Annotated in this window: 59 protein-coding genes (1 of these 59 cut by a window edge); 42 read left to right on the top strand and 17 right to left on the bottom strand. The window is 64.8% G+C overall.

What is annotated here, in order from left to right; all coding sequences use genetic code 11:
- The 14 genes from AB4Y73_RS17460 to AB4Y73_RS17395 all read left to right on the top strand — a co-directional run.
- A protein-coding gene (locus AB4Y73_RS17460; RefSeq protein WP_441873372.1) for a zinc-dependent metalloprotease crosses the window boundary here: on the top strand, positions 1-986 show its 3' portion. It extends 148 nt beyond the left edge of the window; only the last 986 of its 1,134 coding nucleotides appear in the window; its start codon lies off the left edge, out of view; the stop codon is at positions 984-986.
- 114 nt (positions 987-1,100) lie between these two features.
- On the top strand, positions 1,101-2,162 hold the full coding sequence (gene tilS / locus AB4Y73_RS17455; RefSeq protein WP_441873370.1) for a tRNA lysidine(34) synthetase TilS: 1,062 nt from the start codon (positions 1,101-1,103) through the stop codon (positions 2,160-2,162).
- A 30-nt stretch (positions 2,163-2,192) separates the two neighbouring features.
- Positions 2,193-2,744 carry a hypoxanthine phosphoribosyltransferase gene (hpt, locus tag AB4Y73_RS17450; RefSeq protein WP_255769214.1) on the top strand — a complete coding sequence of 184 codons (552 nt, stop codon included), beginning with the start codon at positions 2,193-2,195 and terminating at the stop codon, positions 2,742-2,744.
- Positions 2,745-2,841: 97 nt separating this feature from the next.
- Positions 2,842-3,477: a LacI family DNA-binding transcriptional regulator gene (locus AB4Y73_RS17445; protein WP_441873368.1), complete on the top strand. Its 636-nt coding sequence runs from the start codon at positions 2,842-2,844 to the stop codon at positions 3,475-3,477.
- Positions 3,478-3,597: 120 nt separating this feature from the next.
- Positions 3,598-5,664 (top strand): ATP-dependent zinc metalloprotease FtsH, encoded by a 2,067-nt coding sequence (gene ftsH / locus AB4Y73_RS17440; protein WP_441873366.1) that lies wholly within the window; start codon positions 3,598-3,600, stop codon positions 5,662-5,664.
- 10 nt (positions 5,665-5,674) lie between these two features.
- On the top strand, positions 5,675-6,319 hold the full coding sequence (folE, locus tag AB4Y73_RS17435) for a GTP cyclohydrolase I FolE (protein WP_441873364.1): 645 nt from the start codon (positions 5,675-5,677) through the stop codon (positions 6,317-6,319).
- A gap of 10 nt (positions 6,320-6,329) precedes the next feature.
- On the top strand, positions 6,330-7,250 hold the full coding sequence (gene folP, locus AB4Y73_RS17430) for a dihydropteroate synthase (protein ID WP_441873362.1): 921 nt from the start codon (positions 6,330-6,332) through the stop codon (positions 7,248-7,250).
- A 13-nt stretch (positions 7,251-7,263) separates the two neighbouring features.
- Positions 7,264-7,623: a dihydroneopterin aldolase gene (gene folB, locus AB4Y73_RS17425; RefSeq protein ID WP_441873360.1), complete on the top strand. Its 360-nt coding sequence runs from the start codon at positions 7,264-7,266 to the stop codon at positions 7,621-7,623.
- Positions 7,620-8,156: a 2-amino-4-hydroxy-6-hydroxymethyldihydropteridine diphosphokinase gene (gene folK, locus AB4Y73_RS17420; protein WP_441873358.1), complete on the top strand. Its 537-nt coding sequence runs from the start codon at positions 7,620-7,622 to the stop codon at positions 8,154-8,156. The genes folB and folK overlap by 4 nt, the downstream gene beginning before the upstream one ends.
- A 2-nt stretch (positions 8,157-8,158) precedes the next feature.
- Positions 8,159-8,689 carry a DUF3180 domain-containing protein gene (locus tag AB4Y73_RS17415; RefSeq protein ID WP_441873355.1) on the top strand — a complete coding sequence of 177 codons (531 nt, stop codon included), beginning with the start codon at positions 8,159-8,161 and terminating at the stop codon, positions 8,687-8,689.
- Complete coding sequence (locus tag AB4Y73_RS17410) at positions 8,670-9,182, top strand: PH domain-containing protein (protein WP_441873353.1); 513 nt, start codon at positions 8,670-8,672, stop codon at positions 9,180-9,182. The genes AB4Y73_RS17415 and AB4Y73_RS17410 overlap by 20 nt, the downstream gene beginning before the upstream one ends.
- Positions 9,179-10,759: a PH domain-containing protein gene (locus AB4Y73_RS17405; RefSeq protein WP_441873351.1), complete on the top strand. Its 1,581-nt coding sequence runs from the start codon at positions 9,179-9,181 to the stop codon at positions 10,757-10,759. Before AB4Y73_RS17410 ends, AB4Y73_RS17405 begins: the two co-directional genes overlap by 4 nt.
- Positions 10,752-11,642 carry a Rossmann-like and DUF2520 domain-containing protein gene (locus AB4Y73_RS17400; RefSeq protein ID WP_441873350.1) on the top strand — a complete coding sequence of 297 codons (891 nt, stop codon included), beginning with the start codon at positions 10,752-10,754 and terminating at the stop codon, positions 11,640-11,642. The genes AB4Y73_RS17405 and AB4Y73_RS17400 overlap by 8 nt, the downstream gene beginning before the upstream one ends.
- 1 nt (position 11,643) lies before the next feature.
- Entirely contained in the window at positions 11,644-12,573 is a 930-nt protein-coding gene (locus AB4Y73_RS17395; RefSeq protein WP_441873348.1) for a 4-phosphopantoate--beta-alanine ligase, read from the top strand.
- Between the two features lie 52 nt (positions 12,574-12,625).
- On the opposite strand, the gene AB4Y73_RS17390 is transcribed toward AB4Y73_RS17395, so the two are convergent.
- On the bottom strand, positions 12,626-12,907 hold the full coding sequence (locus AB4Y73_RS17390; RefSeq protein ID WP_441873346.1) for a hypothetical protein: 282 nt from the start codon (positions 12,905-12,907) through the stop codon (positions 12,626-12,628).
- Positions 12,908-13,032: 125 nt separating this feature from the next.
- On the opposite strand from AB4Y73_RS17390, the gene AB4Y73_RS17385 reads away from it, so the two are divergent.
- From AB4Y73_RS17385 to AB4Y73_RS17375, 3 genes are all read left to right on the top strand, one after another.
- Positions 13,033-13,653 (top strand): TetR/AcrR family transcriptional regulator, encoded by a 621-nt coding sequence (locus AB4Y73_RS17385; protein WP_441873344.1) that lies wholly within the window; start codon positions 13,033-13,035, stop codon positions 13,651-13,653.
- A gap of 167 nt (positions 13,654-13,820) precedes the next feature.
- A complete protein-coding gene (locus AB4Y73_RS17380; protein WP_441873342.1) occupies positions 13,821-14,387 on the top strand; it encodes a type 1 glutamine amidotransferase domain-containing protein in 567 nt (188 codons plus the stop codon).
- An 82-nt stretch (positions 14,388-14,469) separates the two neighbouring features.
- A complete protein-coding gene (locus AB4Y73_RS17375; RefSeq protein WP_441873340.1) occupies positions 14,470-14,925 on the top strand; it encodes a transferase in 456 nt (151 codons plus the stop codon).
- Between the two features lie 65 nt (positions 14,926-14,990).
- Here the strand turns inward: AB4Y73_RS17375 and AB4Y73_RS17370 are convergent, their stop codons facing one another.
- The 4 genes from AB4Y73_RS17370 to AB4Y73_RS17355 all read right to left on the bottom strand — a co-directional run bounded on the left by AB4Y73_RS17370 (position 14,991) and on the right by AB4Y73_RS17355 (position 19,879).
- Positions 14,991-16,139, bottom strand: a complete 1,149-nt coding sequence (locus tag AB4Y73_RS17370; protein ID WP_441873338.1) for a glycerate kinase — start codon at positions 16,137-16,139, stop codon at positions 14,991-14,993.
- Between the two features lies 1 nt (position 16,140).
- On the bottom strand, positions 16,141-17,550 hold the full coding sequence (gene dctA, locus AB4Y73_RS17365; RefSeq protein ID WP_441873336.1) for a C4-dicarboxylate transporter DctA: 1,410 nt from the start codon (positions 17,548-17,550) through the stop codon (positions 16,141-16,143).
- A 166-nt stretch (positions 17,551-17,716) separates the two neighbouring features.
- Complete coding sequence (locus tag AB4Y73_RS17360; protein WP_441873333.1) at positions 17,717-18,814, bottom strand: tartrate dehydrogenase; 1,098 nt, start codon at positions 18,812-18,814, stop codon at positions 17,717-17,719.
- A gap of 168 nt (positions 18,815-18,982) precedes the next feature.
- On the bottom strand, positions 18,983-19,879 hold the full coding sequence (locus AB4Y73_RS17355) for a LysR family transcriptional regulator (protein WP_441873331.1): 897 nt from the start codon (positions 19,877-19,879) through the stop codon (positions 18,983-18,985).
- 126 nt (positions 19,880-20,005) lie between these two features.
- Here AB4Y73_RS17355 and AB4Y73_RS17350 point away from each other — a divergent pair, with 126 nt between their 5' ends.
- Entirely contained in the window at positions 20,006-21,508 is a 1,503-nt protein-coding gene (locus AB4Y73_RS17350) for an MDR family MFS transporter (protein ID WP_441873329.1), read from the top strand.
- Positions 21,509-21,599: 91 nt separating this feature from the next.
- On the opposite strand, the gene AB4Y73_RS17345 is transcribed toward AB4Y73_RS17350, so the two are convergent.
- The 3 genes from AB4Y73_RS17345 to AB4Y73_RS17335 are packed head-to-tail and all read right to left on the bottom strand — an operon-like array spanning position 21,600 to position 24,256.
- The gene (locus AB4Y73_RS17345) at positions 21,600-22,433 is read right to left on the bottom strand and encodes an alpha/beta fold hydrolase (protein ID WP_441873327.1); all 834 of its coding nucleotides are present in this window, start codon (positions 22,431-22,433) and stop codon (positions 21,600-21,602) included.
- Positions 22,434-22,467: 34 nt separating this feature from the next.
- Positions 22,468-23,331 carry an alpha/beta hydrolase gene (locus tag AB4Y73_RS17340; protein ID WP_441873325.1) on the bottom strand — a complete coding sequence of 288 codons (864 nt, stop codon included), beginning with the start codon at positions 23,329-23,331 and terminating at the stop codon, positions 22,468-22,470.
- Positions 23,332-23,371: 40 nt separating this feature from the next.
- On the bottom strand, positions 23,372-24,256 hold the full coding sequence (locus AB4Y73_RS17335; RefSeq protein ID WP_441873324.1) for an alpha/beta fold hydrolase: 885 nt from the start codon (positions 24,254-24,256) through the stop codon (positions 23,372-23,374).
- A gap of 67 nt (positions 24,257-24,323) precedes the next feature.
- Between AB4Y73_RS17335 and lysS the strand changes: the two genes are divergently transcribed.
- From lysS to AB4Y73_RS17320, 3 genes are all read left to right on the top strand, one after another.
- Positions 24,324-25,856, top strand: a complete 1,533-nt coding sequence (gene lysS / locus AB4Y73_RS17330) for a lysine--tRNA ligase (protein ID WP_441873322.1) — start codon at positions 24,324-24,326, stop codon at positions 25,854-25,856.
- 2 nt (positions 25,857-25,858) lie between these two features.
- A complete protein-coding gene (locus AB4Y73_RS17325) occupies positions 25,859-26,038 on the top strand; it encodes a hypothetical protein (protein ID WP_441873320.1) in 180 nt (59 codons plus the stop codon).
- Between the two features lie 132 nt (positions 26,039-26,170).
- Complete coding sequence (locus tag AB4Y73_RS17320; RefSeq protein ID WP_441873318.1) at positions 26,171-26,500, top strand: histone-like nucleoid-structuring protein Lsr2; 330 nt, start codon at positions 26,171-26,173, stop codon at positions 26,498-26,500.
- Positions 26,501-26,520: 20 nt separating this feature from the next.
- On the opposite strand, the gene AB4Y73_RS17315 is transcribed toward AB4Y73_RS17320, so the two are convergent.
- A complete protein-coding gene (locus AB4Y73_RS17315; protein ID WP_441873493.1) occupies positions 26,521-26,835 on the bottom strand; it encodes an anthrone oxygenase family protein in 315 nt (104 codons plus the stop codon).
- A gap of 269 nt (positions 26,836-27,104) precedes the next feature.
- Here AB4Y73_RS17315 and AB4Y73_RS17310 point away from each other — a divergent pair, with 269 nt between their 5' ends.
- From AB4Y73_RS17310 to dhaM, 5 genes are all read left to right on the top strand, one after another.
- Positions 27,105-29,597 carry an ATP-dependent Clp protease ATP-binding subunit gene (locus tag AB4Y73_RS17310; RefSeq protein WP_441873316.1) on the top strand — a complete coding sequence of 831 codons (2,493 nt, stop codon included), beginning with the start codon at positions 27,105-27,107 and terminating at the stop codon, positions 29,595-29,597.
- A 113-nt stretch (positions 29,598-29,710) separates the two neighbouring features.
- Complete coding sequence (locus tag AB4Y73_RS17305; RefSeq protein WP_441873314.1) at positions 29,711-30,220, top strand: amino-acid N-acetyltransferase; 510 nt, start codon at positions 29,711-29,713, stop codon at positions 30,218-30,220.
- Between the two features lie 275 nt (positions 30,221-30,495).
- A complete protein-coding gene (dhaK, locus tag AB4Y73_RS17300; RefSeq protein ID WP_441873312.1) occupies positions 30,496-31,497 on the top strand; it encodes a dihydroxyacetone kinase subunit DhaK in 1,002 nt (333 codons plus the stop codon).
- Positions 31,498-31,499: 2 nt separating this feature from the next.
- Positions 31,500-32,132 (top strand): dihydroxyacetone kinase subunit DhaL, encoded by a 633-nt coding sequence (gene dhaL, locus AB4Y73_RS17295; RefSeq protein ID WP_441873311.1) that lies wholly within the window; start codon positions 31,500-31,502, stop codon positions 32,130-32,132.
- On the top strand, positions 32,129-32,821 hold the full coding sequence (gene dhaM / locus AB4Y73_RS17290; protein WP_441873309.1) for a dihydroxyacetone kinase phosphoryl donor subunit DhaM: 693 nt from the start codon (positions 32,129-32,131) through the stop codon (positions 32,819-32,821). Before dhaL ends, dhaM begins: the two co-directional genes overlap by 4 nt.
- A gap of 25 nt (positions 32,822-32,846) precedes the next feature.
- Here the strand turns inward: dhaM and AB4Y73_RS17285 are convergent, their stop codons facing one another.
- The 5 genes from AB4Y73_RS17285 to AB4Y73_RS17265 all read right to left on the bottom strand — a co-directional run bounded on the left by AB4Y73_RS17285 (position 32,847) and on the right by AB4Y73_RS17265 (position 35,748).
- Positions 32,847-33,116: a DUF3040 domain-containing protein gene (locus tag AB4Y73_RS17285; protein ID WP_441873307.1), complete on the bottom strand. Its 270-nt coding sequence runs from the start codon at positions 33,114-33,116 to the stop codon at positions 32,847-32,849.
- Between the two features lie 181 nt (positions 33,117-33,297).
- A complete protein-coding gene (locus tag AB4Y73_RS17280; RefSeq protein WP_441873305.1) occupies positions 33,298-33,792 on the bottom strand; it encodes a hypothetical protein in 495 nt (164 codons plus the stop codon).
- A 37-nt stretch (positions 33,793-33,829) separates the two neighbouring features.
- The gene (locus AB4Y73_RS17275; RefSeq protein ID WP_441873303.1) at positions 33,830-34,261 is read right to left on the bottom strand and encodes a DUF3592 domain-containing protein; all 432 of its coding nucleotides are present in this window, start codon (positions 34,259-34,261) and stop codon (positions 33,830-33,832) included.
- A gap of 3 nt (positions 34,262-34,264) precedes the next feature.
- Positions 34,265-34,696, bottom strand: coding sequence for a DUF3592 domain-containing protein (locus AB4Y73_RS17270; RefSeq protein WP_441873301.1), 432 nt, complete (start codon positions 34,694-34,696; stop codon positions 34,265-34,267).
- Between the two features lie 65 nt (positions 34,697-34,761).
- A complete protein-coding gene (locus AB4Y73_RS17265; RefSeq protein WP_441873299.1) occupies positions 34,762-35,748 on the bottom strand; it encodes an A/G-specific adenine glycosylase in 987 nt (328 codons plus the stop codon).
- A gap of 163 nt (positions 35,749-35,911) precedes the next feature.
- Between AB4Y73_RS17265 and AB4Y73_RS17260 the strand changes: the two genes are divergently transcribed.
- Positions 35,912-36,616 carry a hypothetical protein gene (locus AB4Y73_RS17260; RefSeq protein WP_441873297.1) on the top strand — a complete coding sequence of 235 codons (705 nt, stop codon included), beginning with the start codon at positions 35,912-35,914 and terminating at the stop codon, positions 36,614-36,616.
- 17 nt (positions 36,617-36,633) lie between these two features.
- Here the strand turns inward: AB4Y73_RS17260 and disA are convergent, their stop codons facing one another.
- On the bottom strand, positions 36,634-37,710 hold the full coding sequence (gene disA, locus AB4Y73_RS17255; protein WP_441873295.1) for a DNA integrity scanning diadenylate cyclase DisA: 1,077 nt from the start codon (positions 37,708-37,710) through the stop codon (positions 36,634-36,636).
- Between the two features lie 357 nt (positions 37,711-38,067).
- On the opposite strand from disA, the gene AB4Y73_RS17250 reads away from it, so the two are divergent.
- Complete coding sequence (locus AB4Y73_RS17250; protein ID WP_441873293.1) at positions 38,068-39,681, top strand: peptide chain release factor 3; 1,614 nt, start codon at positions 38,068-38,070, stop codon at positions 39,679-39,681.
- Positions 39,682-39,688: 7 nt separating this feature from the next.
- Entirely contained in the window at positions 39,689-40,933 is a 1,245-nt protein-coding gene (locus tag AB4Y73_RS17245) for a beta-ketoacyl-[acyl-carrier-protein] synthase family protein (protein ID WP_441873291.1), read from the top strand.
- On the opposite strand, the gene AB4Y73_RS17240 is transcribed toward AB4Y73_RS17245, so the two are convergent.
- Positions 40,920-41,471: a hypothetical protein gene (locus tag AB4Y73_RS17240; RefSeq protein ID WP_441873289.1), complete on the bottom strand. Its 552-nt coding sequence runs from the start codon at positions 41,469-41,471 to the stop codon at positions 40,920-40,922. The genes AB4Y73_RS17245 and AB4Y73_RS17240 overlap by 14 nt on opposite strands.
- A 217-nt stretch (positions 41,472-41,688) precedes the next feature.
- Between AB4Y73_RS17240 and AB4Y73_RS17235 the strand changes: the two genes are divergently transcribed.
- Entirely contained in the window at positions 41,689-42,897 is a 1,209-nt protein-coding gene (locus AB4Y73_RS17235; RefSeq protein ID WP_441873287.1) for an aspartate transaminase, read from the top strand.
- Positions 42,898-42,923: 26 nt separating this feature from the next.
- Complete coding sequence (locus tag AB4Y73_RS17230; protein WP_441873285.1) at positions 42,924-43,607, top strand: 4-carboxy-4-hydroxy-2-oxoadipate aldolase/oxaloacetate decarboxylase; 684 nt, start codon at positions 42,924-42,926, stop codon at positions 43,605-43,607.
- Positions 43,608-44,150: 543 nt separating this feature from the next.
- Here the strand turns inward: AB4Y73_RS17230 and AB4Y73_RS17225 are convergent.
- Complete coding sequence (locus tag AB4Y73_RS17225; protein WP_441873283.1) at positions 44,151-45,077, bottom strand: LysR substrate-binding domain-containing protein; 927 nt, start codon at positions 45,075-45,077, stop codon at positions 44,151-44,153.
- Between the two features lie 330 nt (positions 45,078-45,407).
- On the opposite strand from AB4Y73_RS17225, the gene AB4Y73_RS17220 reads away from it, so the two are divergent.
- The 11 genes from AB4Y73_RS17220 to AB4Y73_RS17170 all read left to right on the top strand — a co-directional run.
- Positions 45,408-46,496, top strand: coding sequence for an ABC transporter substrate-binding protein (locus AB4Y73_RS17220; RefSeq protein WP_441873281.1), 1,089 nt, complete (start codon positions 45,408-45,410; stop codon positions 46,494-46,496).
- 48 nt (positions 46,497-46,544) lie between these two features.
- Entirely contained in the window at positions 46,545-47,675 is a 1,131-nt protein-coding gene (locus AB4Y73_RS17215; RefSeq protein ID WP_441873279.1) for an ABC transporter ATP-binding protein, read from the top strand.
- Positions 47,672-48,592: an ABC transporter permease gene (locus AB4Y73_RS17210; RefSeq protein WP_441873277.1), complete on the top strand. Its 921-nt coding sequence runs from the start codon at positions 47,672-47,674 to the stop codon at positions 48,590-48,592. The genes AB4Y73_RS17215 and AB4Y73_RS17210 overlap by 4 nt, the downstream gene beginning before the upstream one ends.
- Before the next feature lie 2 nt (positions 48,593-48,594).
- Positions 48,595-49,410 (top strand): ABC transporter permease, encoded by an 816-nt coding sequence (locus tag AB4Y73_RS17205; protein ID WP_441873275.1) that lies wholly within the window; start codon positions 48,595-48,597, stop codon positions 49,408-49,410.
- A gap of 182 nt (positions 49,411-49,592) precedes the next feature.
- Entirely contained in the window at positions 49,593-50,381 is a 789-nt protein-coding gene (locus AB4Y73_RS17200; RefSeq protein ID WP_441873273.1) for a LamB/YcsF family protein, read from the top strand.
- 1 nt (position 50,382) lies between these two features.
- Positions 50,383-51,102 (top strand): 5-oxoprolinase subunit B family protein, encoded by a 720-nt coding sequence (locus AB4Y73_RS17195; RefSeq protein ID WP_441873271.1) that lies wholly within the window; start codon positions 50,383-50,385, stop codon positions 51,100-51,102.
- On the top strand, positions 51,099-52,112 hold the full coding sequence (locus AB4Y73_RS17190) for a biotin-dependent carboxyltransferase family protein (RefSeq protein WP_441873269.1): 1,014 nt from the start codon (positions 51,099-51,101) through the stop codon (positions 52,110-52,112). Before AB4Y73_RS17195 ends, AB4Y73_RS17190 begins: the two co-directional genes overlap by 4 nt.
- Before the next feature lie 49 nt (positions 52,113-52,161).
- Positions 52,162-53,502, top strand: a complete 1,341-nt coding sequence (locus AB4Y73_RS17185; protein WP_441873267.1) for an MFS transporter — start codon at positions 52,162-52,164, stop codon at positions 53,500-53,502.
- Between the two features lie 96 nt (positions 53,503-53,598).
- A complete protein-coding gene (locus AB4Y73_RS17180; protein WP_441873265.1) occupies positions 53,599-54,348 on the top strand; it encodes an SDR family oxidoreductase in 750 nt (249 codons plus the stop codon).
- A 62-nt stretch (positions 54,349-54,410) separates the two neighbouring features.
- The gene (locus AB4Y73_RS17175; protein ID WP_441873263.1) at positions 54,411-55,355 is read left to right on the top strand and encodes a 2-hydroxyacid dehydrogenase; all 945 of its coding nucleotides are present in this window, start codon (positions 54,411-54,413) and stop codon (positions 55,353-55,355) included.
- The coding region (locus tag AB4Y73_RS17170) for an SDR family NAD(P)-dependent oxidoreductase (protein WP_441873490.1) at positions 55,352-55,498 on the top strand (147 nt) is incomplete at its 3' end. The genes AB4Y73_RS17175 and AB4Y73_RS17170, both read left to right, overlap by 4 nt.

The following is a 55,498-nucleotide window of genomic DNA, read 5'->3' as shown; positions in this document are numbered from 1 at the left end:
ACAGCCTCCGCAGCCTCGCGGACGCCTCGGTCCCGCACGTCCACGAAATAACGGGCCTCGAAGCCGCACGCGATCTCCGGGACTCCACTGTCCTGGTGGTGGACCGGGCGAACTGGGCCAAGGCCAACACCCAGAGCTTCGCCGTGATGCTCAAGCCCGCCATGGAAAAGATGCTCGAAAGCCGGCGCGGCGCCGTCAGCCCCGCCGCGGCCAGCGTTAGCGGCGCCATCACCGGCAGCCAGCTCGGCGCCGTCCTGGCGTTCCTTTCGAGCAAGGTCCTGGGCCAGTACGATCCGTTCGCGGCGCTCGCCGAGGGCTCCACGGCGCCGGCAGGCGGCAGGCTGCTGCTGGTGGCCCCCAACATCGTTTCCGTGGAGCGGGAACTCAACGTCACACCCGAGGATTTCCGGCTCTGGGTCTGCCTCCACGAGCAGACCCACCGCGTGCAGTTCGCCGCCGCGCCCTGGCTCCGCCACCACATGCTGTCCGAGATCGATAACCTCAGCGGGCACCTGCTGGGCAACGTGGACTCGCTCATGGAGCGTGCCTCAGCTGCGGCCCGGTCGCTCAAAGACCGCAGCAGCACGGGCAACACCCCCGGCCGCGGCGCCATCCTTGACCTGCTGCAGAACCCCGAGGAAAAGGCATCCCTCTCACACCTGACGGCTGTGATGAGCCTGTTGGAGGGCCACGCGAACGTGGTGATGGACGCCGTCGACGCCAGCATCATCCCGTCCGTCAAGACCATCCGCCAGCGCTTCACCGACCGCGGCAAGGACCGCGGCGTCATGGAGAAGTTCATCCGCAGCCTGCTGGGCCTTGACGCCAAGATGCGCCAGTACTCCGACGGCGCCAAGTTTGTGCGTGCGGTGGTGGACGTCGCCGGGATGGAGGGCTTCAACCGGGTCTGGGAATCCGCGGACAACCTCCCCACCGAGCCGGAGATCCACGAGCCCAAGCTGTGGGTTGACCGGATGGGCCTCTAGGTGCCGGGTTCGCCCCACACATCGGGCTCTCCGGCCCATGCCGAAAGATTGCCGCATGCAAGCGGACGACGGCGGCCTGGCAGGCTCGCGCCTGTCGTCGGCAAAGCGCGCAAGATGCTCCGGAACGCCCTGGCGGAGGCCGGCTATCCGGCGCATGTGCTGGTGGCCTGCAGCGGCGGACCCGACTCGCTGGCGCTCGCCGCTGTGGCAGCCTACTTCGGCCGCCGCGGCCACGTTGACGGGCACCCCCTGACGGTGGGCGCCGTGGTGGTGGACCACCAGTTGCAGGAGGGTTCAGCCGAGGTGGCTTCCGCTGCGGCCCACACCCTGAAGGAACTCGGGCTTTCGCCGGTTGAGGTCCGGACCGTGGACGTTGCACCCACGGGCATGGGCCCGGAGGCGGCCGCCCGCGATGCCCGCCATGCCGCCCTCGAAGCGGCAGCCAACGGCCAGGGCGCCGCTGCGATCCTCCTCGGACACACACTGGATGACCAGGCTGAACAGGTCCTCCTGGGCCTGGCCCGCGGTTCCGGTACCCGCTCGCTGGCCGGTATGCGGCCTGCCCGCGGCCTGTTGCTCCGGCCGTTCCTGGGCCTGCGCCGCGAGGACACCCTCGAGATCTGCCGCGTTGAGGAGCTGGACCCCTGGCACGATCCCAGCAATTCCGATCCTGCCTTTGCCCGTTCCCGCACCCGGGTGGAGGTGCTGCCGTTGCTGGAGGAAAAACTCGGGCCCGGCGTGGCCGAATCGCTCGCCCGGACGGCGTCCATCCTGCAGCTGGACGCCGACTACCTGGAGGACGTGGCGGAACGCACATATGCCGATCTGGCGCAGCGGTCCGGCCAGGAAATCAGCCTTCCCGAGGGCGCCCTCGGCGAACTCTCCCCGGCCATCAGGTTCCGCGTCATCGCCAAGGCAGCTGCCGACGTCGGGGGCCAGCAACCCAGCTACCGGCGCCTTCTGGCGGCGGAAGCGCTGCTGCGGCGGCAGGGTTCGGCCGGTCCCGTGGAACTCCCGGGCGGGGTGAGCGTGTACCGGTTGTCGCTGGCGCAGCTGGACGCCGCCGGCGCACCGCGCCGCACCGTGGAGCAGCCCGACGGCGGCACTTCCGTTCCCCGCGAAGCGGCGCGCTGTGGGAAGCTAGTATTCCGGCCTCAAAAACCGCCCCAAAAATAGTCGCACCCCGCATCTACACAGGAGCCATTGGTGGATTCAAACGACGTCCAGGCAGACCTCAAGCACGTTCTCTACACCAAGGAACAGATCCAGCAGCGGATCACCGAGCTCGCTGCCGAAATCGACAAGGACTACGAAGGCCGTGAAATCCTCGTTGTCGGCGTACTCAAGGGTGCCGTGATGGTCATGGCCGACCTCGCCCGGGCGCTCCACAGCCACGTTTCGATGGACTGGATGGCAGTGTCCTCCTACGGCTCCGGCACCCAGTCCTCCGGCGTGGTCCGCATCCTCAAGGACCTCGACACCGACCTGATGGGCAAGGACGTCCTGATCGTTGAAGACATCATCGACTCCGGCCTGACGCTCTCCTGGCTCAAGACCAACCTCGAATCCCGCGGCACCGCATCCGTGGAAATCTGCACGGCTTTCCGCAAGCCGACGGCCGCCAAGGTGGAAATCGACGTCAAGTACGTCGGCTACGACATCCCCAACGAGTTCGTGGTGGGCTACGGCCTGGACTACGCAGAAAAGTACCGCAACCTGGACTTCGTGGGCACCCTCGCCCCGCACGTCTACGAGTAACCTTTCTTCCCGCCGAGATGGCATTTCACGGCAGTCCTGCGACTGAACACTGCCGTGAAGTGCCATCTCGCGGCGTTTAAAGTGAGCGTGGGACCTCTTGGGTAGCAAGAACATCGGCAGCAGGAACATCGGCATCAAGGACGTGGCGGCGGCCGCCGGGGTCTCAGTGACCACCGTTTCGCACGTGCTGAACGAGGTGGCGTCCGCCCGGATTAGTCCGGAAACGCGGGACAGGGTCAGGTCCGTCGCGAGGCAACTGGGCTACGGGCCGAACAGTGTGGCCCGCGCGCTGCGGACGAGCCGGACAGCCCTGCTGGGACTGGTCATCGAAGACGCCGGGGCCAGTCCGCACGCCGGCCAGATCCTGTTCGGGGCCGACCAAGCCGCCCGCGCCCGCGGCTACAACATCCTGGTCATTAACACGTCCAGTTCGGCGACGCCCGAAGCCAGGGAGGCCGACGTCGGGTCCCTCCTGATGCGCCGCGTGGACGGAATCCTCTACGCACCACGGCACTCCCGGCAGCTTCAGCCGCCCGACCTCGGCAGTATTCCGGTGGTGCTGGTGGACGCCGGTGACAGTGAAAGCAGCTTCGCCGCCGTGGTGCCGGACGAAGGCGCCGAGTCCGCCGTCGACGAACCAGCTGAACCCGCCGAACTGGCCGCGTTCGCCGCCGGGATCCTGATGGATGCCATTGAGGGCGCGGCCGCCGCTACGCCCAGAGGGAACTTTTAGGCGGCATCGTGCGTGATTTACTCCGGACGGTGTATAGCTAGTAGCTGATGCAGCACCACACGCGCGTAGACCACTCGCCGTGCAGCACTACCAGGAGGGACGGGGCGAGCCCCCGAACAGATGAAAGCTAAGAGTTTCTTCAAGGGCCCGGGGATCTGGATCGTCGTTGTGATCGCCATGCTCCTCGTGGCCTTTGCAACGCTGGCTCCCGGCGGTGCGGCGCGGATCGACACGGACAAGGGCCTTGCGCTCCTCGCCGCGAACGGCAAGGTTGAGCAGGCAAAGATTTTCGACGGCGAGAACCGTGTTGACCTGGTCCTGAAGGACAGCCTGAACGTAGACGGCCAGGACAAGGGCAAGAGCGTCCAGTTCTTCTACGTGGACGCCCGCGCGGCTGACGTCGTCAAGGCCGTCACCGACGCCAAGCCCACGAACGGCTACACTGACCAGCCGATCGAGAGCAACTGGTTCTCCGGACTGCTCTCGCTCCTGATCCCCGTCATCCTCCTCGGCGCACTGTTCTGGTTCCTGATGACCCGCATGCAGGGCGGCGGTTCGAAGATCATGCAGTTCGGCAAGTCCAAGGCCAAGATGGTCAGCAAGGACATGCCGCAGGTGACCTTCCATGACGTTGCCGGTGCTGACGAGGCAGTGGAGGAACTGCAGGAAATCAAGGAATTCCTGCAGGAGCCCGCCAAATTCCAGGCCGTGGGCGCCAAGATCCCCAAGGGTGTGCTGCTCTACGGCCCTCCCGGAACCGGCAAGACCCTCCTGGCCCGCGCCGTCGCAGGCGAGGCCGGCGTGCCGTTCTTCTCCATCTCCGGCTCCGACTTCGTTGAAATGTTCGTCGGCGTTGGTGCCTCCCGCGTCCGCGACCTTTTCGAGCAGGCCAAGGCCAACTCGCCCGCCATCATCTTCGTGGACGAGATCGACGCCGTCGGCCGCCACCGCGGCGCCGGCATCGGCGGCGGCAACGACGAACGCGAGCAGACCCTCAACCAGCTGCTGGTGGAGATGGACGGCTTCGACGTCAAGACCAACGTCATCCTGATCGCTGCCACCAACCGCCCGGACGTTCTGGACCCGGCCCTGCTGCGCCCGGGACGCTTCGACCGCCAGATTGGTGTGGACGCGCCCGACATGATTGGCCGCGACCAGATCCTGCAGGTTCACGCCAAGGGCAAGCCCATGGCCCCGGGCGTTGACCTCAAGGCCGTGGCCAAGAAGACCCCCGGCTACACGGGTGCTGACCTGGCCAACGTCCTCAACGAAGCCGCGCTGCTGACTGCGCGCTCCAATGCCAACCTCATTGACGACCGCGCCCTGGACGAGGCCATCGACCGCGTGATGGCCGGCCCTCAGAAGCGCAGCCGCGTCATGAAGGAACACGAGCGCAAGATCACCGCGTACCACGAAGGTGGACACGCACTGGTGGCAGCAGCCTTGCGGAACTCCGCCCCGGTCACCAAGATCACCATTCTGCCCCGCGGCCGGGCCCTGGGCTACACCATGGTGGTGCCGGATAACGACAAGTACTCCGTGACCCGCAACGAGCTGCTGGACCAGATGGCCTACGCCATGGGCGGCCGCGTGGCGGAGGAAATCGTCTTCCACGACCCCTCCACCGGTGCCTCCAACGACATCGAAAAGGCCACGGGCACGGCCCGCAAAATGGTCACCGAGTACGGCATGAGTGAACGGGTCGGCGCGGTGCGCCTGGGCCAGGGCGGCGGCGAGCCTTTCCTGGGCCGCGACGCCGGCCACGAACGCAACTACTCGGACCAGATCGCCTACGTTGTGGATGAGGAAGTGCGCCGCCTGATCGACCAGGCGCATGACGAGGCGTACGCGATCCTCACCGAAAACCGCGACGTGCTGGACTCCCTGGCACTGGAACTCCTGGAACGGGAAACCCTGAACCAGGCAGAAATCGCGGAAATCTTCAGGGACATCCGCCTACGTGACTTCCGCGAAGTATGGCTGTCCAAGGAATCCCGGCCCGTCCAGCAGGCTGGCCCGGTGGAATCGCGGCAGGAAAGGGCGGAGCGCGAAGCCCAGGAAGAGGCCAAAAAGGCCCGCCTCGACGAACCGTTGGACGCCCAGCCTCCGCACCCGCAGGGTGTTACGGAGGATGCTCCCTTCCAGGGTGGCATTCCCGACTCGGGGCCTGACGCCCTCCGCGGCTAAGCTTTCTTCTGTGAACCACTTCGACGACGACGACGCGCCCTCCTCCGCCGGACACCCGGCGGAGGACGGATCCCACTACAAAAAGCACGAGAAAGTGGACCGGCCACGCATCGAAGCTGCCGTCCGCGAGATCCTGCTGGCCATCGGTGAGGACCCTGACCGCAGCGGGCTCCAAGACACCCCCCGGCGGGTGGCCAAGGCCTACGCTGAGGTGTTCGCAGGCCTTCACCATGACCCCGCGGACGTCCTCTCCACCACCTTTGACCTGGACCACGAGGAACTGGTCCTGGTCAAGGACATTCCGTTCTACTCCACCTGCGAGCACCACCTGGTGCCGTTCCACGGGGTGGCCCACGTGGGCTACATTCCCTCGCACGAGGGCAAAGTGACCGGCCTGAGCAAGCTGGCACGCCTCGTGGATATTTACGCCCGGCGCCCCCAGGTGCAGGAGCGGCTCACCACCCAGATCGTCGAAGCAATGGTCAGCCACCTCAAGCCGCGTGGCGCAATTGTTGTTGTTGAATGCGAGCACATGTGCATGTCCATGCGCGGTGTCCGCAAGCCCGGAGCGAAGACCGTCACCAGTGCGGTACGCGGGCAGCTCCATGACCCGGCCACCCGTGCCGAAGCCATGAGCCTCATCCTCGGAAGGTAAGTATCAGACCATGGACTCACTAGCTGCAGCCCCGGGAACCGGGCCCGCAACGTCCCCGCTGCCCATCCTGCGCAAACCGCGCCCGGCCGCGAAATTCGCAGACCTGCCCACCGACCGCACCCTGGTCATGGGCATCCTGAACGTCACGCCGGACTCCTTCAGCGACGGCGGGAAGCACGCCACAGCGGACACTGCCATCGCTGCCGGCCTGCGGATGTTCTACGCGGGCGCGGACATCATCGACGTCGGCGGCGAATCGACGCGCCCCGGTGCCTTGGATGTCAGCCCGGAGGAAGAACAGCGCAGGGTGGTCCCTGTCATCGAAGCCCTGGTCAAGGCCGGTGCGCTGGTTTCCATTGACACCACGCACACGTCCACGGCGGCGGCCGCGCTGAAGGCCGGCGCAGCCATCATCAACGATGTCTCCGGCCTCACCATGGAGCCCGAAATGGCTGAACTGGTGGCCGCGTCCAAAGCTCCCTATGTCCTGACGCACCGCCGTGGCGATGCCCGCACCATGAACTCGCTGGCTGAGTACACGGACGTTGCGGGCGAGGTGGTGGCTGAACTGGCCGGTGTGCGCGACAAGCTCCTCGCCGCCGGGGTAAGCCCGGACCAGATCATCGTTGACCCGGGCCTGGGCTTCGCGAAGAACGATGCCCAGAACTGGGAGCTCCTGCAAAAGCTGGACCAGCTGGACAGCCTGGGGCACCGGGTCCTGGTTGCGGCATCCCGCAAGCGCTTCCTGGGCACCCTGCTGACAGTGGCCGGCAAGTCCGCTGCCCCGGAGGAGCGCGACGCGGCCACCGCGGCCATTACAGCCATCAGCGCCTACCGCGGTGCCTGGGCCGTCCGGGTGCACGACGTCGGGCCCAGTCTTGACGCTGTTAAGGTCGCTTCACGCGTTGCGGCTGCCCGCACCACTCACTAGGGCCGGGGGACCCATGGACAGGATTACGCTGAGCGGCGTCACCGCCGTCGGCCATCACGGCGTGTTCGACTTTGAGCGCCGGGAGGGCCAGCCCTTTGTGGTGGACGCGGTCCTGCACCTGGACTTCACCAAAGCCGCGGAATCCGACGACGTCCGGGACACTGCCCATTACGGCGAAGTGGCTCAGCGGATCACGGACTGGATCACGGGGGAGCCCCTGAACCTGATCGAGGCCCTGGCCGTGAAGATTGCCGAAGACCTGCTGGTCAGGTTCAACATCGGGGCCGTGGACATCACTGTTCACAAGCCGCAGGCGCCCATCGAGGTACCCTTCGGTGATGTGGCCGTCAGCGTGCACCGGGAGCGACCATGACCGGTTACACCAAGGCGGTCCTGGCCCTCGGCAGCAACCTGGGCGAACGGAACGACACCCTGTCCGGAGCCGTCGCGGACCTCGTGGACCCGCCGGAGGTGCGCCTGCTGGCCGTTTCACCGGTGGTGCAGACCAAGCCGGTGGGTGGCCCGGCCGGGCAGCCAGACTTCCTGAACATGGTCATGACAGTTGAAACCACCCTGTCCCCGGAGGCCCTCCTGGAGCATTGCCACGCGGTGGAGAACAAGCACCTCCGGGTACGCGGCGTGCGCTGGGGACCCCGGACGCTCGACGTCGACATCATCACTTACGGCAACGTCACCAGCGACAATCCGGACCTGACGTTGCCGCATCCCCGTGCTGCGGAACGCGCCTTCGTCCTGTACCCCTGGTCCCTCATCGACCCGGCGGCAACACTGGGCGGGGAACGGATCGGTGAGTTGGCCGCGCGCGCCACGGATTTTGCCGACATCGTGCCGTTCGACGGCTTCGGGGACTACGACGGCGTTCCGACCGCAGGGGCGGTGGAGTAGAAGTGAAACCCATCAGCCCTGGACGGCTCCTGCTGATCGGCCTGGTCCTGACCGTTGCCGGCTGGTCAGCCACCGTGGTGACCACGCGGTACAGCATGGCAACGCCGGTGCTTCCGGCGACCGCCCTGGCCACCATGGCCGTCATTGTTGTGATCACGCTGATTCTTGGCATTCGCGTCCTTCGCTGGCGCAACAGCACCAAACGCAAGAAGGCCCTTGATCCTATCCTCGCGGCGCGGACGCTGGTGCTGGCCCAGGCCTGCGCGTACGCCGGGACCGTCCTGCTGGGCTGGCATGCCGGGATCTTCCTGGACCAGTTGCGCATCTGGAACCTGCGCAGCGACCAGGGCATCACGTGGGTGGCCGTCGCTGTGGCCGGCGGCGGCCTGGTGATGATCGTGGTGGGCCTGCTGGTGGAGCGGTTCTGCAGGATCCCGCCCGAAGACACGGACGCGCCCGGCGAGGGGAAACCCGGCCACGGGGTCCGCGGCGAAGCCGCAGGGGAAGGCGAATATGCCTACCGAGGCGATTGATCCAACGGGCATCACCTGGCAGCGGGTGTCGCCAAAGTACGTCACTGTGCGGCTGGTGGAATGGGCCGTAGCAAACGCGATTGCCGTGCTTGTCCTGAGCCTGCCCCTGGTTTTCGTACTCCTTGGCTGGTGGCGCTGGCCGCCGCTGTGGCTGGCAGTCCTGGTGCCGGCGCTGACCCTGGTTTTGGCAGTCTGGCGGCTGGTGCTGATTCCGCGCCAGGTGCGCGCCATCGGCTATGCCGAACGGGACGACGACCTGCTGATCCGCGGTGGCATCTTCTTCCAGCGGACCATGGCAGTTCCCTACGGCCGCATGCAGTACGTGGACATCGGGGTGGGCCCCGTTGAGCGCGGGCTGGGGCTGTGCACGCTGAAACTCCACACCGCCTCGCCCGGCACGAACGCTACCATCCCCGGCCTGCCCGCCGAGGAGGGGGCACGCCTGCGCGAGCAGCTCGCCGCCCGGGGCGAAGCCAGGCTGGCAGGGCTGTGACCGCTGATGTTCCGGAGCGGGGCGCTCCGGATGTTCCGGCCGTTTCCACCGCAACGCCGGGGACGCCTGTCCCCGGGCCCGGAATAACGCCCGACGGCGAGTGGCTGCGTGTGCACCCGGCGTCGCCTTTTGTGCGCGGCTGGGTGGCGCTGGCGGCCATCGGGTTCTTCTTCGGACGGGACACCTTCGAACGGCTGCTGCAGGGCCGTCCCCTCATCGAGGATGACTTCGCCGGCCGGGTGCCCTGGCTGGTGGCCGGCGGCGGGATCATGTTGGTGCTTGCCGTCCTGGGCTTCATCCTGACCTGGTACTTCACCAAATACCAGGTGTCCGAAGGCTACGTCCGGGTCAACTCCGGCTTCCTCTTCCGCCAGCAGCGGCAGGCCCGGCTGGACCGCGTCCAGGCCATCGACATCGTCCAGCCCCTGCTGGCCAGGATCTTCGGCCTGGCAGAACTCAAATTCGAGGTGGCCGACGCCGGCGAATCCGCCGTCAAGCTCGCCTACCTGCGGATGGACGATGCCCGGCATCTCCGGGCCACCATCCTGGCACGCGCCGCCGGGGTGCTCCCTGACCCGGCCATGCCCCTCGCTGCCCCGCCGGAGGCGCCCGAATTTCCGGTGCTGTCCGTGCCGCCGTCACGCCTTGTCGGTTCGCTGCTCCTCAGCGAGCAGAGCGTCGGGGTGGTGCTGGGCGGCGTCGCGTCCGTGGTCCTGTCCGCCGTGACGGACAACCGCAGCTTCTACTTCTACCTGATCCCGGCGGCACTGGGCCTCGCCGCCAGCTACTGGGGCTCCTTCAACAAGGGCTACAACTTCACCGCGGCCATTTCGCCTGACGGGATCCGGCTCCGCTACGGGCTCTTGGACACTCAGGCGCAGACGCTCCCGCCCGGCAGGATCCAGGCCCTGAAAGTGGTCCAGTCCCCGTTATGGCGCAACTTCGGCTGGTACCGGATTCAAGTCAACGTTGCAGGCTATGGTGCGCCCGGGAGTAACGGCGAGTCAGCGTCACGGACCACACTTCTGCCCGTCGGCAAGCTCCCGGACGTGATGAGCATGCTTGCACTCGTCCTGCCGGACCCGGGGACGCCGGAACCCGGACGCATTTTCGCGGCGGGTCTCGGCGGGCAGGATTCCGACGGCGGATTTGTCACCACGCCGCGCCGCGGCCGGTTCCTGTCGCCGCTGGGCTGGCGCCGCAACGGCTTCGCTTCCACTGACACAGCCCTGTTGATCCGCTCGGGCCGGTGGTGGCGCGAACTGGTGATGGTCCCGCACCAGCGCACTCAGTCGATGGCGCTGCACCAAGGCCCGCTCGCCCGCCGGTTCCGTTTGGCGGACCTGGTCCTCCACACCACCGCGGGCCCTGTGTCACCCCGCCTGAGGCAGGCCGGCCTGGACGAGGCGCGTAACCTTTTTGATGAACAGTCCGCCCGCGCACGCCTGGCCCGCAAACGGCAGACCAGCGAACAATGGCTGGCGCAGGTGGCCCCTACTCCGGCGGCTGGGCCCGTTGCGGCGGAGCGGCCGGCGAGCGAAACGAATAACCAACAGGAGAGCACCAACCGTGGCTAAACCGGGGCGCCTTGGCGTCGGAATCATCAGCGCCGGCAAGGTGGGTGCCGTGCTCGGTGCGGCTCTCCGCGCCGCGGAACACGCCGTCGTCGGGGTTTCCGCAGTGTCCGACGCAAGCCGGGAGCGGGCGGAAGCCCTGCTCCCCGGCGTCCCGGTCCTGGAGATCCAGGAGATTGTCGAGCGCGCCGAACTGGTGCTCCTGGCCGTTCCGGACGACGCCTTGGCCAGCCTGGTGGACGGGCTCGCCAAACTCGGGGCCTGGCAGCCCGGACAGTTGGTGGCACACACATCGGGAAGGTTCGGGGTGGGGGTACTTCGGCCCGTGAGGGCCGCGGGCGCGATCCCGCTGGCCCTGCACCCGGCCATGACGTTCACTGGCATGAGCCTGGACCTGACCCGCCTGCTTGACTGCACCTTTGGAGTGACCGCGGACGCCGCGATGCTGCCCATCGCGCAGGCGCTGGTGGTGGAGATGGGCGCCGAGCCTGTTGCCATCGCCGAGGCGGACCGGACGCTGTATCACACGGCATTGGCCCACGGCTCGAACCATCTGGTCACGCTGGTGGCGCAGGCCTCCCAGTTGCTGCGGGATGTGGGCGTGGATGCGCCGGACCGCATGCTGGGGCCGCTCCTCCGTGCCACGCTCGAGAATGCCCTTGCGTCCGGCGAATCGGCCCTGACAGGGCCGGTAGCCCGCGGTGACGTGGGGACGGTGGCGGCTCACGCCGAGGCGCTGCGCGAGTACGACGCCGGGGCGCACGGCGATGTCCTCGAGGCCTACCTCGCCATGGCCCGTGCCACCGCGCGGCGGGCGGAAAACCGTGGGCTGCTCAAACCCGATCAACTAGGGGCCATCCGATCGGCCCTGGAAGAAGGAGACTGACGTGGCTACCCAAGTGGTACGGACAGCGGCGGAACTGCGCGAGGCCAGTGCGCGCCTCCTGGCCGGAAAGGAAGGCAGGTCCCAAGGCCTGGTGCCAACCATGGGCGCGCTCCACGAAGGGCACGCCCGGCTGGCTCGGACCGCCGTCGAACAGAACGACGTTGTGGTGGCCTCCATCTTTGTGAATCCGCTGCAGTTCGGCGATGCGGTGGACCTTGACCGGTACCCGCGGACCCTCGAAGCCGACGTTGCACTGCTCGAGGCGCAAGGCGTGGACCTGGTCTTCGCACCGTCGGTGGAGGAGGTTTACCCGGACGGGGAACCGCTGGTGCGCGTCACGGCCGGCTCCCTGGGGGAGAAATGGGAAGGCGCCTCCCGGCCGGGGCATTTCGACGGCGCGCTCACTGTGGTTGCCAAGCTGCTGCATTACGGCCTTCCCGGCGCGGGCCTTCCGTCCGCAGGTGCGTTCGTTACGGGCGGCGGCGCCGGACTGCCCGCCTACCGGGCCTACTTCGGTCAGAAAGACGCTCAGCAGCTGGCACTGGTGCGGCGGATGGTGGCAGACCTGAGCTTCCCCGTGGACATCGTTGCGGTGCCCACGGTGCGCTCCGAGGAGGGCCTTGCCCTATCAAGCCGCAACCGTTTCCTGTCCGATGAGGAGCGGGAAGCAGCGTTGGTGCTCTCGCGGGCCCTGCGGCTGCTTGAGGAGCGCGCCCAAGCCCACGAGCCGCTGGACCTCGACTCGGCCCAGGCCTTGGTGGCATCCCAGCCCCTGGTGGAGCTTGACTACTTCGACGTGGTGGACCCGCGGACCCTCGAACCACTCGCCGAAAACTGCCGGAAGGTCCCCTTCCGCGGCGAAGGCCTGGCTCTCATCGCGGCCAAAGTGGGCCCTGTCCGGCTGATCGACAACGCGCCGCTGAGTTCCTGATATCGGCGGAAGCAGCGGGCAGGCCGTTTGCACGGAAAGGACCCGGGCCGCACTACATGACTGATTCGCCCTGTGAGTCTCGGTTGACCATCAATTGCTGGAGGAGAGCGCGTTCGGGCCTGCCGGGGTTCTGGGCCACGCAACGGCGGAGCCTGGCCCTGGCCAGCTCTTCGCTGGGATCCGTTCCGCTCAGGACCTCGTCAATGATTTCCTGCGCCTGCCACCGCACTGACTCTGTTGCCAATTGCCGTGCTTCTGACGCGCCGGCATGATCGACGACCCATGGGTCAGGATTATCGAAGGGAATGAACTCGAATGCTCGCTCTGCTGACATAGGGGCCTCCTTGCTCCATGCCGACGGCCGTGGGGATGCGTTCAGCATCCAGGAATTTGCATCTGGAAGAACATTACATGCAGGAAGACCGGTCTGTCTGCACTCGGGAGTAAACTGTTATCACGATGATTTCAGACGGAGATGCCACACTGCCGCCTGCCGGGAACACTGCAGCGGTGGCGCTTCATCCTGCAGATTCCAGGGAGCGGATCCTCGCCGTGGCCTACGAGCTGTTCTCCCGCCGCGGTGTGCGGGACGTCGGGGTCAATGAGCTGATCGAGCGTTCCGGCGTGGCCAAAGCAACGTTTTACCGCCACTTTCCGTCCAAGGATGCGCTGGTTTTGGCCTTCCTCGAGCTGCGGGACCAGGTCTGGACTGTGGACACAATCGTCGGCCAAGCCAAGCTTCGCGCCACCAAACCCACGGAACAGTTGCTGGCCATTTTCGACGTCTTCGGCGAATGGTTCCTCCGCGACGATTTTGAAGCCTGCTCCTTCATCAACATCCTGCTGGAAATGGGCCCTTCGCATCCGCTCGGCCTGGCCAGCATCGATTACCTGGCCAGGATCAGGGGTCACGTGCAGGCCCTCGCAGAGCAGGCCGGCTTGGACCGCCCGGAGGATTTCGCCCGGTCCTGGCACATCCTCATGAAAGGGTCCATCGTCTCTGCCTCTGAAGGCGACACGCAGGCAGCGAAACGGGCCCAGCAGATGGCCGGCTGGCTGATCGAGCACCACACCATCTAAACCCTCCCTTGCGGAGCGATTCCGGAGCAGCTCAGATGCAGTTGCCAAATAGTCAGCTTGCTTATCACTTGGGGCTTTCCTAGGCTGGATGCTGTCAGGCACACAACTCCCGAAGCAGATATCCCGACGTGGAAACACATCCGGTCCGCTTCGGCGAAGGAGGAAAAATGTCAGAACAGAACATCGCAGGCAAGAAGGTCGCTTTCCTCTTGACGGACGGCGTTGAGCAGATTGAGCTCACCAGCCCATGGCAGGCGGTTAAGGATGCCGGCGGCGAACCAACGCTGGTAGCGCCCAGCAGCGGACGGCTGCAGGGCTATAACGGGACCGACAAGGGCGACACCTTCAACGTCGACCTCACAGTGGCAGAAGCCAACGCTTCGGACTTTGACGCCTTGGTGCTCCCCGGCGGCGTAGTGAACGCAGATCATCTCCGGGTGGACAAGGACGCGCAGAACTTCACGCGCAGTTTCTTCGAGCAGCACAAGCCGGTGGCATCGATCTGCCACGGGCCGTGGCTGCTCATCGAGGCCGGTGTGATCCGCGGCCGCAACGTGACGTCGTACCACACGCTCCAGACCGACCTGAAGAACGCTGGCGCCAACTGGAGTGACGAGGAAGTGGTGGTGGACCAGGGCTTGGTAACCAGCCGTAACCCGGATGACCTCCCCGCCTTCAACAGCAAGCTGGTGGAGGAAATCTCGGAAGGCGAGCACGCTGGCCAGACTGCCTAAGGAATCTGCCCGGTTCCCCCGCCGTTAATACTCATGAGCGGGGGAACCACCCCAACTTGATTGATGATGGCTAAGGATTGGCATGACCAGGCAGGTTGAATCATTTGAGGACGATTCCGGCGCCGTGGTGTACTACCACCGGCACGGGAACGGCGGCGGCCTTGTGGGACGCGGGGCCGTTGTGGCTGACTCGGCCCGCCTGGAGCCCATGACGTACGTTGAGCCGCACGCGCGTGTCGGAGCGTGCACCCGGGTGGGGCACGGCAGCTGGATCGACCGTCAGGTGCAGGTGGGGGAGCGGACCATTATCGGCGACGCCGTGAAAGTGGGCCACGGAGCCATCATCGGTAACCGCGTGCACATCGGCAGCCATTCACGTATCGGCGCCGGTGCCGTCATTGAGCATGGCGCGCGGCTGGCTGCCGACAGCACAGTGCCCGACGGCGGTCGCGTCACCGCCCAGCCACGGCGCCGGGCTGACGCGGTGACGGAAAAGCGCCCGAGCGTGAGCAAGCGGCAGAAGAACCTGGCCGCCTGAGGCGGCCAGGTTCTCTCAGCGACAGCTCCGGTTGGGGCGGCTCGCCGGACCTGGTTGGCGCTGGGCTAAAGAAGGCTGGCGCCGATGTCCTGGCCGATCCGCTGGAGCAGCGCCGCGGACAGTTCGGGATCCTTCGAAGAGTCCAGGTCCGTATACTCGGCGAGCGTGTAGACGCTGGTGAGCGCCAAGTCGGGCCAGCGCTCGCGCGGGAGCAGGGAGCGTCCGGCTACAGCGATAATCGGCCTGGCGCCAGAACGGCGGGCGACGGCGGCCGGCAGCTTTCCTGACAGGGTCTGCTCGTCGATGCTCCCCTCGCCCGTGATCACCACGTCGCAGCTGTCCTTGCGGATGTTGAAGTCGAGCAGGTCCAGGAAGAAGTCTGCCCCCGATACCTGCCGCGCCCCGAGCAGCAGGCACGCGAAGCCAATTCCGCCCGCGCTGGCCGCGCCCTCATGGCGCGCCGCCGTCGCGGGGTCTGGGAGCCCGGCCTCGGTCAGGAGGGCCACCAAATGCGTGAGGCCCTCCTCCAATGCCGAGATCTCGGCGGGTCCGGCCCCCTTTTGCGGGCCAAAGACGGCCGGTGCGCCCTGGCGCCCGAGGAGCGGGTTATGCACGTCGCTGGCGATGATCAACTCGGTGCCGGCCAGTTCCGGGAACGCTGCCCGGTGGATGGAATGAATCCGGGCCAGGGAACTGCCGGAACCGTCCAGCTGACGCCCAGCGGCATCCCGAAAGGTAAATCCCAGAGCGGTGAGCATCCCCATGCCGCCGTCGGTGCTGGCACTGCCGCCGAGCGCCAGCACTATGGTGGCCGGATTGAGGCTAAGGGCAAATAAAACTGCTTCGCCGAATCCGCGGCTGGAAGCTGCCATGGCTTCGAGCCGCCCGTCTGGCAGGAGCCCCAAGCCGCAGGTGTTTGCCACCTCCACAACGGCTGTGACGCCGTCGAACGCGATGCTCGCCTGGACCGGCTGAAACGTGGGTCCGGCCACGGTGTAGCTGCGCCGGCCGAAGCCGGAGGCGACGGCGGCATCCACGCTGCCGTCCCCTCCGTCTGCCAGTGGAAGGATCTCGCAATGCACGGTCCCGGCGCCGGTTGCTGACCGGAGTCCCGCTGCCAGAGCGTCTGCCACCTCGCCGGCGGTGAGGCTGCCTTTGAACTTATCGGGGGCGATGAGGGTCCGGACGTTTTTCTGTGCAGTGGTGTTGTTCATGTCAGGCGGATTCCGAGTAGGCAGGGCGACGGTCAGCGGCCATTGCAGGTTCATGGAGGGCAGGCGCCGGACCTTCACTCACCCCGTGAATGGGCTCGACTGTTTGGCCGGCGAAGACGCGGCGGGCGCGGTCAGCGTCCAGGGTGCGGTCCCACCAGGCGATGAAGAGGGTGGCCACCGCGTTGCCGGTGAAGTTCACCAAGGCCCGGCATTCGGACATGAATTTGTCGATGCCGAAGATGAGCATGATGCCGGCCGCGGGGATGGTGCCGATGGTGGTGAGCGTGGCGGTCAGGGCGATGAAGCCGCCACCGGCCACTCCGGCCGCGCCCTTGGAGGTCAGCAGCATGACTGCAAGCAGGCCCAACTGCTGGCCAATGGTCAGGTCAGTGTTGGTGGCCTGGGCGATGTAGAGGGCGGCGAGGGAGAGATAGATCGCGGCGCCGTCCAGATTGAAGCTGTAGCCCGTGGGGACAACCAGCCCCACGGTCTCCTTTTTCACCCCGGCGTGCTCGAGCTTGCGCATCAGGCCGGGCAGCGCAGGCTCGGCGGTGGAGGTGCCCAGGATAATCATGTATTCCTCTTTGAGGTGGCGGATCATGGTGAAGATGTTCAGCTTGAGGAACGCCATCACCGAACCAAGGATCACCACCACGAAGAGGATGGAGGTGACGTAGAAGAGGGCAATGAGTCCGCCCATGCTGGTCAGTGAGGAGACCCCGTATTTGCCGACCGCGAAGGCCATCGCACCGAAAGCGCCGATCGGAGCGGCCTTCATGATGAATCCCAGGATCTTGAACATCACGCCGGTGAGGCGCTGTACGCCGTCCAGCACTGGGGCGCCCACCTTGCCCATGGCGTTCAGGGCGATGCCGAACACAACCGCGATGAAGATGATCTGCAGGATGTCGCCTTCAACAAAGGGGCCCGCGATGCTGTTGGGGATGATGTGCGTAAGGAACTGCCACCACTCCTGCTTCGCGCCGGCGTCAATGAGCTTGGCGGCTGAGTCCGAGGTCTTGATGGAGCCGGCGTCAGCGTTGACGCCGTCCCCGAGGCGGAAGATGTTGATGGCCACCAGGCCGAAGATCATCGCGAAGATGGTGCCGACCTGGAAGTACGTCAGGGCTTTCAGTCCCGTCATACCGACCTTCTTCAGGTCCGCGACGCTGGCGATGCCGCCCACGATGGTCAGGAAGACGATGGGGCCGATAAGCATTTTCATGGAGTTTACGAAGGTGGTGCCGATCGGTTCCATGGCGATGCCGAAGGTCGGGGCGAGCCAGCCGACGAGGATACCGACGAGAATAGCGGTCAGTACCCAGAAATAGAGCTGTCGGTACCAACGTGTTTTAGGGGCCGCGCTCTTGGCGGTGCCTGCGCCTGGGTCGGCGGTGCTGCTGTGATCCATGATTCCTACCTCGTTGTGGAAAGTCGCTGGAGGGGTTCTAAATCGGAAAGGTAAGCGTCCGACGGCGGCGGGAGGGCCGCCCGCGGAGGTCCCTTCCCAACGCTCGCAAGCTCGCGTCGGGGCCCTCGGGACGCCGCTTAGCTTGGGACCTCTGCCGAAAGACTCGCTAGACCGCTGCGGGTGCGAGCGTCAGCGCCTTGATGATCGCTTCGGTGACGTCGTCCGTCCTGGCGTCGCCGCCGACGTCGCGGGTCAGGTGGCCGGAGCCGGTGGCTGCCTCAATGGCAGCCTCCACCTGGCGGGCTTCCTCGTGCAGGCCGAAGTGGTCCAGCATGAGGGCGGCGCTGGCGATCGCGCCGATCGGGTTGCTGATTCCCTGGCCGGCGATGTCCGGAGCGGAGCCGTGGACCGGTTCGAACATAGACGGGAAGCGGCGTTCCGGGTTCAGGTTGGCGCTGGCCGCCAGGCCGAGGCTGCCCGCGAGTGCGGAGCCCAGGTCGGAGAGGATGTCTGCGTTCAGGTTGGACGCGACCACCACGGACAGGTCTTCGGGCTTGAGGATGAACTTGGCGCTCATCGCATCAACCAGGACGCTTTCGGTCTGCACGTCCGGGTAGTCCAACGCCACGCGGTTGAAGACTTCGTCCCAGAGGACCATGCCGTATTGTTGGGCGTTGGACTTGGTGACCGAGGAGACCTTCTTGACCGTGCGGGTCCGGGCGAGGTCGAAGGCGAACCGCATGATGCGCTCGCAGCCCTTGTCAGTGAACAGTGCGGTCTGCAGTGCCACCTCGTTGCCGGGGCCGCGGCCGCTGAGGTTGCGGCCGCCCAGGCCGGCGTATTCGCCCTCGCTGTTTTCGCGGACCACAACCCAGTCCAGCTCGGTGTTGTCGGCCTTGCGCAGCGGGGACTGGATGCCGGGCAGGAACTTCACGGGACGGATGTTGGCCCACTGGTCGAAGTTCTGCGTGATGTTCAGGCGCAGGCCCCAGAGGCTGATGTGATCCGGGACGTTCTCCCAGCCGACGGCGCCGAAGTAGATGGCGTCGAAGTCCTTGAGGGCTTCCAGGCCCTTGGGGTCCATCATCTGGCCGGTCTTCTCGTAATAGCCGCAGCCCCAGGGGAACTCGGTCCAGTCGAAAGCGAACCTGCCGTTGGAGTTCTCCGCGAGGGCCTCAAGGACGCGGCGGCCCGCGGAAACCACTTCCTGGCCCACACCGTCTGCCGGGATGGATGCGATGCTGAATTTCTGGGTGGCGCTCATGTGCCTACCTCCTCGTTGAGTTGTTAGCAGTGAGCCTGTTAGCCGGGTCACGCTGTTCTTCCTCTTCAAGTAGACGGGCGGCGGGCAGGCAGCGTCCAAGACCAAGATCCGATCCGCTAAATAGGTTTTACCTACCGATCAATGCATCGACTGCTCCGACAATGGATGCTAGTCAGCGTGTTGGTCGACGTGCTCAGCCGCCACTTTCAGGAAGGCCTGCGCCGCGGGGGTCAGGCCGTCCTTCCGGCTCAGGATGGCCACATCGAGGTGGGACACCGGTTTGACCAGCAGCGTACGGAGCCCGGCTTTGTGTGCAGTGGGCGCCCAGGACGAGGGCATCACGGCGTGCCCCACACCAGCCAGGACCAGCGGCAGAATGGAGGTCCGGTGCGCCACTTCTACGACGATCTCTACCTCGACGCCGTGCGCCAGGGCGTCGTCCACGAGCCACCGCATCAGCGACCCGCGCTGGCTCGCGATCAGGCGGTGGCCGCCCAGGTCTTCGCGTTGGATGGCTGGCCCCGTGTGGAACGTGTCCGCCTGAGGGTTGACGATCAGGATGAGGGGCTGGCGCTCAAGATCGAGGACATTGACGCCAGGCACCCTGATGGGCGTGGAGGAGCCGGCCAACCCGATTTCCGTGCTTCCGCTGCGGACCGATTCGATGACTTCTTCCGGGGTAAACGCCGCACTGACGTTGAGCCGTACTGCCGGGTGGACCCTGCTAAAGCAAGCGATCATGGACGTCAGCGGCTCGATGCCGGGGGAGGGCATGGTGATGATGTCGAGCCTGCCGCTGCGCACGCCCCGCAGGGCTTGGACGGCTGACTGCGCAGCGTCCAGGTCCCGCATCACCAGCCGGGCCGGACCCACCAGTTCCTTGCCTGCCTCGCTGAGCACAGCCCTGCGTCCGATGCGGTGAAAAAGCGGTACACCCAGTTCCTTTTCCAAGCTGGCGATGGTCTGGGACAGCGACGGCTGGGCGATCAGCAGGTGCTCCGCTGCCCGGTTGAATCCGTCATGGTCAACAACGGCCAGGAAATACTTCAGTTTCCGGGTGTCCACGCAAAACAGCCTACGCGCAGCGAAGAAAAAACCCGTGCGCAGGAATGGCAGCGGAGAGTACAGTGTTTGAATCTGCAGCGACGATGCTCGCGCGCCACTTCATTCTTACTCCCTGAGGGAACACCCATGTCTACAGAAGTCTCTCCAAACGCCTCCGGACAGCCGGGCCCACCCGGCCCATCCGGACAAACAGGCCACGCACCTGCGTCGGAGTCCTCCGCACCGGAGAAACTGTCCCGGGAGTCGGTGACCATCATCGCCACCCTGCTCGTGGCGACCTTCGTGGTGATCCTGAACGAGACCATCATGAACGTTGCCCTGCAGCGGCTGATGGTCGACCTCGGAGTCGACGCGCCTACCGTGCAGTGGCTCTCCACCGGCTTTATGCTCACCATGGCCGTGGTCATCCCCACCACCGGGTTCATCCTGCAAAGCCTGTCTACCCGTGCAGTCTTTATGCTGGCCATGGGCCTGTTCGCGGGTGGCACCGCGCTGGCAGCCGCTGCACCGGGCTTTGAGGTCCTCCTCCTGGCCCGCATTATCCAGGCCGGCGGTACGGCCATCATGCTGCCGCTGCTGATGACCACCATCCTCACGCTGGTCCCGCTGTCCAGGCGCGGCGCCGTCATGGGTAATGTCAGCATCGCGATCTCCGTGGCACCGGCCATGGGGCCCACGGTCTCCGGGCTGATCCTTGAGCACTTCACGTGGCGCTTTATGTTTGTCTTCGTCCTTCCGGTGGCACTGGCTGCCCTGGCCATCGGTGCGAAGTACCTGACGAACGTCGGCGAAACAGAGAAGACCAAGCTCGACTTCCTCTCCGTACTCCTGACAGTTCCCGCCTTCGGCGGCCTGGTGTATGGCCTGAGCCAGATTGGCGGTGGTCAGGGCGGCCAGAGCGGCCCCAAGACGGCCGCCATCGCCGCGCTGGCTATCGGCGTGGCCAGCCTGGCCGTCTTCGTGCTCCGTCAGCTCCGGCTGCAGAAGTCGCATGCTCCGCTGCTGGACCTCCGCGCTTTCAACTTCCGCATGTTCACGGTGTCAGTCCTGCTGATGGTGGTGGCCATGATGGCTCTGTTCGGGGCGGTGATTCTGCTCCCGCTCTACCTGCAGGAAATCCGCGGCCTGGGTTCGCTGGAGACAGGCCTGGCGCTGCTGCCGGGCGGTCTGGCGATGGGCCTGCTCGGCCCGTTCATCGGGAGGTTGTTCGATAAGGTTGGCCCGCTGCCGCTCACCGTGACGGGCTCGGTCCTGATGGTGCTGACCCTGTGGCAGTTTTCCATGCTCGACGCCGGCACTCCGGTGTGGTGGATCGTTACCCTTCACGTCCTCCTGAGCTTCGGCCTGGCGCTGTTGTTCACGCCCGCGTTCACTACCGGCCTGAACCCGCTGCCGCCGCACCTCTACTCCCACGGCTCCGCCATCATGAGCACCTCGCAGCAGGTTGCCGGTGCCGCCGGCACGGCGCTGCTGGTGTCCATCTTCGCGGTGGTGTCGGCGTCCTCCGGGCTGGTGGCGGGCATGAGTGCCGCCTTCCTGACGGCAACCGTCATAGCCCTTGCCGCCGTCGTGCTTTCCGCGATGATGCGCAAAACCGAAGGTGCCGCGCCGGGGCACGCCGCCCACTAACCCACTTTTGGACCAACGCGGGGTCACTAAATCCCATCCGGATGACCGGAACGGGCTGTATGTGACCCCGCGTTGATGTGGATGGACGGGTTCAGCCGGCGAAGAACTCGCTGAGTTCGGTGATGAGCTTGTCCGGCGCCTTGATCACACCGTCGTGGCCGAAGCCCGGCAGGATGGTGTAGCTGGAACCGGACAGGACGTCGTGGATCTGGCCGCAGGCCACACCGAAGTAGGCCGGGCTCTTTTCGCCCACCACAATGAGGGTCTCCAGGGGCAGCTCCAGGAACGGCTCGGCCGGCATGTCCGCAGCGATGATTGCCTTGATTTCCCGGACGCCCGTGCGCATCATGTCGCGCATCTGCTTACCGAGGTGTGTCCCTGCGGTGAGTTTGTTGGCGATGGTGAGCATGGAGAGCGGCATCCGGGAGAAGGCGCCGCCGGTTTCCAGTCCCTTGGTGAGGACGGCCAGGGCGCGGTCGTCATCACCGGCGGCGGTGGCGCGCTCATATTCAGGTGTCCAGTCGGCCGTGACGCTGTGGTTCACGGACACGGCAGGGTCATAAACCGCCAAACGCTCGACCGGAAGGGTCCGGGCTGCGTGCAGGGCCAGCGCGCCGCCGAAGCTGTGGCCGAACACGTCAGTGCTGGACGTGTGTTTCATGACGGCGTCCAGGTCGCGGATGTCCGCGTCCAGGGTGTAGTCCAGAGCCTGCGGCGAGGAGGTTCCCCGGCCGCGGCGGTTGAACGTGTGCACCGGCCGGCCAAGCGCGGCGCTGAGTTTCTGGGCAAACCGGGTGTAGTCGGCTGCGGTCACCATGGAAGCCGGAACCACAACCACGCCGGAACCGGCGGGGGCCAGTTCCGCACCCGTGGTGAAGAGCTCCAGGGTGCCGCCGTCGGGGGTCTTGATGTTCTCGCGCGTCATGTTCCGAGCCTAGCCGAGCAACCTTCGTAATGCCTTAGCCCTTGAAGTACCCGGCGATATCGGCGACCAGTTCCTTCACCGCAGCCGGGATGGAACCGTGATAGCCCTTGGGGGACAGTTCGAAGGTGCTTCCGGGGACTGCAGCATGAAGGCGCTGGGCCGTGACCTTGTAATAACGCGGGCTCTTGCCGCCTGCCATGAAATGGGTGTTGGCGGGCAACACGGCGAAGTCCCGGGCTTGCTCCACCTCGTCGTACGCTGCGCGCAACTCGCCCACACCCGTGGGCATCAGCTCCCGCGCCATCTTGTTGACCTTGGTGCGGGACACCAACGCCATGAGCCCGGCCAGGACGGGCTCGGGAATCCTGGACAATGCCGTGGCCGGCTGCATCCCTTTTTTCAGCTGGGCCATGGCATGCCCTAACTTGCCGGCGTTGACCGCAGCTTCAAAGTCGCTCAGCCACGAGGTGTCGATGCTGCCTTCGATGTTCACCGCTGCGTCGTAAACCGCCAGCTTGTCCGGCTCGTGTGGCGTCCCCGCGAACTCCTGCACTGCGTTCAGGGCCACCGAGCCGCCCAGGCTGTGGCCCAGCAGGTTGCGGGCGCCGGTGACGTCCATGATGGTGCGGACGTCTGCGACTTCCGTGGCCATGGAGTAATCGGCCGGCTGTTCTGTTGAGTTGCCGCGCCCCCGCCGGTCGTAGACGTCCACGGCCCAACCGTCGCCCAGGCCGTCCGCCAAAGCCACCGAGAACGGCCGGTATATGAGCGCAGTCAGGAAGGCGCCCCCGATCACCACCACCCGGCGTTCTCCCGGCGCGTCCTCGGTGCCGTAGCTGTACAAACCCAGCCTGCCGCCGTCGTGCGTGGGCACTTCCTGCTCTTTCACGGTACTCATCCTAGGCGGACGAACCTGGGCGCCCGCTGGGAAAAGCGCGCTACCGGCGCCGCCCCAGCATCTGGATCTGGCCATCGCTGGCGTTGAGGAACCGGGCAATCCGCACGGCCAGTCCCTTGCCGGGCCGGATGGGCCCCTCATGCAGTTGCCCGGGGACGACCCGGAACTCAATCGACGGCACCGCGGACGCCAGCTGCCGGCCGGTCTCCGCGAAGTACGCAGGGCTCCAGCCGCCGCTGAGCATCAGGATGGGGGTGGTGAGGGCCGTGAAATCCTCCAGCTCGGCGTCGGCGTCGAGTACGGCACGCATTTCCTTCACGGCTGTCGGCAGCAGCTGGCGCATCTCCGTGCCCAGGTTTGTCCTGGCGGAGAGGATGCTCAGCATCCGCAGCGCGCCCAGCGGCAGGTAGGACAGCGGGCCTGCGGTGCCCAGACCCTGGACCAAGTGCGCCCAGGCATGGTTGAGCTGGCCCGCCGTGACAGCGTCCTCAAGCTCGGGCCGCCACCGGTGGCTGAGGTTTCCGGACAGCGAAACCGCCGCGTCATAGGTCACCAGCCTGCCGATCGGCAGGGTCCGGGCAGCCTGGAGGGCCACGAAACCGCCAAAGCTGTGTGCCACGACGTCCGTAGAGCCGGTCCTGTCCATGACCGCGGCGAGGTCGCTGATTTCGGTTTTTGCCGAGTAGTCGTCCGGCTGCGGCGAGGACCCTGCCCGGCCGCGCCGGTTGTAGCAATGCACCGGACGGCCCAGCAGGAGGCTGAGCTTCCGTGCAAAAGGGCGGTAGAGGGCGTCGGTGACCAAAGTGCCGTGGACGAGTACGACGCCGGGAGGGCCCGCCGTCGTCGGGTCCTGTTCCGCAGGGGTGAGGAACGAATGCACCTCCAGGTGTCCGTCATCTGCCGTTTCTAGTTTCCAGGACTCCACAGCCCGAGTCTATGCCCGGGCCGCCGCCGGAACCCGGCCGGCGGAACTCCCGGTAAACTTGGGGATTGTGACTTCCCAAAACACCCCCACCCCCAAAAATGCCCCAGAGCCCCTCGATGCCAGCGAGCAGATGCGCATCCGCATGGAGAAGCGCGCCAAGCTGATCGAGCGTGGCACCGAGGCGTACCCGGTGGGTGTGGAACGTACACACTCCCTCACCGAGATCCGCGAAAAGTACGCGCACCTCGAAGCCGACGACACCACCGGCGACGTTGTGGGCGTCACCGGCCGCGTGGTGTTTGTGCGCAACACCGGCAAGCTCTGCTTCGCCACCCTCCAGGAGGGCGGGGTTGACGGCAAAGGCACCCGGCTCCAGGCCATGCTGAGCCTCGCCAACGTGGGCGAGGAAGCGCTCGCCGAGTGGAAGGCCCTGGTGGACCTGGGCGACCACGTGTTCATCAAGGGCGAGGTGATTTCCTCCCGCCGTGGCGAGCTGTCCGTGATGGCGGACTCGTGGTCCATGGCCTCCAAGGCTCTGCGCCCACTGCCCGTGCTGCACGCGGAACTGAACGAGGAAACCCGTGTCCGGCAGCGTTATGTGGACCTGATGGTGCGCGACGAGGCCCGTGAAATGGTCTACACCCGCGCGGCGATTACCCGTTCCATCCGCGAAAGCCTCCACCGCCACAACTACGTGGAGGTGGAAACGCCCATCCTGCAGCTGGTCCACGGCGGCGCCCTGGCGCGTCCGTTTGAGACGCACATGAACGCGTTCGACCAGAAGATGACCCTGCGCATCGCAACCGAGCTGTACCTCAAGCGCGCCGTGGTGGGCGGCATCGACCGTGTCTACGATATGGGCCGCGTCTTCCGGAACGAGGGCGTGGACTCCACCCACAGCCCTGAATTCACCACCCTCGAGTGCTATGAAGCGTGGGCGGACCAGTTCGTCATGGCTGACCGCATCAAGGAAATCATCCTCGACGCCGCCGACGCCGTGGGTGCCGGCCGCACCCTCCAGACCGAAGCCGGGGAAATTAACCTCGACGGCGACTGGGCCTGGGTCTCGGTCTACCCGGGGCTTTCCGACGCCGTTGGCCAGGAAGTCACTCCTGATACTCCGCTGGAGGTGCTGCGCGAGATCGCGTCGAAGCACGAGGTTAAGGCGGACCCGAAATGGGACGCCGAGAAACTGGCCGTGGAACTCTTTGGTGAAATCGTGGAACCCACCCTCCTGAACCCCACCTTTGTGTACGATTACCCGCCGTCCGCCCAGCCGCTGGCCCGGCCGCACCGCGAGGACGGCCGGCTGATCGAGGCTTGGGACCTCATCATCGGCGGCATGGAACGCGGCACGGCCTTCTCCGAACTCATTGACCCTGTCATCCAGCGCGAGCGGCTCACCGAACAGTCACGGCACGCGGCTGCGGGTGATGATGAGGCGATGCAGTTGGATGAGGACTTCCTCCGCGCCCTCGAATACGGCGCCCCTCCCATGGGCGGAATCGGGCTCGGAATCGACCGCCTGGTCATGCTGTTCACCGGAGCCGGTATCCGTGAAACCATCCTGTTCCCGCTCCTGAAGCCCGAAGGGCACTAATTATGGAATACGTAGCCGTACTGCTGCCCTCATTGGTGGTGGGCCTCATCTTCTGGTTCGTCATGAAATCGATCTTCAACGCCGATAAATCCGAGCGGCAGGCGGAGGCGCGTGCCCAGGCCGAGGCCGACGCACATGCCGCTAATCCAATGAATGGACTGGATACCGAGCCGGATAAATAGGTACAGGATATTCTGCGGATATCCACAGGAACCATTTCACGCTTTGACGCGTTGCCATAAAGAGGGTCATACTTTTTGTAGAAACATCCTGCTTTTCTGCACACCCCCGAACCTCGAACAGGAAGTCTTTAAATGGCACAGAAAGTGAACATCATCCTTGTCGATGATCTGGATGGGGGATCCGCGGATGAGAATGTCCAGTTCGGCCTTGACGGCACTAGTTATGAAATCGACCTGTCAGCCGCAAATGCCGCCGAACTGCGTTCGAGTCTGGAACGTTTTGTAGGGGCCGCACGCAAAACGTCTGCAGGGCGCGCCACACGCACGAAAACGGCTTCGCCGAGCCGTGGCAATGATTCCGCCCAGATCCGTCAGTGGGCTCGGGATAATGGCTACACGGTCAACAGCCGGGGCCGAATTCAGGCTGAAATCCAGGAAGCCTACCAAAAGGCCAATTCCTAGGGTCTGCGCCTCTTTGCTGCTTAGAACCCTGTTTCGCCGTCCGGCGGGACAGGGTTCTTTGCTGCCAAATGAATAACCTGGCCGGCGCTCTTGGCCGAAAATGCCGATTCCGCTGCTAATGGGCTGTCAAAGCGCCGCCACGCAATGCAGGGGGCAAGCAAGGTCGCCAGAGACAGCCACGTGCGGTAAATGTTCCACCGGGTCCACCGGCGCTCGAGAAATTCCCGGCCGGCTCCGGCATGTTCCGAAGTCCCAACACTGCCGAGCCTGATATTAAGGGGGATATTCGCGCACACGGTAATGACAAGCGTGGCGGTGTATAAGGCAAGGGCAATAGACGCTGGCAGCGCGCCGGCGAGCCCATCATCAACGGCTCACCCTTACGTAGATTCCCCGTCAAATCGGGTATGCGAGTCCCTCAAGCTTCAGCATCGCTCTTAAGCGGCGGTTCGGCGTGAGCTCCGAGGAATACCGACGGCGGCGGCCGGCAGCCGCGATTCCGGAGAGCTGAGGATCACCACGGTTTCCCCTGTGGCGAACACGCTCCACAAGACGGGATCGGCCACGTAGCATCAAAGTACGTTGTAGCTAGGAGTGTGGCGAAATGTTTGAGCGATTTACGGACCGTGCCCGTCGCGTCGTTGTGCTTGCCCAAGAAGAGGCACGCATGCTGAACCATAACTATATTGGTACCGAACACATCCTCTTGGGTCTGATCCATGAGGGTGAAGGCGTTGCCGCCAAGGCTCTTGAGTCCTTGAGCATTTCGCTCGACGGCGTCCGCGAGCAGGTGCAGGAAATCATCGGCCAGGGCCAGCAGGCCCCCTCCGGTCACATTCCCTTCACGCCCCGCGCCAAGAAGGTGCTGGAGCTCTCCCTGCGTGAGGCGCTGCAGCTGGGCCACAACTACATCGGCACGGAACACATCCTGCTGGGACTTATCCGCGAGGGTGAGGGTGTTGCCGCCCAGGTGCTCGTCAAGCTCGGCGCTGACCTCAACCGGGTCCGCCAGCAGGTTATCCAGCTGCTTTCCGGCTACCAGGGCAAGGAAACTACCGGCGCAGGCGTCGGGGCCGGCCAGCCCGAAGGCACTCCTGCCGGTTCAGTGGTCCTGGACCAGTTCGGCCGCAACCTGACCCAGGCCGCGCGTGAGAACAAGCTGGACCCGGTGATCGGGCGCGAATCCGAAATGGAACGCGTTATGCAGGTTCTCTCGCGCCGCACTAAGAACAACCCCGTCCTGATCGGGGAGCCCGGCGTTGGCAAGACCGCCGTCGTCGAAGGCCTCGCCCAGGCGATTGTTCGCGGCGACGTCCCGGAGACCATCAAGGACAAGCAGCTTTACACCCTGGACCTCGGGTCCCTGGTGGCAGGCTCCCGGTACCGCGGTGACTTCGAAGAGCGGCTGAAAAAGGTCCTCAAGGAAATCCGCACCCGCGGCGACATCATCCTCTTCATCGATGAGATCCACACCCTGGTGGGTGCAGGCGCTGCCGAGGGTGCCATCGACGCCGCCTCGATCCTGAAGCCCATGCTGGCCCGCGGTGAACTGCAGACGATTGGTGCCACCACGCTGGATGAGTACCGCAAGCACATTGAGAAGGACGCGGCGCTGGAGCGCCGTTTCCAGCCGATCCAGGTGGCCGAGCCGAACGTGGCCCACGCCATCGAGATCCTCAAGGGCCTGCGTGACCGCTACGAGGCGCACCACCGCGTGACCATCACCGACGGCGCGCTTGCTGCGGCCGCCAACCTCGCCGAACGCTACATCTCGGACCGCTTCCTGCCGGACAAGGCCATCGACCTGATCGATGAGGCCGGGGCCCGGTTGCGTATCCGTCGCATGACCGCTCCGCCGGAGCTCAAGGCCATGGACGAGCGCATCTCCAAGCTGAAAATGGAGAAGGAATCCGCGATTGACGCGCAGGACTTCGAAGGCGCGGCATCGCTGCGCGACAAGGAACAGAAGCTCATCACCGAGCGCGCGGAGAAGGAACGCCACTGGAAGTCCGGCGGCATGGATGACATCTCCGAGGTGGATGAGGATCTCATCGCCGAAGTGCTGGCCAACTCCACCGGCATCCCGGTCTTCAAGCTGACCGAGGAAGAGTCCTCGCGCCTGCTGAAGATGGAAGACGAACTGCACAAGCGCGTGGTAGGCCAGGACGAGGCCATCAAGGCCCTGTCCCAGGCGATCCGCCGCACCCGTGCAGGCCTGAAGGACCCCAAGCGTCCCGGCGGCTCGTTCATCTTCGCCGGCCCCACCGGCGTCGGCAAGACCGAGCTGGCCAAGGCCCTGGCCGAGTTCCTGTTCGGTGAAGAAGACGCCCTCATCACCCTGGACATGTCCGAGTACTCCGAAAAGCACACGGTTTCCCGGCTCTTCGGTGCTCCTCCGGGCTACGTCGGCTACGAGGAAGGCGGCCAGCTCACCGAGAAGGTCCGCCGCCGTCCGTTCTCCGTGGTCCTGTTTGACGAAGTGGAGAAGGCGCACGCCGACCTCTTCAACTCGCTCCTGCAGATCTTGGAAGATGGTCGCCTGACCGACTCCCAAGGCCGCGTGGTGGACTTCAAGAACACCGTGATCATCATGACCACGAACCTTGGCACCCGCGACATCTCCAAGAGCGTTGCCACCGGCTTCCAGTCCGGCACCGACACCCAGACCGGTTACAACCGGATGCGTGCCCGCGTGACGGAGGAACTCAAGCAGCACTTCCGCCCCGAGTTCCTGAACCGTGTGGATGACGTTGTGGTGTTCCCGCAGCTGACCCAGGACGAGATCATCGAGATCGTGGACATGTTCGTTGGCCGGCTGGAGAAGCGCCTCAAGGACAAGGACATGGGCATCGAGCTCACGGCCGCCGCCAAGGTGCTCCTGGCAACCCGAGGCTACGACCCCGCCATGGGTGCCCGGCCGCTGCGCCGCACCATCCAGCGCGAGATCGAGGACCAGCTTTCCGAGAAGATCCTGTTCGGCGAGATCCACGCCGGCGACATCGTGGTGGTGGATGTGGACGGCGAAGGCGACGACGCCAAGTTCACCTTCGCCGGCAACGCCAAGCCGCGCATCCCGGAAATCGCCCCGAGCGTCTAACGAGCAGCAGCCGAAGCCCCGCCACTCCGCAAGGAGCGGCGGGGCTTCTGCGTTGGTGCCCTGCAGTGGCGCGGGTACGGGAGCGCACCATGGAGCCACCGTAGGATTGACCTGTGACTGACTCCTTCCAAATCCGCCCTGCCCGCACCAGCGATGTGTCCGCCATCAAGAGACTGGTGGCGCCGCTCGCGGAACAACGGATCCTGATGGCCAAGGAGACGGTCGCCTACTACGAGAGCCTTCAGGAGTTCCGGATCGCCGAATCGGCCGACGGCGAAATCATCGGCTGCGGTGCCCTGCACGTGATGTGGGAAGACCTGGCCGAGGTGCGCACCCTTGCTGCCTCCGACTCCTGGCGCGGCAAAGGCGTGGGTCACGTACTGGTGGAAAGCCTGCTCGAGGAGGCACGGGCGCTCGGCGTAGCGCGTGTCTTCTGCCTCACTTTCGAGGTGGACTTCTTCAAACGCCACGGCTTCGAGGTGATGGCGGACCAGTCCGCTGTGGACCCGGCGGTCTACTCCGAGCTGCTCCGCTCCCACGACGAAGGCGTCGCCGAATTCCTGGACCTGGCGCGGGTCAAGCCAAACACCTTGGGTAACACGCGCATGATCAAGTTCCTCTAAACGCCAGCACCTGCCATCTTCCGGCCGCAGTGACGAACCTGCCGTCATAAGCCGCCCGCGTCGTCGTCCAGCGTCATGTCCGCCAACCTCTTGGCTTTAGTCGAGTTGCTGGATAAACTGAGCGGGCCGCAGTTTGGGGCCTGCCGGTAAGGGACAGTCATTGGGGGCTGTCCCTTACCTATGCCCTGAAAGCCGGAGGCTACCCGAGTTACATGCCGCGGTAGTAGGGTCAAAGTGCAATCCTCTAGCACGAGCCCACACCCAGGAGTTCTGCCATGAAAAAGCTCATCAATGATCCCCGTTCCGTGGTCGACGAGTCTGTGGAAGGCTTCGGCCTCGCCCACGCCGACCTCGTCACCGTCAGCGCCGATCCGAAGTACGTCACGCGCAAAGACGCGCCTGTGTCGGGAAAAGTCGGCCTCCTTTCCGGCGGTGGCAGCGGGCATGAGCCGCTGCACGCCGGTTACGTCGGGCTGGGAATGCTCGACGCCGCCGTGCCGGGGGCGGTGTTCACCTCACCGACGCCGGACCAGATCCTTCCGGCGACGCTCGCCGTCAACTCGGGTGTCGGCGTCGTCCATATCGTGAAGAACTACACCGGGGACGTCCTCAACTTCGAGACGGCAGCCGAACTGGCGCAGGCAGAGGGCGTGGAGGTCCGCACCGTACTTGTCAACGACGACGTCGCCGTGGAGGATTCGCTGTACACCGCCGGACGGCGCGGAGTAGGCGGGACTGTCCTTGTGGAGAAGATCGCCGGCGCCGCCGCTGAACGGGGCGACAGCCTCGATGCGGTGGCGGCCATCGGTGACCGCGTCAACAGCAATGTCCGCACCATGGGCGTCGCCCTCTCAGCCTGCACTGTGCCGCATGCGGGCTCGCCGAGTTTCGAACTGGCGGACAACGAGATTGAAATCGGCATCGGGATCCACGGCGAACCCGGCCGGCACAAGATCCCGATGGAGAATGCGGACGGCATCACGGACAGGCTGCTGGAACCTGTCCTCAGCGACCTCGGCATTTCCAGTGGCGAGAAAGTCCTGCTGTTCGTCAATGGCATGGGCGGGACGCCGCTGAGCGAGCTGTACATCGTCTACCGCCGCGCGGCGCAGGTGCTCGCGGAGCGGGGAGTGACCGTGGAGCGTTCACTGGTGGGAAACTACATCACGGCACTGGAAATGCAGGGCTGCTCCATCTCGGTGCTCCGGCTCGATGATGAACTCACGCAGCTGTGGGACGCCCCTGTTCACACGGCTGCACTGCGCTGGGGCGTGTGACGATGCTGCTCGATGTTAAATGGGCCGTCAAATGGCTGACGATGTGCGCCGAGGCGATGGCCGAAAACAGGGCGTGGCTCATTGAACTGGACCGTCCCATAGGCGACTCGGACCACGGTGAGAACATGGACCGTGGATTCCAGGCCGTGCTCCAGAAACTCGCAGAGACGCCGCCTGAGACACCCGGCGCGGCGCTGAAAATGACGGCCATGACCCTGATGTCCAAGGTGGGCGGTGCCGCGGGCCCGCTGTACGGAACAGCCTTCCTACGGGCCTCCTCCGCCTTCGGGGACGCCCTCGAAGTTGATCCCGCGGGGCTTGCCACCGCATTGGTGGCCGCCCGCGACGGCATCGTGGCCAGGGGCAAGGCCGAGTCCGGTGACAAGACCATGGTGGACGCCTGGACCCCTGCCGCCGAGGCGGCTCAGGCGGCCGCCGCGGACGGATCGGGCAACGTCCTGGCCGTGCTGGTGGCCGCAGCCGAGGCCGCCGAAGCAGGCGCGGTGGCAACGGACCCGCTGGTGGCCCGCAAAGGCCGTGCCAGTTACCTGGGGGAGCGGAGTGCCGGCCATCGCGACCCGGGCGCTGCCTCCAGCGCCCTGATCCTCCGGGCCGCCGTCGGGGCTGCTGCATGACGGTGCGCCTGGTGGTGGTGTCCCATAGCGAAAAGATCGCCGACGGCGCCGTGCAGCTTGCCGCGCAGATGGCGCCTGACGTGGTGATGATCGCAGCCGGGGGCACCTCGGACGGCAGGATTGGAACAAGTCTGGAGAAGGTCATGTCCGCCCTGGACCAGGCCGCTGGCGGCGACGGCATAGTGGTGTTGACCGATCTCGGGTCTGCCGTGATGACGGCGGAATCGGCGCAGGAGCTCGCAGAGGACCCGTCCGCGGTGCTCCTTGCGGACGCGCCCTTGGTGGAGGGCCTGGTGGCTGCCGCAGTGGCCGCCCAGGGCGGCGCCGACGTCCTGGCCGTCAAGCGGGCGGCTGAGGCTGTTTACGGGTCAGGGGCCGCCGGGGCGTCCCCCGTCAGCTCTGTTGCGGAGGGCTCGGTGACCGGTGCCGGGCCGGAATTCACCGGGGACTTTGAACTCATTAATCAGGCAGGCATGCATGCCCGCCCGGCAGCCAAGGTTGCCGGCGGGCTGTCATCAATGAACGCCGAGGTCACCATCAACGGCGTGGATGGTGCCTCCATGACCGCACTCATGACTCTTGCCGCCGGGAAGGGATCCTTACTCCACGTCGAGGCATGGGGACCGGACGCGGAGCGCGCCTTGAATTACGTTGGCGGCCTGGTGCAGGCGGGTTTCGGCGAACCGTAAGCGCAGTGGGCCTGTTCTTGGGGCGTCAGCGAAGCCGCATGGGGTGCGTGCCCAATGCCAGGTATGTGCCTGCGCCCATCAGGAGGAAGCCGCCGACGCCGACGACGATGAGTTGTGTGCCCACTCCGGTTATCAGCGCTATCAGCCCAATCAGGCAAAGCACCAGCCCGATGTAGGACTTGGCGCGAAGCCTGACGGAACCCGACGAGAGTCTTTGCGCGAGCTGCGGATCATCTGCCGCCAGATCCGCCTCCAGCCCTTCGAGCTGCTTGCGCTCCCGATCTGAAAGTGGCATCGGAACCCCCGTCTGGCGTCCTGTGAACTCGAAAATCTAACCTTTGATGTGTTAGTAAAGCTGACGCTAAGAGTGTTGCCTGAGGAAGTCAATAGCACCCTGTGCCGGGTGCCACGGGCCCCGTCGAAACCCCACGCAGCGGCACGGGAGAGCCTCTGGGCCGCTCCAAAAGAGGGCGGACTCAGGCCTGTCCCTCCCGTAACCCCCCGGCGTCGAGCACTACAGAGGCGGTGACAAACCGCCCGCACTGTGCGCCGTAGGGGGAGGCGCCACGGGGGCGAAATTCCAGCATACGCACCGGCAGGGCCTGCCCGTCGGCGGAAGTTCCTGTGGCCGTCACAGTCATGGGCGCCTCGGTGAGTGCGTCCAGGAACAGCATGCCGACCAGCGTTCCGTCGGGGGAAGCCGTGGCAGAGCAGGCGCCGTCAGGGCGGCAGCCTTGGTCCACCGACACAGACCCCGGACGGAGTTCCACGGCGTCTTCCTTGCAAGTCCCGTCCTGGCAGGCCTTCAGCCGCAGTGTCCCCACGTGCGGCACGTAGGAAACGGGAACAGTCACCGAGACCACGGACGCCTGAGCGATCGCGGGACATGGCGTCCCCGCCGGGTAGTAGTAGCAGCCGGAGGTGAGGACCGTCGTCGTGAGCAGCGTCAAAAGCAGCCCGGACTTGCGCATACTCCAGCCTAGGACGGCGGCCCCGGCGGCGGCACGGCTACCAGGGAAGTGAGCCAAACATTGTTATGGCTCCGGCGCCAAAGAGCACCAGAATGAGACCTGTGGCCAGCCGGCCCCTGGCGACCACGAACACTGGCAGGGTGGATTCGGCCGGATTGACCGGGTTGTAAAGGACCGCGATGCGCTGCCCGATGATTGCCTGGTCCTGGCTGTATATATCCGACTGGCCCAGCCAGCGTTTACCGCCGGCGTCCTCGAATACGTATGACGCCGCAAACCGGTCCCTGCCGTTACTTCCCGGCCCGTCCTTCCCGTGAAGGTTTCCGGTCACCGTGGCGGAGGCCCGCGACCACCCGCCGGTGTTGCGTTTTCGGTGGAAAGTCGAGGCCAGGGACAGGCCCACCATGATCAGTCCCAGGACAACGAAAAGCCCCGGCAGCACAACAAAAATCAGCTTCAGGAAGTCCACGGCTCAGGGCAGCGGGAAGGCGCCGGCAACCCAGAACAGCAGGAGGGAAAACATTGCGAAGAAAGGTATGAGGCAGCCGAGTATCATCTTGGATTCGGACGCCACCTGGAAAGACTGGTTGGGGTTCGCGGGGTTGTATGCCACCTCCACCAGTGAGCCCGGCACCTGCTGGTTACGGTAGGAAACCTCCGATTCGCCGGCGTAGAGAATCCCGCCCGGGTCCGCGAACTGATACGTGGGATAGAAGCGCCGGCTGCGCGATGAACCACCGCTGCCACCGCTCCAGCCCCCGACGTTCCCAGTGACGGTAGCCTGGACTCTTGGCCAGCCGGCGATCAGTTTTTCCTGGCGCCTGGTCTTCCGCAGTGTATGGACCAGGGCGAAAATGACCCCCGCCACGAACAGCGCCCAGATGATGTACAGCACGATTCTCATAAACTTCCCCCGGTTCGAGTCACCAGAAAGTATGCCATCCGGCGCGGGACTGCCCTAAAGATGCCTCACCCCGGAAGCCGGTAGCCGCCCTGGTGCAGCTCGGCCAGGCCATCGCCGACCAGCCCGGCCAGTGCGCGTTCCAGTTGTTCGGGCGCAGAGTTCAACCGGTGCAGCGCCGCCAAGGGCACGCCGATTCCGTGCGCCGCGAAGCCCAGGTCGGCCGGCTCCTGTTGGAACATTTCCGCCGGCACGGGGCTGTCCGCGAGCCGCAGCACAGCCATGACGGCGCCGCGGACCTGGCGGTCGGTTCCGTGCCACGCCTGGCCCTTAGGGATGTACGACGGTGGTGGCTCACCCGCAGCCAGCCAGGCGCAGGAGTCCCGAACGGGGCAGTCCGCGCACTTGGGCGCACGCGCCGTGCATACCAGCGCCCCCAGCTCCATGACCGAAGCGTTCCAGCGCACGGAGGTCCCGTCGTCGGCCGGCAGCAGTTCCGCAGCGAGCCGCATCTCCGTTGCGCTCAGGGAGGGGGCGGGGAGCGCGACGCCGGAAAAGAGGCGTGCGTGAACCCGCCGTATGTTGGTGTCCACCACAGTTTCCCGCCGCCCGTAGGCGAAGGCGGCTACTGCGGCAGCTGTATAGCTGCCCACGCCGGGCAGGGTCAGCAGTTCGTCAAAAGTGCCGGGGACTGTGCCGCCGTGATCGCGGACGATGGCCGTGGCGGCCGCATGCAGGCGGAGTGCTCGGCGGGGGTAGCCAAGCCGGCCCCACGAACGGACTGCCTCGCCGGCTGGTTCCTCCGCGAGGCCTGCCGGGGTGGGCCAGCGCTCCAGCCATTCCCGCCAGACCGGCAGCACCCGCACCACGGGTGTCTGCTGCAGCATGACCTCACTGACCAGGACGCCCCACGCCGAACAGTCCGGTTCCCGCCAGGGGAGCTCCCGGGCGGTCTCCGCGAACCAGCCCGTGATCCGGCCGTGCAGTTCCTCGAGTTGCGGCGCGGTGAGGTTGGCCTGGCCGGGGAAGGCTTCAGGCGCACCGCCTGCGGGCATGGCTGCTGAAAGGGTTGTAGCGTCGATCCCCACACTGTAGTTGATGGTTCGTGGCGTATGCCAAGTGCCGCCACGCCGCACATCGGCAAACTGTGACCTGGGCGTTGGCTGGGTTGCGGCGTGGTGGGCGGGCAGATTCCGGCGTGTTCTCTAGCCTAGAAGGATGGGCAGGCAAGGCAATTCATCACAGCGCAGCACGGCATCCGCTTCCGGTTCCCGGGACGGGTCCGGGGCGACCCGCAAGCCGAGCCCCGCCGTCTACCGCCGCCGCCGTCTCTTTGTTGGAATTGCACTGCTCATCGTGGTGGGCCTGGCGTTCGGCGGTTTCGCCGTCGCCGGTGCTTTCAACGGCAAGCAGGTGTCCTCAACTGACGGCGTCACCGCGGACGCGGCCGGACAGGCACCCGCTCCCAGCGATTCGCCGTCGGCTGCGCCTAGCGCGGCTCCGACGCCCACGCCGATGCCCACGCCGACTCCCGCCTGCAACCAGAACCTGGTCACCGTTTCGGCGTCGACGGACAAGCCGGCGTACGGCCGGGACGAGAAGCCGCTGCTCAGCCTGAAGGTGACTAACGGCGGCACCATGCCGTGTGAAGTGAATATCGGCACGTCCCAGATGGAGTTCCTGGTGACCAGCGGTGCGGACAGGATCTTCTCGTCAAAGGACTGCCAGGCAAAGAGCGAAGACCTCGTGAAGACCCTGGCGCCGGGTGCCAGCGAGACGGCCAACTTCCAGTGGGCGCAGAACCGCTCGCTCGAAGGATGCCAGGTTATCGCGACGAAGCCCGGCGGGGGCGGCGCCTATTACATCTTCACGGCTAAGCTCGGGTCGAAGGCCAGCCCAAAGGCAGTGTTCCAGCTCAACTGACCCGTTCAACGGATGCTTTAGAGGAAGCGGTCCAGCAGGCTTGCCTCCGCCATCCGGCTCAGTCCTTCGCGGACGGTGCGGGCGCGCTGGTCGCCGATGCCGTCGACGGTCATCAGGTCATCGATGGTGGCGGCCATGAGGAACTGTAGCCCGCCGAAGTGGTCCACCAGGCGGTCCGCCACCGCCTTGGGGACGGCCTTGAGGCCGGAGAGCAGCCGGTAACCGCGGGGCTGCACCACGGCGTCGAGGTTGGCTTCGCCGCCGGCAAAACCGACGATTCCGGAGATCTTGCCGAGGTCGATCAGCTCGGTGGGGCCAAGGTTCACCAGGGCGCTAACGGCCTTCTCGATGTCCGTGGCGGAAGCGTCGGGGCTGGCGTAGTCGCGGATGATGACGTCGCTGCCCGGGCCGCGGCCCACTGTCAGTTCATCCAGCTGGAGTGACAGCAGCCGGCCGTCCTCACCGAGTTCCAGGACGTACTGCGAGATTTCCTCGGAGATGCGGCGGACCATTTCCTGGCGCTGCAGGGTGACGGCGACGTCGCGGACGGTCACCATGGCCTCGATCTCCAGGGCGGAAAGCGAGCTGGTGACCTGGTCAAGCCGTGACCGGTACCGTTCGAGGGTGGCGAGGGCTTGGTTGGCGCGGGCCAGTACCTTTTCGGATCCCTCCAGGACGTGCCGGAGTCCGTTGACGTACAGGGCGATGATCTGCATGGACTGGCTGACGGAGATCACGGGCACGCCGGTCTGGATGGCCACGCGTTCGGCAGTGCGGTGGCGCGTGCCGGATTCCTGGGTTTCGATGCTGGAATCCGGGACGAGCTGAACGGCGGCCCGCAGGATGTTGCCGGCGTCTTTGTCGCAGATAATGGCGCCGTCCATCTTGGCCAGTTCCCGCAGCCTTGTGGGGGAGAAGTCGATGCCGATGTCGAAGCCGCCGGAACAGATCGACTCGATGGTCCGGTCGATGCCCAGAACGATCAGTGCGCCGGTGCGTCCACGGAGGATCCGTTCGAGTCCGTCCCGCAGCGGCGTCCCGGGAGCCACTCTGCCCAGAGTCGCCTTGAGCGATTCTTCGGGGCTCCGCGCCATAGGTGTTCCCTTCAAAGGTGCGGACCGCTGCCCGCAGGAGCGGCGGATTTAGCCTCCGCCGGCAGGATGAAAAGTGCTCAGTTTCCCGCAAGCTCAATGATAGAGGTAAGAATGGGCAACAACCGCACGGACAAGCCCTAAAGTGCCTCATTGGGGGATGCCCGAAAGTGCCTCAGGAACGTGTCCGACGGCGGCTGTGGGGAATGCGGTTTGCCCCCAGCTTCCCCGGGCGCCGCCCTCCCATAGGGCCCGGCTGGCGCCGCTGCGATAAACTGGAACTTGGCTGTCCCGTAGCCACACTTCCCCTTTAGGCCCGCCGCGCGTCTTGGGGTACCCCATCGCAGCGAAAGTAGCACCGTGTCCCAAGATGTCCTTAGCCCCGCCCGGGTCAACGAGATTCACAAACAGGCGGCCCGGCGTCGGACCTTTGCTGTCATTTCGCACCCCGACGCCGGCAAGTCCACGCTGACCGAGGCGTTGGCGCTGCACGCGAAGGTGATCGGCACCGCCGGCGCCTCCAGCGGCAAAGCCAACCGCAAGGAAACGGTCTCGGACTGGATGCAGATGGAGAAGGACCGCGGCATTTCCATCAGCTCGGCCGCGCTCCAGTTCTCCTACCGGGACACCGTCATCAACCTGCTGGACACCCCGGGCCACGCCGACTTCTCCGAAGACACGTACCGCGTCCTGGCAGCCGTCGACTGCGCCGTGATGCTGGTTGACGCCGCAAAGGGCCTGGAAACCCAGACCATGAAGCTGTTCGAGGTCTGCAAGGCGCGGAACCTGCCCATCATCACGGTCATCAACAAGTGGGACCGGCCGGGCCTGGACGCGCTGGCACTGATGGACGAGATCACTGAGCGCACGGGCCTGCAGCCCATGCCGCTGACTTGGGCCGTGGGCATCTCCGGCGATTTCCGCGGCGTCTGGGATCTTCGCAATGATCGATTTGCCCGGTTCCAGCGCAACAACGCCGGGGCCAATATCGCGCTGACCGAGTACTTCACGCCGGAGGAAGCAGCGGAAAGCCAGGGCAACAACTGGTCCGACGCCGTGGACGAAGCCGGCCTGGTGATCGAATCCAACCTCGAGTTCGACGTTGATGCCTTCCACGCAGGCACCGCCACCCCCATCCTGTTCAGCTCCGCCGCGCTGAACTTCGGTGTGAAGGAAATCCTGGACGCACTGGTGGATTTCGCGCCGCCCGCAGCGCCCCGCCCGGATGTTGACGGCAGTCCCCGCCCCGTGGAATCGCCGTTCTCCGGCTTCGTCTTCAAAGTCCAGGCCGGCATGAACAAGGCCCACCGCGACCATGTGGCCTTCATCCGCGTCTGCTCGGGCGTGTTTGAACGCGGCATGGTGGTCACGCAGACCCGGACCGGGAAGTCCTTCGCCACGAAGTACGCCCAGCAGGTCTTCGGCCGCGAACGCGAGGTCATCGACGAGGCCTACCCCGGCGACGTTGTGGGCCTGGTCAACGCCTCCTCGCTGCGCGTAGGCGACAGCCTCTTCCTCGAGGACGCGGTGGAGTACCCCGCTATCCCGCTCTTCGCCCCGGAACACTTCCAGGTGGCCAGGTCGAAGGACCCCAGCAAGTTCAAGCAGTTCCGCCGCGGCATAGAGCAGCTCGAGCACGAGGGCGTCATCCAGGTGCTCCGCTCCGACGTCCGCGGCGACCAGGCCCCGGTGCTTGCCGCCGTCGGGCCCATGCAGTTTGAAGTGGTGGAGGACCGTATGGCCCACGACTTCAGCGCGCCCATGCGCCTCGAACGCCTGCCCTATTCCCTTGCCAGGATTTCGACGGCGGACGCTATGGCTACCCTGGCGAACGTACCCGGCGCCGAGGTGCTGTTGAGGTCTGACGGCGAGTACCTCGCCTTGTTCAACGACGTCTGGGCACTGCGCCGGATCGAGAAGAACCACCCCGATCTGACCTTGGTGCCCATCGGCACCCACAACCCCGCAAAGTAGCGAACCTATGAACGAAGTTCCCAAGGGGGCAGACCAGCCCCGCGCACTGATCACCGGCGTCGGCACCATCAACCCGCTCGGCTCCGCCGTTGCCGAGACCTGGTCCGGCCTGCTGGCGGGGAAGTCCGGAATCGCTGCACTGGATGCTGACTGGGCGGCGCAACTGCCCGTCAGGATGGCCGGACAGGTCACCGCGGACCTCTCTGAACACCTCACAACGCGCGAACTGAAGCGGATGGACCGGTGTGGACAACTGGCACTGGTGGCCGCGCGTGAAGCGTGGAAGCAGGCAGGAGCCCCGGAGGTCGATCCCGAGCGGTTTGCGGTGGTGATCGGCTCGGCCTATGGCGGCCTCGGCTCCACCCTCGAGCAGGACCGCGCCCTGGCCGCCGGCGGCCCGCGCCGTGTATCGCCGCACACCCTCACGCGGCTGATGGTCAACGGCCCGGCAGCCTGGGTTTCCATCGACCTTGGCGCCCGCGGCGGAGCCCGCACCCCGGTCAGCGCCTGCGCGTCCGGTGCCGAAGCGATTGTCCAGGGCGCCGAAATGATCAGGTCCGGAGCAGCCGACGTCGTCATTGCCGGCGGTGTGGACGCCTCCGTCAATGACCTGGTGGTCACCGGTTTTTCGCAGATCCGCGCGCTCTCGACGCGCAATGACGACCCCCAGCGGGCATCGCGCCCGTTCGACGGCGCCCGCGACGGCTTTGTCCTCGCTGAAGGCGCCGGGATTGTAGTGCTTGAAAGCGAAGCACATGCCCGGGCCCGCGGTGCCGCAGCCCTTGGTTCCGTGGCCGGCGGGGCCGTCACGTCCGATGCCAACGACATCGTGGCCGCCGACCCGGCCATGCAGCAGCGGGTGATGCAGAAAGCCCTTGCCTCGGCCGGGATGCAGGCCTCGGACATCGGCTTCGTCCATGCCCATGCCACGTCCACCCCGGTAGGGGACCGCCTTGAGGCGCAGGCCATCAACGCCATCTTCGGCGCGGACGTGCCGGTGACGTCGACGAAGGGCCACACCGGCCACCTGCTGGGCGGCGCCGGTGCACTCGCCGCCGTCGTGGTGGTCCAGGCACTGCAGACCGGACAACTGCCGGGCACGATTAACATCGAGGCGCTGGATCCCGAAGTGAACTTGAACGTCGTCACGGAAGACGCCCATACGCTGGCCCCGGGCACCGCACCGGCCGGCCTCGTTAATGCTTTCGGCTTCGGCGGTCACAGTGTTGCGCTGGTGATTACGGGGAGCTGATCCCCGTACGGCGTCCCGGCACTTTACTGGGCTGCTTTGGCGGAATGCCGCGGGTCATTTTCCTGATGTGTTCGGGCCTCAGCCCGGTAAGCGATGCAAGTTCGAAGTCGTCAAGAACCTGCTGCCTGCTGGCCGAAGCCAGCAGGTGCCGGCGTTCCTCCTCCACCGTTGCCTTCGATGCTTCCAAAGCCGTGAGTTCGAGGAGTAATAGCGAGATCAACCTGAGGTGCTCGGTCGGTGAAACCCCGGTGGGCTGCAGGTCGTCGAACGCGAGGCGGGTCCCGCGCACAGCCCCCGTGGAATGCTGCGTAAGGCGCGAGAGAGCCGTCACCGAAGCGCCATCGCAAAGAGCCTGAGCGACCATGTGGTTGAGGCTTGTCGAGAGATCCCGGATCCGGCTCGACCTGAAGCGGAGGGCCCCTTGCTTGGCCAGCAGCAGCCGGCTGAGTTCGGTTCGCAGCTTATCCTGTACCTGGGGCTGGTTTCCACGATAGCGGTAGCCGCCCGGGGCGGCTTGTGACGGCTGATGGCGGGCCATGTGTGCCTCTCCCTTGAACATTAGGCTCAAGGTTAGGCGCGTCCGTTCCTCCCGGGAAATACCGATATCCGCTGCAGTGATAAGCAGATTGCGTGGCTGGCGGGGGCCATAAGGGTTACTTATCCGTCCACGCACAATAGGTCTTATCCACGGCGGCTAACTCTCCATAGGCTCGAATGACACAAGTCCCCTCACTGATGACCTATTGGAAGAGATCATGTCTGAATTCGTGCCTGCATCGCGTGTGTCACGCATCAAATCGTCGCCAAGTGTGGCCGCCGCTGCCCGCGTCCGGGAGCTCAAGGCTGAGGGACGCCGAATTCTTGACCTCACCGTCGGGGAGCCGGACTTCGATACACCCGAGCACATCAAGACAGCAGCCGTGCAAGCGATAGCGGACGGCGAGACCAAATATACGTCCGTCACCGGTACTCCTGCACTGCAGAAGGCGATCCTGCAGGCCTTGGAACTGAACACGGGATTGCACTATTCGGCCAACGAGATAACCATCGGCGGGGGAGCCAAGCAGGTCATCTTCATCGCATTTATGGCTTCCCTGGATGCCGGCGATGAAGTCATCATTCCTGCCCCTTACTGGGTCTCCTACCCGGATATGGTCCTGGCCAACGAAGGCCGCCCAGTGATCCTCCCCTGTGGTGAGGACTCCGGCTTCAAGATCACTCCCGAAGCGCTGCGCGACGCCATCACGGAACGCACAAAATGGCTGATCCTCAATTCGCCGTCCAACCCCACCGGCGCTGTCTACTCCCGCGCCGAACTGCGCGCCCTGGCGGACGTCCTGGCCGAGTTCCCCGATGTCTATGTCCTGACCGACGAAATCTACGACCAGATCTACTTCGGGGCAGGCAAGCTGACCGGCCTCGTGGAAGCAGCCCCCGAACTCAAGGACCGCGTCCTATTGGTCAACGGCGTCTCCAAGGCTTATGCCATGACGGGCTGGAGGCTGGGTTATGCCGCCGGGCCCGTGCAGCTAATTGCTGCCATCAACAAGCTCCAGTCGCAGATTTCCTCCTGCCCTTCCTCCATCAGCCAGGCAGCAGCCGCGGCAGCACTCACCGGCGACCAGTCCTTCATCCGGACCAGCGCCGAGGTTTACCGCAGCCGCCGTGATGCCGCCGTCGCCGGGCTGAACGCGATCACAGGGCTGTCATGCTCGACGCCGGAGGGAGCCTTTTACGCCTACGTCAACTGCGGCGGGGTGCTGGGGAAAACGACGCCGAACGGCAACGTTATCCGCGACGACCAGGACTTCGTCCTTTACCTGCTTGATCAGGCATCCGTCGCAGCGATCCCGGGGTCTGCTTACGGACTCGGTCCCTACTTCCGCATCTCCTACGCAACCAGCCTCGACATTATCGAGGAATCCGTTGCTGCCATCGACAAAGCCGTCCAGGCCCTCAACTGACCACCTCCCCAATGAAGGAAAACACCATGATCCACGTAAAGACCACCATCGACCGCCCCGACGCTGATGCCGTAAGCCGCCTGGCTAAGTTCTCTTCCGCAACCATCCACGAGGCACAGGGCCGCAAGGGGGCCCTCAGCTCGAAGATCAAGCCGATCGACCGCAGCATGTCCTTCTGCGGTCCCGCCGTCACTGTCCGCTGTGCACCCAGGGACAACCTCATGCTGCAGGTGGCCATCCACTACGCCGAGGCCGGAGACGTCATCCTCGCCGCGGCAGGGGAGTTCGAGGAAGCTGGCACCTTTGGCGACGTCCTCGGCAACGCCATGAAGGCCAAGGGCCTGGCCGGGCTCGTGACAGACTCGGGGGTCCGCGACACCCAGGACCTTATCGAACTGGGCCTGCCGGTCTTCTCCGGCAGCATCTCCATCAAGGGCACCGTGAAGGAAACCATCGGTCCCATCAACCACCCGGTGGTCTTCGGCGACGAAATTATCTACCCCGGCGACGTCCTCCGCGGCGACGCTGACGGTGTAGTGGTGGTCCGCAAGGATGAATTGGAAGAGGTTATCCGACTTTCCCAGGAGCGTGACGACGCCGAGCGGGACCTCATCCGCCGCTACCACGAGGGTGGCACCACAATCGAGCTGTGCAACCTGACTGAAGTTCTCAAGGCAAAAGGCCTACTGGTCGAAGACGCCAGCCGATGAAGCGGAAGGGTGTGCCGCGCACCGCGGCATGACCTCCCATGTTCGAGCACACTTGAAGTCTGCACTTACGAAGTAATGGGTCCATGTCCTGCCGGACATGGACCCATTTGCTTTGCTCTGAGCCGGTCGAGCGTCAGCTGACCAGCGAGGACCCCACCGCATAAGAAGTCTGTGGTCCCGGCAGTGGATACGCGGGCTGGCCGGAAAGGGTTTCGTCCAAGAACCAAAGCGTTGCTCCTGACCCGGACATCGGCATGATGCTGCCTTCAAAAACAAACACGGCTTGGCCCTCCTGTCCCTCGGGAAGCCAGAACCCGTTCGCTGGGCAGTGGGATCCGGTTCTCGCCGCCAAGCGGGCGCCGGTTGCAGGGTTCCGGCGTGCACTGCTGATCTTTTTCACGATGTGCTCCCAATCAAGAATTCCAGTGAGTTAATAGTTTCCGGACAGTTCCGGCCTTTAACTACAGATTAGTTTCTTGGGATCATGTTTACTAAGACCAAATCCATCTGCCATGATAAGGAGATTTTGTGTGGCTCGCCGAACTAACTCGTGTATTTTGTGCTGAGCATTTCCTGCAGCATTTCCTTCAGGACCATCAGTACGGCTGACGCCGCTTCTGAGAGGGGCTCGTGGTCCGGTGTGCAGAGCGCTATCTTGCACTGGAGGGCAGGCGCAACGATCCGCAAAACCCGGAAGTCCTCCTCGTGGAAGAGTGCGTCCGCTGCAGACTTCGGCAAGATCGTGGCGCCCATATCTGCCCGCAGGAGTCGGGTTAAGGAGGGCACAGATTCCACCTCGCCCACCAGGCGGAGGCTCAGGCCTTCCTCCCGCATGCCGGTTTCGATGATCTGGCGGAGGGTGTGATTCTGCTCGGGAAGGAACAGGCTGAACTTGGCAGCTTCCGCGAGGGTTATCGCCCCTGAAGCGTCAGCGTTAACGGCCTGTGCCCCTTTCGCATTCACCACTAGATGCAGATCCTCCACGATCATGGTGGTGAACTGAACGCCTCGAATTGGCCCGGGCTCATAGATGAGAGCCATGTCCAGCCGGCCGTTTTTTATCGCATCGCTGAGTACGCCGCCGTAGATCTCCGTCAAATGAAGCACGATGTCCGGGTACCGGCGGGCTACCTCGCCGATGATGCGCGGAGTGAGGCTCGACGCCATGCTGTATGGCGCGATGGCTATGGACACCCGTCCAGCCGGTGCTGCCCCTGAACTCGCCACATCCTGGCGGGCCTGATCGACGAGGCGAAGGATCGTCTGTGCATGGCGGTAAAGCGTGTGGCCGGCGGCTGTGGGTTGGACGCCCTGCTTGCTGCGGATCAGGAGGCGCTGCTTCAGCTCCGTTTCGAGGGCTGAAACCTGCTGGCTGAGAGCGGGCTGGGCCACGTGCAGGGCAGCGGCCGCCTTGGTGATGCTTCCTGAATCAACGATCTTTACAAAGTAGGCAAGTTTTCGAGTGTCCATACCGGCAAATCTTTCGTCTTCGGCGCCCTGAAGCCCCGACGGGTCATATGCGGATTCTATGGCGGGATACGCAATAGGTCTTTGTGTGATCCACATCTCGGACACTAAGTTGATCTTCAGAACACAATTTCTGTGAGAAATCGATTATACCCCTCGGGTCATAAGCGGCAATGATGCCCCTATATGCCTTTTGCATAATTGCCGTATTTACAGAAATCCGCGTTTTCTTTTACGTGCTCGAAACAACCGCTCCATACCTTTTAGAAGCATCCTCCGGAATCCGCCGGTACCTGATCCGGGGTTCCTCCCCAATAAGGAAGAGACACCACAATGAGAGTAATTACCAGAGGCAAGATCGCCTTGGCTGCTGCCGCAACTGCTGCGGCACTTGTGCTCACCGGCTGCGGCGGCGGCGCCGGGTCTTCAGGCGGCGGGAACTCCAGCGCAAAGTCCGGCGAACTGAACCTGATCGCCTACTCCGGTGTCTGGCAGGACCAGTACACGGCAGCCGTCATCGAGCCGTTTAAGGCCAAGTATCCGGACATCAAGATCAACTACGTCTCCAAGCGCTCCTCCGCCGAAATGCTGAGCGCCCTTCAGGGACAGAAGAACAACCCGTCCACGGACGTTGCCATCATGGACAATTCGGTCTCGACCACTGGCAACACTCAGGGACTCTTCGACAAGATTGATGCCGCAGCAGTTCCCAACCTGGCGAACGTACCCGAGAAGTTCAAAAACAAGGACGGGTTCGGTCCGGTTGTCATGCTCGACGCCGTCGGCCTGCTCTACGACACGGCAACCTTCCCCAAGCCGCCGGAAAGCTGGAACGTGCTGTGGGATCCGGCCTACGCCGGCAAGATCAACGTCAACGCTCCCCCCTCGCTGCTGGGCCTCTCGCTGACCGCCATCACCTCGAAGATGGAAGGCGAGGACTACACGAAGAGCATCGACAAGGCGGTTGCCCGCCTGAAGGAAATGGCTCCCGGCGTCCAGACGTTCGCGCCCAACCCGGACGAATACCAGAACGTCATCACCGGCCAGACAGTCCTGGGCCTGGGGCAGAATGCGCGGGGCCAGTTCTACAGTGACCAGAGCAACAAGAAGATGGGTGTGACCTTTCCCAAGGAGGGCACGGTCTACCAGATCAACACCGTGAACATCGTCAAGGATGCGCCGAACAAGGCCGCTGCCCAGACCTTCGTTGACTACGCGCTGTCCGCCGATGCACAGACAGCCTTCGCTAAGGCGCTGTTCTATGCGCCCTCCGTGACCAACGCCGAACTTCCGGCGAACGTCAAAGACCGTGTGGTTCCTACTGACGGGTCACTGAACATCGTCCCGCTTGATGTGGAATTCCTGTCCTCCGCCCGTGACAAGTGGACCGACACCTGGAAGCGCCAGATCATCACCAAATAACCGTGCCCACGGTGCCCCTTTCCAACCCGCTTCAGGAGAAGTGAACTCGTGACTGAATCAAAACTGTCGATCGTGGATCTGACCAAAAGGTACGCTGCAGGGCTCGACCCCGCCGTCGACCGCCTGAACATGGAAGTGGAAGAGGGGCACCTGGTGGCGCTTCTCGGTCCGTCGGGCTGCGGCAAAACAACAACACTGCGCATGGTGGCCGGGCTGATGGACCCCACAGCTGGCTCCATCGTGGTGGATGGAAAAGAGATCACCCACACGCCCGTGAATAAGCGCGGGATGGGTATGGTCTTCCAGTCGTACGCCCTGTTCCCGCACATGAACGTCGAACAGAATGTGGCTTTCGGACTGCAGATGCGCCAGACCTCAAAGCCCGACCAGAAACGCCGGGTCGCCGCGGCGCTGGACATGGTCCAGCTTGGTCACCTGTCCAAGCGGCAGGTCAGGGAGCTTTCCGGCGGTCAGCAGCAGCGTATCGCGCTGGCGCGCGCCCTGGTGGTGGAACCCACACTGCTTCTCCTGGACGAGCCGCTGTCCAACCTGGACGCAAAACTCCGGGAAACAATGCGGTCCGAGATCCGTTCCATCCAGCAGCGGACCCGGGCGACTACGCTCTTCGTCACACATGATCAGGACGAGGCGCTGGACATGGCTGACCGAATTGCTGTGATGAACGGTGGCCTCATCGAGCAATTCGGTTCCCCCACCGAAGTGTACGAACGGCCGCAAACACGGTTCGTGGCAAACTTCATCGGCCAGGCAAACTTCCTCGACGCCACGGTCCTGTCCGAGACAGGCTCCGCCACGCGGGGCGAGACCCACTACCGGGTGTCCATCGACCAACTGGGTCAGTTCGGTGCGGTGGGGACGCCCGGGCTTGCCGGATCTGCGCATGAACTAGTCATCCGCCCCCACCGGCTCAAGGTGTCCCTGCATGACTCGGGCATCGGGACCATTGAGGGCGTTATCGAACGCGTCAGCTACACCGGCGATGCCATCTCCGTGGCCGTCAAGGCCGGAAACCGCGTCCTGCAGGCACAGGTCCCCACCTCCAGCGGTGACCTGCCCCGCCCAGGTGACGCGGCGTACCTTTCCTGGAACGAGCAGGACGCGTATCTGCTGCCCGCCGCGGTGAAGGCCCCGGCCGCAGTGAAAGTCCCGGCAGCATGACCGTCACCCAGACCCCGGCCTCGTCCGTCCGCCGGACCGGCGCTGCTGAAGGCGACCTCGAACGCGCCACTGGACGCCGGAACCGGCGCACCTACCTGGCCCTGCTCCTTCCCGGTCTCCTTGGGCTGCTGGTGAGCTTCGTCTTTCCGCTCGCCTACATGATCCGGATGTCGTTCAACCGGGGTGCACCGGACGGCATTATCGAGGAAACCTTCACCCTCGATACGTACATCCAGCCGCTCACCGATCCGTATTACTGGCGGGTAACGCTGGACACGTTCCAGATGGGCGTCACCGTGGGACTGCTCTGCGTCGTGGTGGCCTACCCCGTGGCGCTGTTCCTCGCCAGGAGCACCAGCAAATACCGCGGCCTGCTCATCGCCATTGCAATCGCGCCGCTGCTTACGTCCGCGGTGGTGCGGACCTACGGGTGGATGGTCATCCTGGGCACGAACGGCCTGGTTAACTCCTCCTTGCAAGGTATGGGCCTGATCGATGCGCCGCTGAAGCTGACGAACAACATGACCGGTGTGACCATCGGGCTCGTAGAAATCTTTATGCCGTACGCCATCCTCGCCATGATCTCCGGCTTTGGCCGGCTCAGCCCGCAACTCGAAGAAGCTGCCGGATCCTTGGGCGCCAGCAAGCTGCAGGTCTTCACCAGGGTCACGCTTCCGCTGAGCCTGCCCGGCATCATCACGGCGTTCCTGCTGGTCTTTGTCCTGTCAATCAGTACCTTCATCACCCCGCGCCTCCTCGGCGGCGGCAGTGTGCAGGTACTGGCCACTGAAATCTACGACCAGACCACAGGGCTTCTCAACTGGCCCTTCGCCGCGGCACTGTCCGTCATTCTGCTGGTCCTGTTCGGCCTGATCATTGCCGTCTACCAGCGCCTCACCAAAAAGATCGGAGGCTAGCCATGTCCGAGGCCCGCCTTTTCAAACCGCGTTTCAACCCGGCCAAGCCGGCGTTCGGGATCCTGGTATTCCTGCTCTACCTGTTCCTCCTGGCACCGCTGCTGATCGTCTTTGTTGTCTCCTTCGCATCCAACCAGTACCTCTCCTTTCCGCCGGAAGGCCTGACGTTCAAGTGGTACGAGATGCTGCCGAAGGAAAGCACGTTTATGAACGGCATGCGGGTCAGCCTCATCGTGGCGGTTATCGTCACGGTGATAGTCCTGGCCCTGGGTGTCCCGGTGGCTCTGGCCCTGGACCGGTTTGAGTTCAAGGCCAAGGCAGCGGTGCAGTCATTCTTCCTCTCGCCCCTGTTGATCCCGAGCATCGTCCTGGCATTGGGCATGGTCCTCCTTTTTGGGCCCCTCAAACTGACCAACACCTACGCGGGAATCATCATCGGCCATGTGGCCATCACCATCCCCTTCGTCATCAGGACAACGCTGATGAGCCTGGCCACTACGGACACGTCCTGTGAGGCGGCGGCGAGGATCCTGGGCGCCGGGCCCTGGACCGTCTTCCGGCGAATCACCCTGCCCATCATCCAGCCCGGCGTGATCGCCGGCGGCGTCATCGCCTTCATCGTCTCGTTCGACGAAGCGGTCATCTCCCTGTTCGTCGCCGAATCCGGGCTGCCAACGCTGCCCGTGCAGGTCCTGCGGTACGTGGAGAACTCGGCCGACGCCGCCGTGGCCGCACTGTCCGTGATCCTCATCCTGATCTCGCTCGCCGTCGTCGTCGTGGTCGAGCGGGTCATGGGCCTCCGCAAAGCCCTGCGCTAGGCGCTCCCGGGATGGGCCCCGGCCATAACCGTGGCCTATCCCGTGACACCGATTACGTCTTTGTGTGGGGCAGCGCACGGTGCCACCCTTGAATATGGGAGGGACCGCAGCAGCTGCCACCGCTCTCCATCTCCCCAACGGGAGCATTGCAAGTCACTACACATCAAAGGAAGGCACACACTATGGGTCGCACAGTTGATCTTGTGGCAGATCTCGGTGAAGGCTTTGGTGCCTACTCCATGGGTGACGACAGCGCGCTTCTTGAAATCGTCTCCAGCGCCAACATAGCCTGCGGATTCCACGCCGGGGATCCGGACATCATGGACCGCACGGTGGCAGAATGCGTCCGGCGCGGTGTCAGCATCGGCGCGCACCCGAGCTTCCCTGACCTCCGCGGCTTCGGGCGGCGTGCCATGGACCTCACCGCAGATGAAGTCCGCAATGATGTCCTCTACCAGATCGGTGCGTTGTCGGGCTTCGCCGCGTACCACGGAACCATCGTTTCGCACGTGGCCCCCCACGGCCGGCTGGGTAACCTCGTAGCCACCCGCCAGGACTACGCGAGCGCCGTCGCTGACGCCGCGCACCGCCTGCGTCCGGACCTGATCGTCCTGGCCCAGGATGGCGAGCTCGCCCAGGCCGCGGCCAGCCGCGGCTTGCCCGTGGGCATCGTGGGCATCGCTGACCGCGCCTATGAGAACGACGGAACCCTCGTGCCCCGCAGTCAGCCCGGCGCCGTCATCCACGACCCCGCAATCATCGTCGATCGCACCATCCGCATGGTGTGCGAGGGCGTCATCGAATCCGCTTCCGGCGTGCAGCTTCCCGTCGTCGCGGACACCGTCCTGCTGCACGGGGACAACCCCGGTGCAGTGGACCTGGCGCGCCTCATCCGCAAGGAACTGACCGCCGCCGGTGTCACCATCGCCCCTCTGGCCCAGGTTCTGGCCGCCAAAGCGGAAGCTGCCTGACATGGCCGATACCCCAACTCCCGTCGAGGTCTACGAATCAGGCGACGCCGCCCTCCGCGTCGTGGCTACGTCCCCTGATCGTGAACGCAACTGGGCCGCGGTGCACGCGCTGGCGTCCTGGCTCGAGACTGCCGACGTCGACGGTGTTCATGGTGCGGTACCCACCTATGATTCGGTGCTGGTCGAGTTCGACCCCTACATCACGTCTGCCCGGCAAATCCGAGCCTTTGTTCTCCTTGGCATGCGCCAGCTTGATTTCGTGGGCGCCCCCGCTCGTACGCCGCGGCAGTTCGAGGTCCCGGTGGCGTATGGCGGCGACTACGGTCCCGACCTCCAAAAAGTCGCGGACCACGAGGGACTCTCGGTCTCCGAAATCATTGCCCTCCACACAGCCAAGGCGTACGTCATCCGGTGCCTGGGTGCACCGGCAGGATCACCCATGATGGACGGACCGGACTTCCCGCTGCCGGTACCCCGGCTCAAGGACCCACGGCTTTCGGTGCCGGCGGGTGCGGTATCGGTCGCCGGCCGGCAGGCAGTAATCGCTCCCGCGGCGGCCCCGGGAGGTTGGTGCGTCATCGGACAGACACCCTTGACCGTGCTGAACGCGAACAAACAGCCACTCGTTCCCTACATGCCCGGCGATCTGCTCCGGTTCCACCAGATTCCGGCCGCAGATTTCGCCCGCCTTGCGGGCCGTGAGCTGGAGGCATCAGCATGAGCGGAACACTGACCATTCAGCAGGCGGGCCACGCAGTGGTCACGGATCTGGGCAGGTTCAAGGGCCCGCGGTATGGGCTCCCTGTGAATGGGGCCCTCGACCAGTTTTCCGCCAGAGCGGCCAACATACTGGCAGGAAACCTGGACAACGATCCGCTGCTCGAGGTTACCGCGCTGGACTTCCGGATGCGTGCAGACACCGACGTGCTCATCGCCGTCACCGGTGCGCAGCTGACCCTCACTGTCGGCGGGCGAGAATGCCCCCAATGGGAGCCGGTCTCGGTACAGGCCGGGGAAACCGTGGCCCTGCGCGGCATCACCGCCGGGCTTCGCGCCTACATTGCTGTTCACGGTTCGCTCGAGGCACCGGCATTGCTGGGCAGCTGCGCACCGGATACCGTCGTCGGGTTTGGCCTGAAACTCTCCGACGGTACCGCCCTCCGAGCCAGAAAGACCGTTCCCCCGATCAAGCAGCCGTACTTTGACCTTCCGCTGTTCCGGCTGGGGCTCTCCCGCCCGGGCATCAGCGGCCGTCCTGTCATCGACGTTACAGACGGGCCGGACATCGACGAATTCGGTGACACCGCGGACCTTCTGTTCAAAACCAGCTACACCGTGAGCGGACGCAGCAACCACATCGGGCTCCGCCTCGGCGGGGCACTTCCGGAACGGCAATCCACGACGGAGGTCCTGTCCCGTGGGGTTCCGGTCGGCGCCATCGAGGTGCCATCCAGGGAAGAACTCCTCGTCCTCCACCGCGGTCGCGGCGTTACGGCAGGCTATCCGGTCCTCGGTGTAGTCACCAGCCGTTCCCTGGATGCACTTGCCCAAGCCAGGCCCGGAGATACGGTCCGCTTTCGTAAGACCACCGTCGCAGAGGCCACCGCGCGGCACCGTGCCGCTGTGCGTGAGCTCGAGGCCCTGCGCACGTCAGTACATACAGTCTTCGGCTTGCTGGGTGTGGGAGCCCCGGCGAGTTGGCGGGAACTCAAACCGGCCTCCGGAAGCTGAGGCCCAGTCATGACCCGCCCTAGTCACCAGAAACAAGTAAGGATCTAAGATGTCAACGTCAACGCGAGCGGCTGGTCCGCACAACGACCGCCTGGATGCCAGGCAGACCCGGAAGGTGGTAACCGCCGGTTGCGTGGGCATCTTCGTGGAACTCTACGACAACGGCATCTTCGCCTTCATGGCCGGAACCCTTGCCCTGGTATTCCTCGCCCCCGGCAACCCGGACAACGCCCTGCTGTTCGTCTTCGCAGGGTACGCCGTATCCTTTTTCGTTCGGCCACTCGGCGCCGTGGTCTGCGGCTACCTGGGCGACCGCATCGGACGGCAGAAACTGCTGGTCTTCGTCATCCTGCTCATCAGTGCGGCAACCGCCGGCATCGGCGTCCTGCCCGACTATGCCGCGATCGGTATTGCAGCGCCGGTCCTCCTGATACTCCTGAGGCTCCTTCAGGGCTTTTCGGTCGGCGGCGAAGCTGCCGGTGCCATGACGTTCCTTGCGGAGCACGCTCCCGAAGGCAAACGCGGTATCATCACCTCGTACGCCCAGATTGCCTCCTTCGCCGCACTCCTGACGGGCACCCTGGTGGCGTATTCCATGTCCCCATGGCTCACGCAGGCGGCCATCGAAGGCGGCGGGTTCGGTTCCTTCGCCTGGCGCATACCGTTCCTGGTGGCCATCCCCATGGGCGTCATTGGCTGGTATATCCGGAAGGCCATTAGCGACACCCCCAACTTCCAGAAGCTCAAGGAAGAAGGCGGCCTGTCCGCCAATCCCCTCAAGGAGGCTTTCGCCTCCGCTGAGCACCGCCGCGCGATGCTCCTGGCCTTGTTCATCCCCCTGATGAACGGCTCCGGATACTACGTGCTGTTCTCCTACATGCCAACGTTCCTCAAGGGCAAGCAGCTGAACTTCACTATCGGCGAAGCCCTCCTGGTTACGGCATGCAGCCTTGTGGCCATCTGCATCGCCATCCCGTTCATGGGCGCACTCTCAGACCGTATCGGACGCAAAAAGGTCATAGCCGGCTCCGCGATTGCGATGGCCGTGGTGGGTATTCCGGCATACGCCATCATTGCCACCGGCAACATGGCCTTGGCGATCCTCGGCGCCTGTGTCATGGCAGTGGTCTTCGCCGGACACACTGCAGTGATCCACATCCTGATTGTTGAACTTTTCCCAACCCGGGTGCGGTACTCCGCCTACGGGCTCGGTTACAACATCTCCTCGGCACTCTTCGGAGGCACGGCCCCGCTTCTCATGACCTGGCTGATCTCAACCACCGGCAACATCTACATGCCAGCCTTCTACGCCGTGATCACCGCACTGGGCACGCTGGCCGCCGTCAGCACCGTCAAAGACAGGGCGCACTTGCCGCTCAGGGACGCCTAACCGCTACCTCGCGCGTGCGCACCACTTCCGCGCCGGGGCCGACGCCCCCGGGCCCTGCCCGATCAATCTTCGCCAACCCACTCATTGGAGACTTCCATGCCATTTTCAGACTATTCAACAGCCCTTGTCACCGGAGCATCCACTGGGATGGGCGCTGCCATCGCCGAAAGGTTGACCAAGCGCGGACTGCAGGTCCATGCCTTTGCCCGCAATGAAGTCCGGCTGAAGGAACTGACGGACCGCACCGGAGCAATTGCCCACGTCGTGGACCTGACGGACACGGCAGCGCTTACCGCAGCGGTGGAGGGACTTCAGGTTGACGTTCTGGTCAACTGCGCTGGCGTCTCGCGCCCCGGCAACATCCTGGACTCGTCGGAAAGCGACATCGACGAACTTGTGGACGTCAACCTCCGCTCCCTCCTTCAGCTGACCCGCTTGGTCCTGCCCGGCATGGTGGAGCGGGACAACGGCCACGTCATCAACATCAGCTCCATCGCAGGTATCTACAACTTCTACGGACACACGGTTTACCACGCCACAAAGGCCGCTGTGCACCAGATCTCACGCCAGCTCCGCAACGACACCGTGGGTAAGCGCATCCGGGTCACCGAGATCTGCCCCGGTCGGGTTGAAACCGAAATCTTCGGCCGCAACATGGGCGGCACGCCCGAAGCCATGGAAGAAGCCTGGCAGACCTACTACGAAGGCTACGAGTCGCTGACCACGGACGACATCGTCAACGCGCTGGACTACGCGGTTGAGACACCCCGGCACGTGAATGTGGGCATGCTCGAACTGATGCCTACGTTCCAGGTCCCCGGCGGACTCACCTTCGATCGCCGCTAATCCACCAGCTTTCCCGAACATCCCGGCCCCAGCCAGCCAACAGCAGAAAAGATAGGTCCCCAATGCAGGTCATCCGAACGGTCAGTTTCCCCGACAAGCAGCTGCTTGCAGATCTGGAGCCGCTGCCAGGCGGACTCCGGGGCATCATCTGGGACCTCAAGTCCGGTCCCGAGGGCGGCTCTTTGGACGAGATCGATGCTGTGGTCCTGCCATACCTCGACGCCGGCGCGGTGCTCCCGGCGCTCGCTAAAGTTCCGAAACTCAAGTTCGTCCAGACCCAGTCCACCGGGTTCGACGGTGTCCGTGAGGCGGCGGGACCGGGCGCCGCCGTGTCAAGCGCTGCCGGAGTCCACGCCGCGGCCACCGCCGAGCTCGCCCTGGGCCTTATCCTGGCCAAACTTCGGGGGATCGACCAGGCCGTCCGTGACCAGCAGCAAGCGGCCTGGCGGCCGCAGCGCCGGCAGTCCCTCGCGGACCGGAGGGTGCTGCTGGCCGGCGTCGGCGGTATCGGCCGAGAAATAGCGCGGCGGCTGGAGCCCTTCGAAGTGTCCGTCACCCGTGTGGGGAGTGCAGCGCGCGACGACGCACAGGGACACGTGCATGCGTCTTCCGAGCTGGCAGAACTGGCAGCCAGCCACGACATCCTGATCAGTGTCCTGCCGCTCAGCGATCAGACCCACCACCTGATCGGGGAGAATGTCCTCGCAGCACTGCCCGACGGCGCGCTGGTAGTCAACGTTGGCCGGGGAGCCGTGGTGGACACGGCAGCCCTCACTAAGGAAGTCATTTCCGGGCGGCTGCAGTGCGCACTCGATGTAGTGGATCCGGAACCGCTCCCCGCCGACCACCCCCTGTGGGGTTCCACCAACGCCCTGATTACTCCCCACGTTGGTGGCAACGCATCCGCGTTCGAACCGCGGATCCTCAAACTCCTGGCGAAGCAGTTGGAAGCGCTGGCTGCGGGCCGCCTTCCGGCGAACCTGGTGCAGGCAGGACCGTTCGCATGAGTGGACTTTTTGACCTGACGGGGCGGGTTGCCCTTGTGACGGGGTCGAGCCGGGGGATTGGTAATGCGCTGGCGCGGGCGTTGGCTGAGGCGGGGGCGACGGTGGTGCTGAACGGCATCAATGCGGAGCGGTTGAAGGCAGCG

Origin of the sequence: Pseudarthrobacter sp. TAF60_1 (genome assembly GCF_052113505.1) — a bacterium.
GTDB lineage: Bacteria > Actinomycetota > Actinomycetes > Actinomycetales > Micrococcaceae > Arthrobacter.
This window is presented reverse-complemented; position numbering and strand designations above follow the sequence as displayed.

Excerpts from the sequence above, each read along its gene's own strand:
- tilS (WP_441873370.1), top strand. The coding sequence starts at position 1,101 with ATGCTCCGGAACGCCCTGGCGGAGGCCGGCTATCCGGCGCATGTGCTG.
- ftsH (WP_441873366.1), top strand. The coding sequence starts at position 3,598 with ATGAAAGCTAAGAGTTTCTTCAAGGGCCCGGGGATCTGGATCGTCGTT.
- folP (WP_441873362.1), top strand. The coding sequence starts at position 6,330 with ATGGACTCACTAGCTGCAGCCCCGGGAACCGGGCCCGCAACGTCCCCG.
- folB (WP_441873360.1), top strand. The coding sequence starts at position 7,264 with ATGGACAGGATTACGCTGAGCGGCGTCACCGCCGTCGGCCATCACGGC.
- folK (WP_441873358.1), top strand. The coding sequence starts at position 7,620 with ATGACCGGTTACACCAAGGCGGTCCTGGCCCTCGGCAGCAACCTGGGC.
- AB4Y73_RS17410 (WP_441873353.1), top strand. The coding sequence starts at position 8,670 with ATGCCTACCGAGGCGATTGATCCAACGGGCATCACCTGGCAGCGGGTG.
- AB4Y73_RS17390 (WP_441873346.1), bottom strand. The coding sequence starts at position 12,907 with ATGTCAGCAGAGCGAGCATTCGAGTTCATTCCCTTCGATAATCCTGAC.
- AB4Y73_RS17385 (WP_441873344.1), top strand. The coding sequence starts at position 13,033 with ATGATTTCAGACGGAGATGCCACACTGCCGCCTGCCGGGAACACTGCA.
- AB4Y73_RS17380 (WP_441873342.1), top strand. The coding sequence starts at position 13,821 with ATGTCAGAACAGAACATCGCAGGCAAGAAGGTCGCTTTCCTCTTGACG.
- AB4Y73_RS17375 (WP_441873340.1), top strand. The coding sequence starts at position 14,470 with ATGACCAGGCAGGTTGAATCATTTGAGGACGATTCCGGCGCCGTGGTG.
- AB4Y73_RS17370 (WP_441873338.1), bottom strand. The coding sequence starts at position 16,139 with ATGAACAACACCACTGCACAGAAAAACGTCCGGACCCTCATCGCCCCC.
- dctA (WP_441873336.1), bottom strand. The coding sequence starts at position 17,550 with ATGGATCACAGCAGCACCGCCGACCCAGGCGCAGGCACCGCCAAGAGC.
- AB4Y73_RS17360 (WP_441873333.1), bottom strand. The coding sequence starts at position 18,814 with ATGAGCGCCACCCAGAAATTCAGCATCGCATCCATCCCGGCAGACGGT.
- AB4Y73_RS17350 (WP_441873329.1), top strand. The coding sequence starts at position 20,006 with ATGTCTACAGAAGTCTCTCCAAACGCCTCCGGACAGCCGGGCCCACCC.
- AB4Y73_RS17345 (WP_441873327.1), bottom strand. The coding sequence starts at position 22,433 with ATGACGCGCGAGAACATCAAGACCCCCGACGGCGGCACCCTGGAGCTC.
- AB4Y73_RS17340 (WP_441873325.1), bottom strand. The coding sequence starts at position 23,331 with ATGAGTACCGTGAAAGAGCAGGAAGTGCCCACGCACGACGGCGGCAGG.
- AB4Y73_RS17325 (WP_441873320.1), top strand. The coding sequence starts at position 25,859 with ATGGAATACGTAGCCGTACTGCTGCCCTCATTGGTGGTGGGCCTCATC.
- AB4Y73_RS17320 (WP_441873318.1), top strand. The coding sequence starts at position 26,171 with ATGGCACAGAAAGTGAACATCATCCTTGTCGATGATCTGGATGGGGGA.
- AB4Y73_RS17310 (WP_441873316.1), top strand. The coding sequence starts at position 27,105 with ATGTTTGAGCGATTTACGGACCGTGCCCGTCGCGTCGTTGTGCTTGCC.
- dhaK (WP_441873312.1), top strand. The coding sequence starts at position 30,496 with ATGAAAAAGCTCATCAATGATCCCCGTTCCGTGGTCGACGAGTCTGTG.
- dhaL (WP_441873311.1), top strand. The coding sequence starts at position 31,500 with ATGCTGCTCGATGTTAAATGGGCCGTCAAATGGCTGACGATGTGCGCC.
- dhaM (WP_441873309.1), top strand. The coding sequence starts at position 32,129 with ATGACGGTGCGCCTGGTGGTGGTGTCCCATAGCGAAAAGATCGCCGAC.
- AB4Y73_RS17285 (WP_441873307.1), bottom strand. The coding sequence starts at position 33,116 with ATGCCACTTTCAGATCGGGAGCGCAAGCAGCTCGAAGGGCTGGAGGCG.
- AB4Y73_RS17280 (WP_441873305.1), bottom strand. The coding sequence starts at position 33,792 with ATGCGCAAGTCCGGGCTGCTTTTGACGCTGCTCACGACGACGGTCCTC.
- AB4Y73_RS17270 (WP_441873301.1), bottom strand. The coding sequence starts at position 34,696 with ATGAGAATCGTGCTGTACATCATCTGGGCGCTGTTCGTGGCGGGGGTC.
- AB4Y73_RS17265 (WP_441873299.1), bottom strand. The coding sequence starts at position 35,748 with ATGCCCGCAGGCGGTGCGCCTGAAGCCTTCCCCGGCCAGGCCAACCTC.
- AB4Y73_RS17260 (WP_441873297.1), top strand. The coding sequence starts at position 35,912 with ATGGGCAGGCAAGGCAATTCATCACAGCGCAGCACGGCATCCGCTTCC.
- disA (WP_441873295.1), bottom strand. The coding sequence starts at position 37,710 with ATGGCGCGGAGCCCCGAAGAATCGCTCAAGGCGACTCTGGGCAGAGTG.
- AB4Y73_RS17245 (WP_441873291.1), top strand. The coding sequence starts at position 39,689 with ATGAACGAAGTTCCCAAGGGGGCAGACCAGCCCCGCGCACTGATCACC.
- AB4Y73_RS17240 (WP_441873289.1), bottom strand. The coding sequence starts at position 41,471 with ATGGCCCGCCATCAGCCGTCACAAGCCGCCCCGGGCGGCTACCGCTAT.
- AB4Y73_RS17235 (WP_441873287.1), top strand. The coding sequence starts at position 41,689 with ATGTCTGAATTCGTGCCTGCATCGCGTGTGTCACGCATCAAATCGTCG.
- AB4Y73_RS17230 (WP_441873285.1), top strand. The coding sequence starts at position 42,924 with ATGATCCACGTAAAGACCACCATCGACCGCCCCGACGCTGATGCCGTA.
- AB4Y73_RS17225 (WP_441873283.1), bottom strand. The coding sequence starts at position 45,077 with ATGGACACTCGAAAACTTGCCTACTTTGTAAAGATCGTTGATTCAGGA.
- AB4Y73_RS17220 (WP_441873281.1), top strand. The coding sequence starts at position 45,408 with ATGAGAGTAATTACCAGAGGCAAGATCGCCTTGGCTGCTGCCGCAACT.
- AB4Y73_RS17210 (WP_441873277.1), top strand. The coding sequence starts at position 47,672 with ATGACCGTCACCCAGACCCCGGCCTCGTCCGTCCGCCGGACCGGCGCT.
- AB4Y73_RS17205 (WP_441873275.1), top strand. The coding sequence starts at position 48,595 with ATGTCCGAGGCCCGCCTTTTCAAACCGCGTTTCAACCCGGCCAAGCCG.
- AB4Y73_RS17200 (WP_441873273.1), top strand. The coding sequence starts at position 49,593 with ATGGGTCGCACAGTTGATCTTGTGGCAGATCTCGGTGAAGGCTTTGGT.
- AB4Y73_RS17195 (WP_441873271.1), top strand. The coding sequence starts at position 50,383 with ATGGCCGATACCCCAACTCCCGTCGAGGTCTACGAATCAGGCGACGCC.
- AB4Y73_RS17190 (WP_441873269.1), top strand. The coding sequence starts at position 51,099 with ATGAGCGGAACACTGACCATTCAGCAGGCGGGCCACGCAGTGGTCACG.
- AB4Y73_RS17185 (WP_441873267.1), top strand. The coding sequence starts at position 52,162 with ATGTCAACGTCAACGCGAGCGGCTGGTCCGCACAACGACCGCCTGGAT.
- AB4Y73_RS17180 (WP_441873265.1), top strand. The coding sequence starts at position 53,599 with ATGCCATTTTCAGACTATTCAACAGCCCTTGTCACCGGAGCATCCACT.
- AB4Y73_RS17175 (WP_441873263.1), top strand. The coding sequence starts at position 54,411 with ATGCAGGTCATCCGAACGGTCAGTTTCCCCGACAAGCAGCTGCTTGCA.